This is a genomic window from Rothia nasimurium (assembly GCF_928382285.1).
GTDB classification, from domain to species: domain Bacteria; phylum Actinomycetota; class Actinomycetes; order Actinomycetales; family Micrococcaceae; genus Rothia; species Rothia nasimurium_E.
On the sequence record NZ_CAKMSS010000005.1, the window covers coordinates 114,763 to 172,433 of the forward strand.

General features: G+C 57.6%; 53 protein-coding genes (2 of these 53 only partly in view). 37 read left to right on the forward strand and 16 right to left on the reverse strand.

Annotated elements, in window-relative coordinates; genetic code table 11:
- The 3 genes from rpsO to L6758_RS07205 form a co-directional block, all read left to right on the forward strand.
- Positions 1–269 carry the 3' portion of a 30S ribosomal protein S15 gene (gene rpsO, locus L6758_RS07195; RefSeq protein ID WP_135012745.1) on the forward strand. 1 nt of this gene lie to the left of the window's left edge, so the window shows 269 of its 270 coding nt (coding positions 2–270); the start codon is cut by the window's left edge — 2 of its three bases fall inside, at positions 1–2; it ends in the stop codon at positions 267–269.
- A 233-nt stretch (positions 270–502) separates the two neighbouring features.
- Complete coding sequence (locus L6758_RS07200) at positions 503–2,731, forward strand: polyribonucleotide nucleotidyltransferase (protein WP_237205512.1); 2,229 nt, start codon at positions 503–505, stop codon at positions 2,729–2,731.
- Between the two features lie 114 nt (positions 2,732–2,845).
- Positions 2,846–4,177: a M16 family metallopeptidase gene (locus tag L6758_RS07205; RefSeq protein WP_237205513.1), complete on the forward strand. Its 1,332-nt coding sequence runs from the start codon at positions 2,846–2,848 to the stop codon at positions 4,175–4,177.
- Positions 4,178–4,235: 58 nt separating this feature from the next.
- Here L6758_RS07205 and L6758_RS07210 read toward each other — a convergent pair whose 3' ends face one another.
- Entirely contained in the window at positions 4,236–6,194 is a 1,959-nt protein-coding gene (locus L6758_RS07210; RefSeq protein WP_237205514.1) for an acyltransferase family protein, read from the reverse strand.
- A 338-nt stretch (positions 6,195–6,532) separates the two neighbouring features.
- Between L6758_RS07210 and dapB the strand changes: the two genes are divergently transcribed.
- The 11 genes from dapB to L6758_RS07265 all read left to right on the forward strand — a co-directional run bounded on the left by dapB (position 6,533) and on the right by L6758_RS07265 (position 18,600).
- A complete protein-coding gene (gene dapB, locus L6758_RS07215; protein WP_237186855.1) occupies positions 6,533–7,288 on the forward strand; it encodes a 4-hydroxy-tetrahydrodipicolinate reductase in 756 nt (251 codons plus the stop codon).
- Positions 7,289–7,291: 3 nt separating this feature from the next.
- Positions 7,292–7,897 carry a hypothetical protein gene (locus tag L6758_RS07220; RefSeq protein WP_237205515.1) on the forward strand — a complete coding sequence of 202 codons (606 nt, stop codon included), beginning with the start codon at positions 7,292–7,294 and terminating at the stop codon, positions 7,895–7,897.
- Between the two features lie 95 nt (positions 7,898–7,992).
- Complete coding sequence (gene dapA, locus L6758_RS07225; RefSeq protein ID WP_237198501.1) at positions 7,993–8,925, forward strand: 4-hydroxy-tetrahydrodipicolinate synthase; 933 nt, start codon at positions 7,993–7,995, stop codon at positions 8,923–8,925.
- Positions 8,926–9,028: 103 nt separating this feature from the next.
- The gene (locus L6758_RS07230; RefSeq protein WP_237205516.1) at positions 9,029–10,744 is read left to right on the forward strand and encodes a ribonuclease J; all 1,716 of its coding nucleotides are present in this window, start codon (positions 9,029–9,031) and stop codon (positions 10,742–10,744) included.
- Positions 10,745–10,831: 87 nt separating this feature from the next.
- The gene (locus tag L6758_RS07235) at positions 10,832–13,969 is read left to right on the forward strand and encodes an FtsK/SpoIIIE family DNA translocase (protein WP_237205517.1); all 3,138 of its coding nucleotides are present in this window, start codon (positions 10,832–10,834) and stop codon (positions 13,967–13,969) included.
- A 93-nt stretch (positions 13,970–14,062) separates the two neighbouring features.
- Entirely contained in the window at positions 14,063–14,665 is a 603-nt protein-coding gene (pgsA, locus tag L6758_RS07240) for a CDP-diacylglycerol--glycerol-3-phosphate 3-phosphatidyltransferase (RefSeq protein WP_237198504.1), read from the forward strand.
- Between the two features lie 6 nt (positions 14,666–14,671).
- On the forward strand, positions 14,672–15,214 hold the full coding sequence (locus L6758_RS07245) for a CinA family protein (RefSeq protein WP_237198505.1): 543 nt from the start codon (positions 14,672–14,674) through the stop codon (positions 15,212–15,214).
- 204 nt (positions 15,215–15,418) lie between these two features.
- Positions 15,419–15,868, forward strand: a complete 450-nt coding sequence (locus L6758_RS07250; protein WP_237186848.1) for a helix-turn-helix domain-containing protein — start codon at positions 15,419–15,421, stop codon at positions 15,866–15,868.
- Positions 15,869–15,970: 102 nt separating this feature from the next.
- The gene (locus tag L6758_RS07255) at positions 15,971–16,192 is read left to right on the forward strand and encodes a DUF3046 domain-containing protein (RefSeq protein WP_185173269.1); all 222 of its coding nucleotides are present in this window, start codon (positions 15,971–15,973) and stop codon (positions 16,190–16,192) included.
- A 204-nt stretch (positions 16,193–16,396) separates the two neighbouring features.
- Positions 16,397–17,503 carry a recombinase RecA gene (recA, locus tag L6758_RS07260; RefSeq protein WP_237205518.1) on the forward strand — a complete coding sequence of 369 codons (1,107 nt, stop codon included), beginning with the start codon at positions 16,397–16,399 and terminating at the stop codon, positions 17,501–17,503.
- Positions 17,504–17,598: 95 nt separating this feature from the next.
- The gene (locus L6758_RS07265) at positions 17,599–18,600 is read left to right on the forward strand and encodes a regulatory protein RecX (protein ID WP_237198506.1); all 1,002 of its coding nucleotides are present in this window, start codon (positions 17,599–17,601) and stop codon (positions 18,598–18,600) included.
- A gap of 65 nt (positions 18,601–18,665) precedes the next feature.
- Here L6758_RS07265 and L6758_RS07270 read toward each other — a convergent pair whose 3' ends face one another.
- Both L6758_RS07270 and L6758_RS07275 read right to left on the reverse strand, forming a co-directional pair.
- Positions 18,666–19,889, reverse strand: coding sequence for an aromatic amino acid transport family protein (locus L6758_RS07270; protein ID WP_237205519.1), 1,224 nt, complete (start codon positions 19,887–19,889; stop codon positions 18,666–18,668).
- Between the two features lie 80 nt (positions 19,890–19,969).
- The gene (locus L6758_RS07275) at positions 19,970–21,040 is read right to left on the reverse strand and encodes a hypothetical protein (RefSeq protein ID WP_237205520.1); all 1,071 of its coding nucleotides are present in this window, start codon (positions 21,038–21,040) and stop codon (positions 19,970–19,972) included.
- Between the two features lie 34 nt (positions 21,041–21,074).
- Between L6758_RS07275 and miaB the strand changes: the two genes are divergently transcribed.
- The 3 genes from miaB to dapF are packed head-to-tail and all read left to right on the forward strand — an operon-like array spanning position 21,075 to position 24,548.
- Positions 21,075–22,589, forward strand: a complete 1,515-nt coding sequence (miaB, locus tag L6758_RS07280; RefSeq protein WP_272878737.1) for a tRNA (N6-isopentenyl adenosine(37)-C2)-methylthiotransferase MiaB — start codon at positions 21,075–21,077, stop codon at positions 22,587–22,589.
- A gap of 3 nt (positions 22,590–22,592) precedes the next feature.
- Complete coding sequence (gene miaA, locus L6758_RS07285) at positions 22,593–23,540, forward strand: tRNA (adenosine(37)-N6)-dimethylallyltransferase MiaA (RefSeq protein WP_237205521.1); 948 nt, start codon at positions 22,593–22,595, stop codon at positions 23,538–23,540.
- Positions 23,541–23,591: 51 nt separating this feature from the next.
- Positions 23,592–24,548 carry a diaminopimelate epimerase gene (gene dapF, locus L6758_RS07290; RefSeq protein ID WP_237205522.1) on the forward strand — a complete coding sequence of 319 codons (957 nt, stop codon included), beginning with the start codon at positions 23,592–23,594 and terminating at the stop codon, positions 24,546–24,548.
- A gap of 47 nt (positions 24,549–24,595) precedes the next feature.
- Here the strand turns inward: dapF and L6758_RS07295 are convergent, their stop codons facing one another.
- A complete protein-coding gene (locus L6758_RS07295; protein ID WP_237205523.1) occupies positions 24,596–25,201 on the reverse strand; it encodes a class I SAM-dependent methyltransferase in 606 nt (201 codons plus the stop codon).
- 87 nt (positions 25,202–25,288) lie between these two features.
- Here L6758_RS07295 and hflX point away from each other — a divergent pair, with 87 nt between their 5' ends.
- Positions 25,289–26,893 carry a GTPase HflX gene (hflX, locus tag L6758_RS07300; protein ID WP_237205524.1) on the forward strand — a complete coding sequence of 535 codons (1,605 nt, stop codon included), beginning with the start codon at positions 25,289–25,291 and terminating at the stop codon, positions 26,891–26,893.
- A complete protein-coding gene (locus L6758_RS07305; protein WP_237205525.1) occupies positions 26,890–28,926 on the forward strand; it encodes an ATP-dependent DNA helicase in 2,037 nt (678 codons plus the stop codon). The genes hflX and L6758_RS07305 overlap by 4 nt, the downstream gene beginning before the upstream one ends.
- A gap of 14 nt (positions 28,927–28,940) precedes the next feature.
- Here L6758_RS07305 and lexA read toward each other — a convergent pair whose 3' ends face one another.
- A complete protein-coding gene (gene lexA / locus L6758_RS07310; RefSeq protein ID WP_185173259.1) occupies positions 28,941–29,657 on the reverse strand; it encodes a transcriptional repressor LexA in 717 nt (238 codons plus the stop codon).
- Positions 29,658–29,875: 218 nt separating this feature from the next.
- Between lexA and L6758_RS07315 the strand changes: the two genes are divergently transcribed.
- The 7 genes from L6758_RS07315 to L6758_RS07345 are packed head-to-tail and all read left to right on the forward strand — an operon-like array spanning position 29,876 to position 34,899.
- Positions 29,876–30,478, forward strand: coding sequence for a LysM peptidoglycan-binding domain-containing protein (locus tag L6758_RS07315; RefSeq protein ID WP_237205526.1), 603 nt, complete (start codon positions 29,876–29,878; stop codon positions 30,476–30,478).
- 39 nt (positions 30,479–30,517) lie between these two features.
- A complete protein-coding gene (locus tag L6758_RS07320) occupies positions 30,518–31,663 on the forward strand; it encodes a histidinol-phosphate transaminase (RefSeq protein WP_423817201.1) in 1,146 nt (381 codons plus the stop codon).
- Between the two features lie 53 nt (positions 31,664–31,716).
- Entirely contained in the window at positions 31,717–32,349 is a 633-nt protein-coding gene (hisB, locus tag L6758_RS07325) for an imidazoleglycerol-phosphate dehydratase HisB (protein ID WP_237205528.1), read from the forward strand.
- Positions 32,349–33,023 carry an imidazole glycerol phosphate synthase subunit HisH gene (hisH, locus tag L6758_RS07330; protein ID WP_237205529.1) on the forward strand — a complete coding sequence of 225 codons (675 nt, stop codon included), beginning with the start codon at positions 32,349–32,351 and terminating at the stop codon, positions 33,021–33,023. Before hisB ends, hisH begins: the two co-directional genes overlap by 1 nt.
- Positions 33,024–33,026: 3 nt before the next feature.
- Positions 33,027–33,197 (forward strand): hypothetical protein, encoded by a 171-nt coding sequence (locus tag L6758_RS07335; RefSeq protein WP_167752239.1) that lies wholly within the window; start codon positions 33,027–33,029, stop codon positions 33,195–33,197.
- A 50-nt stretch (positions 33,198–33,247) separates the two neighbouring features.
- Positions 33,248–33,979: a bifunctional 1-(5-phosphoribosyl)-5-((5-phosphoribosylamino)methylideneamino)imidazole-4-carboxamide isomerase/phosphoribosylanthranilate isomerase PriA gene (gene priA, locus L6758_RS07340; RefSeq protein WP_237205530.1), complete on the forward strand. Its 732-nt coding sequence runs from the start codon at positions 33,248–33,250 to the stop codon at positions 33,977–33,979.
- Complete coding sequence (locus tag L6758_RS07345; protein WP_237205531.1) at positions 33,979–34,899, forward strand: SseB family protein; 921 nt, start codon at positions 33,979–33,981, stop codon at positions 34,897–34,899. The genes priA and L6758_RS07345 overlap by 1 nt, the downstream gene beginning before the upstream one ends.
- Here L6758_RS07345 and L6758_RS07350 read toward each other — a convergent pair.
- Complete coding sequence (locus L6758_RS07350) at positions 34,896–35,315, reverse strand: DUF1844 domain-containing protein (RefSeq protein WP_237205532.1); 420 nt, start codon at positions 35,313–35,315, stop codon at positions 34,896–34,898. The two genes, L6758_RS07345 and L6758_RS07350, sit on opposite strands and share 4 nt — an antisense overlap.
- A 285-nt stretch (positions 35,316–35,600) precedes the next feature.
- Here L6758_RS07350 and infC point away from each other — a divergent pair, with 285 nt between their 5' ends.
- The 3 genes from infC to rplT all read left to right on the forward strand — a co-directional run bounded on the left by infC (position 35,601) and on the right by rplT (position 37,232).
- A complete protein-coding gene (gene infC / locus L6758_RS07355; RefSeq protein WP_423817200.1) occupies positions 35,601–36,335 on the forward strand; it encodes a translation initiation factor IF-3 in 735 nt (244 codons plus the stop codon).
- A 204-nt stretch (positions 36,336–36,539) separates the two neighbouring features.
- The gene (rpmI, locus tag L6758_RS07360) at positions 36,540–36,734 is read left to right on the forward strand and encodes a 50S ribosomal protein L35 (protein WP_135011425.1); all 195 of its coding nucleotides are present in this window, start codon (positions 36,540–36,542) and stop codon (positions 36,732–36,734) included.
- A 114-nt stretch (positions 36,735–36,848) separates the two neighbouring features.
- Entirely contained in the window at positions 36,849–37,232 is a 384-nt protein-coding gene (gene rplT / locus L6758_RS07365; RefSeq protein WP_135011424.1) for a 50S ribosomal protein L20, read from the forward strand.
- A 437-nt stretch (positions 37,233–37,669) separates the two neighbouring features.
- Here rplT and L6758_RS07370 read toward each other — a convergent pair whose 3' ends face one another.
- The 10 genes from L6758_RS07370 to L6758_RS07415 form a co-directional block, all read right to left on the reverse strand.
- On the reverse strand, positions 37,670–37,867 hold the full coding sequence (locus L6758_RS07370) for a type II toxin-antitoxin system YafQ family toxin (RefSeq protein ID WP_237205533.1): 198 nt from the start codon (positions 37,865–37,867) through the stop codon (positions 37,670–37,672).
- Positions 37,864–38,136, reverse strand: coding sequence for a type II toxin-antitoxin system RelB/DinJ family antitoxin (locus L6758_RS07375; protein WP_237205534.1), 273 nt, complete (start codon positions 38,134–38,136; stop codon positions 37,864–37,866). Before L6758_RS07375 ends, L6758_RS07370 begins: the two co-directional genes overlap by 4 nt.
- A 249-nt stretch (positions 38,137–38,385) precedes the next feature.
- Complete coding sequence (locus tag L6758_RS07380; RefSeq protein WP_237205535.1) at positions 38,386–39,051, reverse strand: NAD(P)H-dependent oxidoreductase; 666 nt, start codon at positions 39,049–39,051, stop codon at positions 38,386–38,388.
- 573 nt (positions 39,052–39,624) lie between these two features.
- Entirely contained in the window at positions 39,625–41,688 is a 2,064-nt protein-coding gene (drt3b, locus tag L6758_RS07385; RefSeq protein WP_336603554.1) for an antiviral reverse transcriptase Drt3b, read from the reverse strand.
- Positions 41,681–43,090, reverse strand: coding sequence for an antiviral reverse transcriptase Drt3a (gene drt3a / locus L6758_RS07390; RefSeq protein ID WP_237205537.1), 1,410 nt, complete (start codon positions 43,088–43,090; stop codon positions 41,681–41,683). Before drt3a ends, drt3b begins: the two co-directional genes overlap by 8 nt.
- 16 nt (positions 43,091–43,106) lie before the next feature.
- Positions 43,107–45,659, reverse strand: a complete 2,553-nt coding sequence (locus L6758_RS07395) for a DEAD/DEAH box helicase family protein (RefSeq protein WP_237205538.1) — start codon at positions 45,657–45,659, stop codon at positions 43,107–43,109.
- Positions 45,656–47,281: an Eco57I restriction-modification methylase domain-containing protein gene (locus L6758_RS07400; protein ID WP_237205539.1), complete on the reverse strand. Its 1,626-nt coding sequence runs from the start codon at positions 47,279–47,281 to the stop codon at positions 45,656–45,658. Before L6758_RS07400 ends, L6758_RS07395 begins: the two co-directional genes overlap by 4 nt.
- Complete coding sequence (locus L6758_RS07405; RefSeq protein WP_237205540.1) at positions 47,282–47,953, reverse strand: N-6 DNA methylase; 672 nt, start codon at positions 47,951–47,953, stop codon at positions 47,282–47,284. It lies immediately after the preceding gene.
- Between the two features lie 462 nt (positions 47,954–48,415).
- Positions 48,416–48,901 (reverse strand): hypothetical protein, encoded by a 486-nt coding sequence (locus tag L6758_RS07410; protein WP_237205541.1) that lies wholly within the window; start codon positions 48,899–48,901, stop codon positions 48,416–48,418.
- Between the two features lie 39 nt (positions 48,902–48,940).
- On the reverse strand, positions 48,941–49,534 hold the full coding sequence (locus L6758_RS07415; RefSeq protein WP_237205542.1) for a Panacea domain-containing protein: 594 nt from the start codon (positions 49,532–49,534) through the stop codon (positions 48,941–48,943).
- A 208-nt stretch (positions 49,535–49,742) separates the two neighbouring features.
- On the opposite strand from L6758_RS07415, the gene L6758_RS07420 reads away from it, so the two are divergent.
- The 8 genes from L6758_RS07420 to argC form a co-directional block, all read left to right on the forward strand.
- The gene (locus L6758_RS07420) at positions 49,743–50,678 is read left to right on the forward strand and encodes a TrmH family RNA methyltransferase (protein ID WP_237205543.1); all 936 of its coding nucleotides are present in this window, start codon (positions 49,743–49,745) and stop codon (positions 50,676–50,678) included.
- A complete protein-coding gene (locus L6758_RS07425) occupies positions 50,678–51,121 on the forward strand; it encodes a (deoxy)nucleoside triphosphate pyrophosphohydrolase (protein ID WP_237205544.1) in 444 nt (147 codons plus the stop codon). Before L6758_RS07420 ends, L6758_RS07425 begins: the two co-directional genes overlap by 1 nt.
- A gap of 110 nt (positions 51,122–51,231) precedes the next feature.
- Positions 51,232–51,756: a hypothetical protein gene (locus tag L6758_RS07430; protein WP_237205545.1), complete on the forward strand. Its 525-nt coding sequence runs from the start codon at positions 51,232–51,234 to the stop codon at positions 51,754–51,756.
- A 124-nt stretch (positions 51,757–51,880) separates the two neighbouring features.
- Positions 51,881–52,321, forward strand: a complete 441-nt coding sequence (locus L6758_RS07435; RefSeq protein ID WP_237205546.1) for a hypothetical protein — start codon at positions 51,881–51,883, stop codon at positions 52,319–52,321.
- 147 nt (positions 52,322–52,468) lie between these two features.
- The gene (gene pheS / locus L6758_RS07440) at positions 52,469–53,596 is read left to right on the forward strand and encodes a phenylalanine--tRNA ligase subunit alpha (RefSeq protein WP_237197152.1); all 1,128 of its coding nucleotides are present in this window, start codon (positions 52,469–52,471) and stop codon (positions 53,594–53,596) included.
- A 3-nt stretch (positions 53,597–53,599) separates the two neighbouring features.
- The gene (pheT, locus tag L6758_RS07445; RefSeq protein WP_237205547.1) at positions 53,600–56,152 is read left to right on the forward strand and encodes a phenylalanine--tRNA ligase subunit beta; all 2,553 of its coding nucleotides are present in this window, start codon (positions 53,600–53,602) and stop codon (positions 56,150–56,152) included.
- Positions 56,153–56,375: 223 nt separating this feature from the next.
- A complete protein-coding gene (locus tag L6758_RS07450) occupies positions 56,376–57,044 on the forward strand; it encodes a hypothetical protein (RefSeq protein ID WP_237205548.1) in 669 nt (222 codons plus the stop codon).
- Positions 57,045–57,266: 222 nt separating this feature from the next.
- Positions 57,267–57,671: the 5' portion of an N-acetyl-gamma-glutamyl-phosphate reductase gene (gene argC, locus L6758_RS07455; protein WP_237205549.1), read on the forward strand. 639 nt of this gene lie beyond the right edge of the window; the window shows 405 of its 1,044 coding nt (coding positions 1–405); the start codon lies at positions 57,267–57,269; the stop codon falls past the right edge of the window.

Consider the following 57,671-nt stretch of genomic DNA (forward strand, 5'->3'; position numbering starts at 1 on the left):
TGGCTCTTGATCCCAAGATCAAGCAGGAAATCATGAAGGAATACGCAACCCACGAAGGTGACACCGGTTCACCCGAGGTTCAGGTTGCAGTTCTGACTCGTCGTATCACCGACCTGACCGAACACCTCAAGTTCCACAAGCACGACCACCACTCACGTCGTGGTCTGATGATTCTCGTTGGTCGCCGCCGCAACCTGCTCGGCTACCTCAAGAGCGTCGACATCGAGCGTTACCGCGCCCTCATCGAGCGTCTCGGTATCCGCCGATAACACAAGGTTTGTGAGCGTGAGGGCGACACCGCAACCCGCGCATCCGGCTTAATAGCCGGATGCCGCTGGTCGGGGGTGACGCCCTCACCCACACCTACCACCCAAGAATAGAACTAAGTCGCCGCGTGCTTTGACGGTCCTCGGTAGCGGTTTACAGAAAGCCCCATTGGCGGGGTCTGTGAGCCTCAATCGATGACCGAAGGCGCGGCGCAGACAACAGAAATGGAGGAACCTTGGAAGGTCCCGAAATTCAGTTTGCAGAAGCAATCATTGACAACGGCAAGTTCGGTAAGCGCGTAGTACGCTTCGAAACCGGCCGCCTCGCCAAGCAGGCCGCAGGCTCTGCCCTGGTCACTATCGACGACGACACCACCCTGCTCTCAGCCACCGCTATCGGCAAGAGCCCCCGTGACGGCTTCGACTTCTTCCCCCTGACCGTAGACGTTGAAGAGCGCATGTACGCAGCCGGTAAGATCCCCGGCTCCTTCTTCCGCCGTGAAGGCCGCCCCTCAACCGAAGCGATCCTGGCTGCCCGTCTGATCGACCGCCCCCTGCGTCCTGCCTTCAAGAAGGGTATCCGCAACGAGGTGCAGGTCGTCGTCACCGTGCTCACCATTGAGCCCGACGAAATCTACAACACCGTAGCAATCAACGCAGCGTCCTGCTCCACCACCCTCTCCGGTGCTCCCTTCGCGGGCCCCGTCGGCGGTGTGCGCATTGCCCTGATCGACGGCCAGTGGGTTGCCTTCCCCAAGTACTCCCAGCTTGAGAACGCTGTCTTCGATATGGCTGTAGCCGGTCGTGTTGTGACCAAGGCTGACGGCACCGAAGACGTCGCCATCATGATGGTTGAGGCTGAAGCTACCGATAACTCCTGGAAGCTCATCAAGGAAGACGGTGCCACCGCACCGACCGAAGAAGTTGTTGCTGAGGGCCTCGAAGCTGCTAAGCCCTTCATCGCCGCCCTCTGCAAGGCCCAGGCTGACCTGGCTGAGCGCGCCGGCAAGCCCGCCCTGGAGCTGCCCATCTTCGGTGAGCGTGCCGCAGAAATCGACGAAGCCGTCAAGGCTTTTGAACCCAAGATCGTTGAGGTCTACTCCATCGCCGGTAAGCAGGACCGCGAAACCGCGTCCGCTGACCTGCAGCAGGAAATCGTAGAATCCCTCGCCGGTGAAGGTAAGGAATTCGAAGGCCGCGAGGACGAAGTCAACGCAGCTTTCAATGCTCTGACCAAGCACGTTGTGCGTCAGCGCATTCTCACCGACCAGGTCCGTATCGACGGCCGCGGCCTGACCGACATCCGTCAGCTCACCGCTGAGGTTGAGGTACTGCCCCGCGTCCACGGCTCTGCTATCTTCGAGCGCGGCGAAACCCAGATCATGGGCGTCACCACCCTGAACATGCTCAAGATGGAGCAGCAGCTGGACTCCCTCTACCCGGTCAAGTCCAAGCGCTACATCCACCACTACAACTTCCCGCCCTACTCAACCGGTGAAACCGGCCGTGTGGGCTCACCCAAGCGTCGCGAAATCGGCCACGGTGCTCTTGCTGAGCGCGCCCTGACCCCGGTTCTGCCGTCACGCGAGGAATTCCCCTACGCTATCCGCCAGGTCTCTGAGGCTCTGGGCTCCAACGGTTCTACCTCCATGGGTTCCGTCTGTGCCTCCACCCTCTCCCTGCTGAACGCCGGTGTGCCCCTGCGCGCCCCCGTCGCCGGTATCGCCATGGGCCTTGTCTCCGACGAGGTCAACGGCGAAACCCGCTACGCAGCCCTGACCGATATTCTCGGTGCTGAGGATGCCCTGGGCGATATGGACTTCAAGGTCGCAGGTACCTCCGAGTTCGTCACCGCTATCCAGCTGGACACCAAGCTCGACGGCATCCCCGCCTCCGTTCTGGCCGGTGCTCTGACCCAGGCTCGTGAAGCCCGCCTGCACATCCTCGAGGTCATCAACGCAGCGATTGACGCTCCCGACGAGATGAGCGACTACGCACCCCGCGTCATCTCCGTCCAGGTTCCCGTTGCCAAGATCGGTGAGGTCATCGGCCCCAAGGGCAAGATGATCAACCAGATCCAGGAAGACACCGGCACCGACATCTCTATCGAGGACGACGGCACCGTCTACATCGGCGCAACCGACGGCCCCTCCGCCGAAGCAGCCCGCGCAGCAATCAACGCGATTGCCAACCCGCAGGTTCCCGAGGTCGGCGAACGCTACCTGGGTACCGTCGTGAAGACCACCACCTTCGGTGCCTTCGTCTCACTGACCCCCGGTAAGGACGGCCTGCTGCACATCTCCGAGCTGCGCAAGCTCAACGACGGCAAGCGCGTGGACGACGTCGAGGACGTCGTCGGCGTAGGCCAGAAGGTCCAGGTCGAGATCTCCAAGATTGACGACCGCGGCAAGCTGTCACTGGTACCCGTCGTGGCCGAAGGCGAAGAGAGCGGCGACGAAGAGTAATGACCGCTCCGTAGCTTCTACCGTACGAAGCAGATAGAGGGGGCAGACACCCGGTGTCTGCCCCCTCTTACTCATTCAATTTCTTACTTTCCCCATCAGAAAGACCTGACTGATATGCCCGTCCTTCTACCCCTTGAAACCGCTGACCTCACCGACGAGCTCAATTACCGCACCGGCCGTCTCATCTACGCCGGTGGGGGAGGCAACGAAGTGCGCCGTTCCGTGTTGCCGGGCGGCGTCCGCGTCATCACCGAACGTATGCCCTCCCAGCGCAGCGTCTCCATCGGTTTCTGGGTAGGGGTAGGCTCCCGCGACGAACAGCCCGGCATGCTGGGTTCCACCCACTTCCTCGAACACCTGCTCTTCAAAGGCACCGAAAGCCGCACCGCCCTCGACATCGCCCACGCCTTCGACCGGGTAGGCGGTGAATCCAACGCCCTCACCGCTAAGGAGCACACCTGCTACTACGCCCGTGTGCTCGATGAGGACACCCCCATGGCTATCGACGTCATCGCCGACATGGTCACCGGAGCCAAGCTCGACCCCGCCCTGCTGGAACAGGAACGCGGTGTCATCCTCGAAGAAATCGCCATGGACCAGGACGACCCCACCGACGTTGCCTTCGAATCCTTCATCGAACAGCTCATGGGCAACAACCCGCTGGGTCGCCCCATCGGCGGCACCCCGCAGGAAATCACCGACGTTGCCCGCGACAAGGTGTGGGAACACTACAAGAAGTTCTACACCCCCGACCGCCTGGTTATCTCAGCAGCGGGTAGCCTCAACCACTCAGAGATCGTCAATCTGGTGCTTGAGTCCCTCGCCAATCGCGGCTGGGACCTCACTGAAGGGGCCCTGCCAGCCCCGCGCCGCGTCCGCCATCAGAGCGACATCGTGCCCGGTGCCCGCGAAAAAACCCTCGAAAAGGGCTTTGAACAGACCAACATCGTGATGGGCTGCCCCGGCCTCATCGCCGGCGACGAGCGCCGCTACGCCATGAGCGTGCTCAACTCCGCCCTGGGCGGGGGAATGTCGTCCCGCCTCTTCCAGGAAATCCGCGAAAAGCGTGGCCTTGCCTACTCCACCTTCTCTTTTACCGGATCCTACTCAGACGCCGGCTATTTCGGTATGTATGCTGGCTGCCTGCCTGCCAAGGCAGAGCAGGTCACCGAGCTCATGCGCTCTACTTTTGACGAGTTTGTACGTGACGGTATCACACAGGAAGAGCTTGAGAAGGTCGTCGGGCAGCTCGGCGGTTCTACCGTGCTAGGAAGCGAGGACGCCGGCTCCCGCATGAGTCGCCTGGGCCGGGCAGAACTGGACTCGGGCAAGTTCCTCTCGATCGATGAACTGCTCGATGGGGTTCGGTCAGTAACCGCCGACCAGGTTAACGACCTGGCCCGCTACCTGGCCAGCCAGGAGTGGGTTACCACTATCGTCAAGTAAAAAACAGCAGGGGCACCCGCCGGCATAGTGGGTGCCCCTGCTGTATGTTGGTCGTGCCTTATTCGTCGAGGGCCTTCGCCACCGCGTCTTCCACGGTTTGAGCGTACACAGTGAGTCCCTCATTCTGAGGGTGCACGCCGTCGGAGACCAGGTATTCGGGGTGGCCCTTGGCGGCGGCCTGCCAGTCGGCAACGAAGACGGTATCTGGATTCTGTGCCGCGAACTCGCGAATCACCTGGTTAGAGGGCCCAATCCAGGTCAGGTTGGCCGGGCCAACACCGGTCACCAGCACAATCTTGCGCTCCCCGTTAGGCGACACCGATGCCTTGAGCTGTTCTAGCTGATCTACGGTGAAAGTAGAGTTGGCGGTTACCGACAGTACAAGCACGTCGCGCATCTGACCCGAATCTACCAGCTGCTCAATAATGGGCAGGGCAGCGGAGCTAGTGCGGGAAACTTCCGCATTGACCAGGGCCTGGGGCATAACCTCACCCAGGGCAATCGAAGAAGCCAGCGTGACCGAGTCACCCACAATCGTCACCTGGGAACCATCAACAGCGGCAGACGGCGCGGTGGATGAACTAGGGGAGGGGCTGGCGCTTTCCGTCGGTTCAGCCGAGGCGCTGGGGCTGACAGAAGAGCTGGGAGCAGCTGATGCGGTAGTCGGCTGGGGTGCCGGTGCGGACGCCTGCGCGTAGTTGGCACCGGCTGCCACCACGGCTTCAGCCTGGGTCATGGCAGGTGCGGTACGCACTGCAAAAATTGTGGCGATCAGGGTTACACTAGCGAGGACGGCTGCGCCCACCGGCAGTGCCCGGCCGGCCGGTGCCACCATGGCTGAGAACCAGGCTGATAGTGCCCCGCGGAAGCCCAGCTGACGCACGGGCTGTTCCACATACATATACGACAGACCCGCAACAATCAGGGTTAAGAACAACACGCCGACGTTCACCCAGGGGGAGCGCGCCGCACCAAAGGTGTAGTGGGCCAGCACCATCAGGGGCCAGTGCCAGAGGTAAATACCGTAGGAGCGCTGGCCGATCCAGCGCAGGGGAGCTAGGGACAGCAAGCCCCGAAAGAGCCCGGAGGTGCCGCCGCGGACGTCCGGAAGCAGAGCCTGAATCATACCCATACCCAGGAGGGAACCCACCAGCAGCCCCCAGGGCATCAGCCAGGAGCTGTGGTCTGACAGGGTCAAAGCATAGGGAACCACCGCAACCAAGCAGCCCCAGCCAACCAGCTGGCGGAGCCAGCCCCAGATACCGTTGCCATAACCTACTAGGGGGTAAAGCCGGTCGTCAACGGGCGGGTACATGGACCAGGGAATCATCATGGCCAGTAGCACGCCCAGCATGAGCCCGTAGAGGTGGGTATCGGTGCCGTAGTAAAGACGCGTTGTGGAAGCCCCCAGCGCACCCAGAACCACGGCTGCTAGCAGTGAGAGAGAACCCACGATGCCGGGAACCATAGCCCGCTGCCACCACTTGGCCATAAACATAAAGACAAAGACCATGACCACAGGCCAAAAGAGGTAGAACTGCTCTTCAACCGCCAGCGACCAGAAATTGGTCATGAGCTCAGGGGAGGTCTGAGTGAAATAGTCGTTGCCGGCCCAGATCAGCAGCCAGTTCGACGAATAGGTAAAAGCACCAAGAATCTGACGGCCCAGGCCGACCTGGGCATCACCGCCCACCAGCAGGGCCAAAGAACCTACCACCAGGGTCAGCAGGGCAAAAGCCGGCACCAGGCGGCGCAGACGCCGAACCCAGAAAGAAACGATATCCATCTTGCCGGTATAAGCACCCTCACGTAGCAACAGAGCGGTGATGAGGTAGCCAGAGATGACAAAGAAAATATCGACACCAATCATGCCCCCGGGTAGATACTGGGGCCACAGATGGTAGACCAGCACCAGCAAGACCGCGATAGCGCGGATGCCATCAAGACCGCGCAAGACGAAGCGTCGCTGCCCCTCATGGGGGTGCACGGCGGAGTAAAAAACGTGGTCGTCTTTCATAGTTCCCTTGGGTTGGTGAGCTGGGGTGCAGGCGCACCTTTCTAGTGTAAGAGTTGGTCGGGTTTTCTTGCGTCGCACCCGCCGGGTAGTTTTTGTAACAGGCAGGCCTAGAGCGGTTCCGGATGCTGAAATATCCCGGTCTGGCCGTGGATGTTCTCGCAGGTGACATAGCCCTTGGGTGCGGTAAGGCGTGCGGTGGGGCTCCCCTCTTCGCTAGAGTAGTGTGATGTGGCTTGTTGATGCGATACAGGTGCCAGCCGGTGCTATGCGTGTGAGCGAGTACTGCCAGGTGTCACCCGGCACCCGTAACATCAACGTACTAAAGGGGTAAAGAAGGTATGAGCAAGATTTGGAAGGTCGCTGTTGTCGGCGCCGCAGGACGTATGGGATCAGAGGCGGTCAAGGCCGTCAACACCGCAGAAGATATGGACCTGGTAGCTGCCCTGGGCAACGGGGACTCCCTGGATCTCTTAGTCGAGTACGGCGCGGACGTCATGATTGACCTGACCGTCCCCTCCGCCACTGAAGCCAACGTACGCTTTGCCGTTGAACACGGTATTCACGCGGTGGTCGGCACCACCGGCTGGAACGAAGAGCGCCTAGCCTCACTCGAAGCCCTGCTTGCCGAGCATCCTCGGGTAGGCGTACTCATCGCCCCCAACTTCGCCATCGGCTCCATCCTGGCTACCGAATTTGCCGCTAAGGCTGCAAAGTTCTTCGAGTCAGTAGAAGTCATCGAAATGCATCACCCCAACAAGGTCGATGCGCCCTCGGGCACTGCCGTCCACACGGCCCAGAAAATTGCTGCTGCCCGGGCTGAAGCCGGGGTGCCTGCCTCACCTGATGCCACCGAAACCGATGAGGGCGGCTCTCGCGGCGCTAAGGTTGCCGGCGTCAACGTACACGCCGTCCGCCTGCGCGGCCTCACCGCCCACCAAGAAATCCTGCTCGGTGACGCCGGCCAGCAGCTGGTCATCCGCCATGACTCCTTCGATCGCACCAGCTTTATGCCCGGCGTCCTGCTGGGCGTCCGCCAGGTCGAACAGCACCCCGGCCTGACCGTGGGCCTTGACCGCTACCTCAACCTGGACTAACCCATGACCTCGCTGCGCGCCTTCACCGCCGGAGCTATTGCCCTGGCCATCCTCACCGTACTGATTTTGCCCCTACCCCTGGGCACCCGCCTCTTCCTGCTGGCAGTAGGCGTGTTCTGCGCGGTCTTCATCGCGGTGGACGCCGGTGGGCGAGGCAAAGCCTTCGCCGCCCTGGTGACGGTAGCCCTCAGCCTCTACCTGGTGCTCACAGCCCAAAGAGGCTTTATCTTCCTGCAGAACGCGGGGGCACTAGGTGCCCTGCTGGGTGGGGCCCTCATCGTCCTACCCGTCCTGGGCGCCTGGGCCATGATCCGCGAAATCATCTTCGGCTCCCGCACCCAAGCCCTGGGGCAGGAACTCGCCGCAGCGGGGGAGCTACCCGAAGATACCCTGCCCCGCACCGAAGCAGGCCGCATCGACCGCGCAGCAGCCGACTCACAGTTCACCCACTACGCCACAGCCACCGAGAAAGACCCCACCAGCTGGAAAAACTGGTTCCGTCTCTCCCTGGCTTACGACGCCTCCGGCGACCGAAAACGCGCCCGCAAAGCCATGCGCACCGCAATAGCCCTGCGCCGAGGCAAAAACCCCACCCAGGTCACCATCTAAAGCCAGGCTGCCCGCCGGCGTCCGCCCCGGATTAGCGCCAGCCTTTAATCAAACTCACCCCACCCCGCCTAGCCAGATAAGGTAACGTAGTAGATATGTCTGAGACCGTACAGCACACCCCAGCCACAGCAGAACCCATCTTCGGGCGCCTGCTCACCGCCATGGTCACCCCCTTCACCGCACAGGGAGAGGTCGACGAGCAGGCAACCGCCGCGCTCGCCACCAACCTGGTGGACCGCGGCCACGACGGTCTCATCGTCTGCGGCACCACTGGCGAATACTCCACCATGACCGATGAGGAAAACGAAAACGTCTTCCGCATCGTCAAGGAAGCCGTGGGCGACCGCGCCAAAATTGTAGCTGGTGTAGGTTCCAATGACACCGCCCACACCCTGCACCTGGCCTCCCGCGCCGAAGCTGTAGGTGTCGACGGCCTGCTTGTGGTCACCCCCTACTACAACAAGCCCACCCAGACCGGTCTTGAAGCCCACTTCCGCACTGTCGCTGACGCGGTTAAGACCCCCGTCATGCTCTACGACATCCCCGGTCGCGCCGGCATCCCCATCACCCCGGCCGTCTACCGTGCCCTGGCAGACCACGAGAACATCGTGGCCGTCAAGGACGCCAAGGCCGACTTCACCGCTGCCACCGAGGTCATGGAAACCACCGACCTGGACTACTACTCAGGCGACGATGGCCTAACCCTGCCCTGGCTGGCTATGGGAGCCGTCGGCCTCGTCGGCGTTACCTCCCACGTAGCCCCCGAACACTTCCGCCAGCTGATCGACGCAACCGTCGCCGGTGACCTGGCAACCGCCCAGAAACTGCACCTGGACCTGGCCCCGGTCGTCCGCGCCGCTATGAGCCGCGTACCCGGCTGCGTTGCCGCCAAGCAGATTCTCACCTGGCAGGGCATCCTCGACTCAGCCGCCGTGCGCCTGCCGCACGTATTGGCTACCGACGAAGAAGCCGCACAGATGCGCTCCGACCTCGAAGGCTCCATCATCGCCTCAACCCTGGTCAAGTAAAAACGTACTGCGGGTACCCGGCGGGCCCACCCAAAATCAGGAAGATTTTGGGTGGCCCGCTTTGCCCGTATTCAGAAAAGAAAAGATAGAAGAAAGAGAAACTATGCAAACAGTTGAAAGCCCGCACCTTCCCCCCAAACTGAAAAAAGACACCCTGCGTGTAGTACCCCTGGGCGGTCTCGGCGAAGTCGGCCGTAACATGACCGTCTACGAGATTAACGGCAAACTGCTCGTGGTCGATTGCGGTGTGCTCTTCCCAGAAGAATCCCAGCCCGGCGTAGACCTGATCCTGCCCGACCTCAACTACATCAAGGACCGTCTGCAGGACATCGTGGCGATCGTGCTGACCCACGGCCATGAGGACCACATCGGCGCTGTACCCTACCTGCTGCGTATGCGCCCCGATATTCCCCTGGTAGGTTCCCAGCTGACCCTGGCCCTGGTCGAAGCTAAGCTCCAGGAACACCGCATCAAGCCCTACACCATGGACGTTGTTGAGGGCCAGGTTGAGCGTTTCGGCCCCTTCGAATGTGAATTCGTAGCCGTTAACCACTCTATCCCCGATGCCCTGGCAGTCTTCATCCGCACCAAGGCTGGTAAGGTCCTGCACACCGGCGACTTCAAGATGGACCAGCTGCCCCTGGATGGCCGCATCACCGACCTGCGTCACTTCGCCCGCCTGGGTGAAGAGGGCATCGACCTCTTCCTACCTGACTCAACCAACGCTGAGGTTCCCGGCTTCACCCCCACCGAAAAGAACATCGGCCCGGTGATTTCCAACGTTATGCGCGATGCTAAGCGCCGCGTCATCGTTGCCTCATTCTCCTCGCACGTGCACCGCGTACAGCAGGTGCTCGATGCAGCTGCTGAACGCGGCCGCAAGGTGGTCCTGGTCGGCCGCTCCATGGTACGCAACATGACCATTGCAGAGAAGCTGGGCTACCTGAACGTACCCGAAGGTATTCTGGTTGACCTCAAGAAGGTCGATGACTACCGACCCGAGCAGATTGTCATGATGTGCACCGGCTCCCAGGGCGAGCCCATGGCGGCTCTCTCCCGTATGGCTAACGGCGACCACAAGATCCAGGTCGAAAAGGGCGACACCATTATCCTGGCCTCATCCCTGATTCCCGGTAACGAAACTTCTGTCTACCGCGTGATCAACGGCCTGATGAAGCTGGGCGCCAACGTGGTGCACAAGGGCAACGCTAAGGTACACGTCTCAGGCCACGCCGCTGCTGGTGAGCTGCTTTACTGCTACAACATCCTGCAGCCCAAGAACGTCATGCCTGTGCACGGCGAAGTCCGCCACCTGCTGGCTTCAGGCAAGCTGGCTATCGAAACCGGAATCAAGAGCGATCGGGTGATCATTGGTGACTCCGGTACTGTCGTTGATTTGCGTGACGGCCGCGCTGATATTGTCGGTCAGGTACCCTGCGAATATGTCTACGTTGACGGTAAGTCTGTAGGTCACGTTACCGAAGATGACCTCAAGGACCGCCGCGTCCTGGGCGAAGAAGGCTTCGTCTCTATCGTCACCGTAGTTGACCGCGCCACCAAGCGCGTGGTCACCGGCCCCGACATCCACGCCCGAGGCATCGCCGAAGACGACTCCGTCTTCGACGACATCACCCCCAAAATCACCGCAGCCCTTGAGGACGCCCTGCACCGGGCTCCTGAGCGCGTGCACACCACGCATCAGCTGCAGCAGATCGTCCGCCGCACCATGGGGGCTTGGGTAGCCCGCCGCTTGCGTCGCAAGCCCATGATTGTGCCCGTGGTCATCGAGACCCACACCCCCGAGGCTGGCGGCAACTAGCAACCTCTGAGCATACCCGGCGGCAGTTTTACCTGCCGCCGGGTAAGCTATTTAAACGCAACCGATCATCAAGCAGTATTGGGAAGAATGGCTCCGCGAAAGTCTGCATCGAGTAAATCAGCCCCCCGCGCCGCGGGGAGCCGCTCCAAGGCGTCCTCACGTCGCTCAACCTCAGCTCAAGGTAGAAGCCGGAAGGCCTCGTCAGCACCCCCACAGGAAAGTAACGCCTTTGTGCGCGCCCTGGTAGGAGCCTGGCAGGCCCTGGCCTTCACCGTTGGCGGTGCCGTACGCCGAATGGGCGAGCTCCGCACCGATATTGAACTCCACGAACGCCGCGACGGCGGTGCCCTGCTGGTGCTGGCTATCGGCCTGCTGACCGCCGGGGTGGAATGGTGGGGCTGGCGAGCTGACCCCGCCAACCTGGCCTGGTACGAGTGGCCCCTGCACCTGTGGCACATCGCTGTGGGCGGTCTCTTCGGTCAGGGATCCCTGCTCATTCCCATTCTCTGCCTGATTTTCGCTATCCGTATCTTCCGCCACCCGCTGGAGGTGCGGGCTAACAACCGCATTGCGATTGGCTTTACCATCATGACGGTCTCTGCCTCGATGATGGGGGCCAAGGTGGCGGGCTACCCCTCTTTCTCATCGAGTTTTGATGAATTCTGGGGCGGCGGCGGTACCGTTGGTGTGCTGATTGGCACCCCCGCCAGCCGTATCGTAGGCGGCGTGAATGTGCTGGAATGGCTTTTGATTGCCCTGGTTTTCCTGGCCGGTCTGCTGGTGGCCACCGATACGCCCCTGCGTCAGATTTGGCCTAAGATCGTGCATATTTTCGGTCTGATGCTGGGGGAGAAGCCCCACGGTTCGGTCGCTGATGCCGGGCGTCCTTCCCGTGCCTCCCGTTCTCAGGACGAGGCCGAAACTCGCGTGCTAGAGGGCGACCACGACCGCTCCTATCTCTATGAGGACGCCCCCGCCCCGGCTCCCCGCCGTCGCGGTGGCTTACTGAGCTGGTTGGGCTTTGGCCCCCGTACCGAGAGCGACCGCAGACTCGACCGCTACGAGGCGGACGAGGCCTACCAGACCGCTGTGATCGATGACGGCTCTGAGGCTGACCCCGAGACAGCCCGCGTTGAGCAGGTGGCCCCGGCACCCCGCCGTGCCGCCAAGACGTCAAGCCGACCTGTTGAGGCCTTTGACGTAGAAGCACCCCGCAAGCAGACCCGCCGCGAGAAGAAAGCGGCGGCTAAGGCTGCCAAGCAGCAGGCCCAGCTCTTTGACCAGGGCCTGTGGGAGAGCGAGGACGAGCTTGCGGCCAGCTACCCCGGCGAAGACCGTTCGGACGCCCCGGCCCAGCGCCTGGACCAGGCCCGCCAGGCTGCCGCCGAGTACGGCTATCGCCCTGAACCGGTAGAAGCAGACCGTGACGGCTTTGAGCCCGAGACTGTTGCGCCTCAGCCTGTTAGCCGACCGGCTGCTGCTCCTGCATCAGCACCCGCCACCGCATCAGCCCCTGCTGTGCCCCGCCCCGGCAAGGGGAGCGCGTCCGCCCGCCTACAAAACAACACCGTGGCAGAGCGAACCGAGCAGCCGCGTGGCGAGCTGGTCGTGGAGTCTTCGACCGGCTCCTACGCCCTGCCCACCGAGTCCATGCTCGAGGCCGGCCCGCCTGCCAAGGAAAGCTCCGAAGCCAACGAACAGGTGGTCGATGCCCTGACCAACGTGCTCCAGCAGTTCAACGTAGACGCCGAGGTCACCGGCTTCTCCCGCGGCCCCACCGTCACCCGCTACGAGATTGAGCTGGGCCCCGGCACCAAGGTGGAGCGCGTCACCGCCCTGTCCAAGAACATTGCCTACGCCGTGGCATCTGCCGACGTGCGCATCCTCTCGCCCATCCCGGGTAAGAGCGCTATCGGTATCGAAATTCCTAACACCGACCGTGAAATCGTGGTGCTGGGCGATGTGCTGCGCTCGGCTAAGGCCCACGCTACCGACCACCCCATGGTCATGGGCGTGGGTAAGGACGTCGAGGGCGGCTTCGTCATTGCTAACCTGGCGAAGATGCCCCACATGCTGGTGGCAGGTGCTACCGGTGCCGGTAAATCCTCCTTCGTGAACTCCATGATTACCTCGATCCTGATGCGCTCAACCCCCGATCAGGTGCGCCTGATTATGGTTGACCCCAAGCGCGTGGAGCTCACCGCCTACGAGGGCATCCCCCACCTGATTACCCCCATCATCACCAACCCCAAGAAGGCCGCCGAGGCCCTACAGTGGGTGGTGCGCGAGATGGACGCCCGTTACGATGACCTAGCTCACTACGGTTACAAGCACGTGGACGACTTCAACAAGGCCGTCAAGGCAGGCAAGATTCAGCCCGAACCCGGCTCCAAGCGCCAGATCAAGGCCTACCCCTACCTGCTGGTGATCGTGGACGAGCTCGCCGACCTGATGATGGTCGCCCCGCGCGATGTGGAAGAATCCATCGTGCGTATCACCCAGCTGGCGCGTGCCGCCGGTATCCACCTGGTACTGGCGACCCAGCGTCCGTCCGTCGATGTGGTCACCGGCCTGATCAAGGCTAACGTGCCCTCCCGCATGGCTTTTGCCACTTCATCGGTGACTGACTCCCGCGTGGTGCTCGACCAGCCTGGCGCTGAAAAGCTCATTGGCCAGGGTGACGCCCTCTTCCTGCCCATGGGTGCCTCCAAGCCCATGCGTGTGCAGGGCGCCTGGGTGGGTGAATCTGAGATCCACGAGGTTGTCGAGCACGTCAAGAAGCAGGCCCCTGCGGTCTACCGCGACGACGTGATTGCCGCAGCGCCCTCCAAGAAGATTGACGATGACATCGGGGACGACCTGGACGACCTGCTCCGGGCAGCCGAACTGGTGGTCAATACCCAGTTCGGTTCAACCTCCATGCTGCAGCGCAAGCTACGCGTGGGCTTCGCTAAAGCTGGGCGTCTGATGGACCTGCTCGAATCCCGTGAAGTTGTTGGCCCCTCTGAAGGATCAAAGGCCCGTGACGTGCTGGTCCAGCCCGATGATCTGCCCGCCGTCCTAGCCAAAATCCGTGGCGAGGAGCCTCCGGCTGTCGCCTCCGATGACCCCTACGGCGGCGACCCCGTTGCCCACATGAACGACGGGGTGCCGCAGGCTGTTGACTACTACGACGAGGCGGACGACCCCGACAGCGAGGACGCCTGGAACCTCACCGGCCGCTAGCCCCGCCCGCTAACTACAGCCCGCCGCCAGACCCAACCGACGGCGTCCGCCCCGCACACATCGGCGGGGCAATGCCACCCTAAGGAGAAGACCATGGCCGACCAGACCGCAACCGCCTCAAACTGGAACATACCCAATACGCTGACCGCCCTGCGCATACTGATGGTGCCCCTGTTCGTGTGGGCCCTCTGGGCTGGCGGCCCCCACGGTGAGGCCAGCCTGAGCCTGCGCTGGTGGGCAGCTGCTGTATTCGTACTGGCAATGATCACCGACTGGCTCGATGGTTACCTGGCCCGCAAGAACAACCTGATTACCAGCTTCGGAAAGATTGCCGACCCCATTGCCGATAAGCTGCTGACCGGTGCCGCCTTCGTGGTGCTGTCTATGCTGGGGGAGCTGTGGTGGTGGGTTACCATCGTGATTCTGGTGCGCGAGTGGGGTATTACCGTGATGCGCCTCTTCATCATCAAGTACGGGGTGATGGCAGCCTCTAAGGGGGGCAAGCTCAAGACCGTGCTGCAGACCGTGGCGCTGGTGCTGATGATTCTGCCGCTGGGGCAGCTGGGCGCCTGGGCCCTGTGGCCCGGCTACCTGGTCATGGCCGCAGTGGTGGTGGTGACCGTGGTGACCGGTATCGACTACGTCATCAAGGCCATGCAGCTGCGCCGCGACTACTTCGCGGCTCAGGGCAAGTAGGTTGGCATGGCTGAGATAAAGACTCAGGAGCTTGAACGCGCAGCAACCCGCCTGGTGGCCGTGGCGTCGGCACAGACCGGGAGCAGGGCCACTTCGGGGGCGGACGCTGGCACCCAGCTAGCAACGGCAGAGTCCCTGACCGGGGGTATGGTGGGGCAGCTGATCTGCACCGTTCCAGGGGCCTCAGCCGTGTATCGGGGCGGCGTTATTTCCTACGCCACCGAGGTCAAGGCCTCGGTACTGGGGGTACCTGCTGACCTCTTGGCTGAGCGGGGCGCTGTTGACCCCGATGTTGCGATTGCTATGGCGCAGGGAACCGCCCGGGTCTGCGAAGCTGATTTCGGCGTTGCCACCACCGGTGCCGCCGGGCCTGAGCCCTGCGATGGAAAACCGGTGGGGCGCGTCTACCTGGCGGTGGCGCACCCGGTTAGTGGGGGCGTCCGCGTGCTTGAAAAAAACTATGACGGCAACCGAGCCGAGATTCGCGCCCAGGCGGCTTATGACGCCCTGAATCTGCTTGCAGACTTCCTTGCTGAAACTGTAAAGTAAGCTCCCAGAAAATTTTCAGATGAATTTTTCAGCTAATAGGGAATGAAAATACAGCCGGGTGGGTTTAGATAGATGTAACGGGAAAAAATCGTAAGTAAACGACATATTCTCGAGTTCAGCTGACGAAAGCGCCACAATGCGCTAGGCTGAAACCACACGCTCCTGATATAACGGGAGCACGACCACCAGGAGATTGGTATAAAAATGACTAAGCAGCCCGTATCCGTGAACGGTGTCGTCCGTTGGAAGGATGTGGGTCAGACTGAGAATGCTGCCCCCGCCCAAGACACCGGTAAAGTAATTCTGCTCCGCCACGCAATTGGCGAAGTTCTGCGCGATGTACGTCAGCGCCAGGGTCGCACCCTCCGCGAAGTTTCCCACTCAGCCCGAGTGTCACTGGGCTACCTCAGCGAGGTTGAGCGCGGCCAGAAGGAAGCCTCATCAGAGCTGCTGGCTTCTATCTGCCAGGCACTGAACATCTCCCTCTCAGCTATGCTGGCCGAAGTTTCAGCCCGTATGGCTGTCGAAGAAGGCTTCTCGGTACCCGATACTGTACCCGCTGAATTCTCAGAACAGTTCAAGCGTGAATACGGTATCGCCGCAACCTCAAGCCGCGATATTCCCGCCGTTGAGCGCCCCCTGGCAGCTCGCTAGACGATTCGCTCTCTAGGTAACTAAGAGATGGAGCCGGGCCCCGCAAGGGCTCGGCTCTCTTTGTGTTCTGTGGTGTCTGTGTACTGTGGAGGAAGGAAGAAGATGAAGCTCAGCGAATTTTGGGCGGCGATGGACCATGAGTTTGGTCCGGTCTATGCCCGCCATCTAGCCCGTGATCTGGTGCCCGGGGACTTCGGTGATTTGACGGCCCAGCAAGCCCTGGACGCCGGCGCCAACGTGCGCGAGGTGTGGCTGGCTATTTGCCGGGTGCAGGACGTTCCTGTGGAACGGCAGCTGGGGCCCGATATTGAACCGCGCCCCTAGGCTAGAAAATCGTTCGTACTTAATAGAAAATGTGTTCGAATTCCTGTAGGATTGTGAACAAACGACCGGCAGCCCGCGACACATAACCGGGTTATCCACAGATTTTCAAAATCTTCGCGCTGAACCCTTAAAGTGTCAGCCCTAGGTATTACCGTGGTAGCCAGAGAAGAACTCTCGTACCGCGATAAGAAATGAGGAACATACATGGCAGCGAAAACTCGCATGCAGTCAGTAGGTCAGGTGCCCGCCGAAGGGCGCGAAAAGGCACTTGAGGCCGTCCTTGCCCAGATCGATAAGAACTACGGCAAGGGCTCCGTCATGCGCCTGGGAGACCGCAAGGCCAGCAAGGTCGAGACTATTTCAACCGGCGCTCTGGCCCTGGATGCCGCCCTCGGCATTGGTGGCCTGCCCCGCGGTCGCGTGGTAGAAATCTACGGCCCTGAATCTTCCGGTAAGACCACCGTCGCCCTCCACGCTGTGGCTAACGTGCAGAAGGCCGGCGGTATCGCAGCCTTCATCGATGCTGAACACGCTCTTGACCCGGTCTACGCAGCCAAGCTGGGTGTAGACACCGACGCTCTGCTGGTCTCCCAGCCCGATACCGGTGAACAGGCCCTGGAAATCATGGATATGCTGGTGGGCTCTGGCTCCATCGACATCATCGTGGTCGACTCCGTTGCCGCTCTGGTGCCCCGCGCCGAAATTGAGGGCGAGATGGGTGACTCCCACGTGGGTCTGCAGGCCCGTCTGATGTCCCAGGCTCTGCGTAAGATTACCGGCCGCCTGTCAGCAACCAACACCACTGCTATCTTCATCAACCAGCTGCGCGAAAAGATTGGCGTTTTCTTCGGCTCACCCGAAACCACTACCGGTGGTAAGGCTCTGAAGTTCTACGCCTCGGTACGTATCGATATTCGCCGTATTGAGACCCTCAAGGACGGCGCTAACCCCATCGGTAACCGTACCCGCGCCAAGGTCGTCAAGAACAAGATGGCTCCGCCCTTCAAGCAGGCTGAATTCGATATTCTCTACGGTGAGGGTATCTCGGTTGAAGGCGGTATTCTCGACCTTGCCGTTGAGCACAACGTGGTCAAGAAGTCCGGCGCCTGGTTCACCTACGAGGGTGATCAGCTGGGCCAGGGTAAGGAAAACGTGCGCCGTTTCCTCAAGGACAACCCCGAACTGACCGAAGAGATCAAGTACAAGACCATGGTCAAGCTCGGCATCATTGAGGGTGAAGAGGAAGAGCTGGACGAGGTAGAGCCCAGCACCTCTGTTGACCCGCTCGATGATATCTCTGAGAACTTCTAAACTCATAACAGCGAGCTAGTAGCCGCCACTACCGGGAGAAACCCCCGGTAGTGGCGGCTTTCGACATGACACGATGTAGCTAGTAGGAGGGGAATGTGAGCGCAGAAAACCCACGAGTCGAAGATTTTCTTGCCCCTGAGGAGTACCCGGCATGGCACCCCGCTGCCCAAGGTCTGTCCCAGGACCTGCCGGGGGAGTCCGGTGCCTACGCCAGCACACAAACCGCTACTCCCTACACCGGTAAAGCATCAGCCGCAGCGGTCAGTAGCCGTGACGGTGGGGAAACAGCCGAGGCTGCGGAATCAGCCCGTCAGGGTAAATACACCCGCCGCCGCAACCCCAACCTGAAAAAGGGGTTCCGCAAGCCACCGGCCAAATACGCAGCCCGCTCTCCCTTCGCACCCGCTATCGGGGCGGCGTCCGCCCCAGAGCAGGAAACCCCGCAGCGCAAGCGCTCCCAGCCGCTCTTCCGAGAAGGCTCCGCCCTCAACGAGCCCGTCAGCGATGAAGAGATGCTGGTGCAGGGGATCACTCCCATGCCCGAGAAGAGAGGCCGTGGCGGTAAGGAACCGGAGAGTGAATTTACGCGGGCTAAAAATATTGTGCTGAATCAGCTGGCTGCGTCGCCTAAGTCCAGGGCCATGCTGGAGAAAAAGCTGGTTGAGAAAGAAATCTCGGCCGATGTTATTGAGGATATCCTGAACCGTTTTGAGGCGGTCAACCTGATTAACGACGCTGAGTTTGCCGATATGTATGTGCGTACTCGAATGAACGTGAAGAAGCTGTCGCGGTCGGCTATCCGGCGGGAGCTGAAAACCAAGGGGGTTGAGGGTGAGCTTGCCGAAATAGCTCTGGAGCAGCGCACCGAGGAGGATGAGCGCGCTGACGCCCACGAGTTGGTGCGCAAAAAACTGCGCCCCTCAATGGATCTGGGGGACAGGGCTGAGAAAGAGAAGGTCATGCGCCGCCTGGTGGCTATGCTGGGTCGTAAGGGCTACCCTGCGGGCCTAGCTTTTAGCGTGGTGCGCGAAGAGGTCGAGAGCTACGCTCAAGAGATGGGCATGACCGCACAGGATAGCTATTCCTACTATGACTAAAAACAGGGGCGCACGGTACAGAGGTATGTACCGTGCGCCCCAGCCTGATGTGGCCTACGGTAGGTTTACGACCAGCCGTTGGGCAGTAGACCAAAAATAGCGGCAACCGAGTAGATAAAGGCAACCGTATAGGTCACAATGAGAATCCCCTGGGCAATGGGGTGAGCTTGCCAGGTCACTGTCCAGACAGGTTCTAGCTCGCCCTTTTTACGGGCGGCTCGAAGCATGAGCACCGGGAGGATAGACATAGCAGCACCGGCAAAGCCGCCGGCGTATGACAGGGCAGAAACGAAACCGCCTAGACCGGCAATAGAGATAGCCAGCGGGGGTAAAACGGTCAGGCCAACAGCGGCGATACGAAGCGGTCCGTGTTCTTCCCAGCGAGTGATATCGAGGATATTACGCATAGCGGTGTAGCCGATAGCTACAAAAGAGGTAAACATTGCCAGCAGGGCAAAGATGTTAGCCAGGTAGTAAGCAAGAGGACCCAGAGCCTCACCCCAGGAGAGCGTGACAACCTCAGAGACGTTATCACCGAGCAGACCCAGCGCGACAAAGGGAACCAGAGCTAGGGTGAAACCGGTGGCTGACATGCCGCCAACGAGAGCGGTGGGGATAGCCTTGGGATTGGCGTCGCCAAGTCCGCGTACCAGCTCAGGGACAACGTACTGAGCCATAAAGGTGAAGACCGCTAGGTTCATAATTGGCACGATGAAGAAGGGGTGCAACTCTACCAGGTTGGAGAGAGTAATGCCGGGGCCAAGAATAGTCCAGAGTGAGAGGGCAAGAATGATCGCTGCCATGCCCGTGGTGATGAGCCCTTCGACAAGACCGGTGGCGTGTAGACCCTTAAACATGATGAAGGAGCCAAGCGCGAAGAAAAGTAGGGTTCCAGCGAGCTGCGGTAAACCGGTGAGATTGTTGAGCAGAGAGCCTGAGCCTGCGGCGTAGGCTATGAGCGCACCGATGGAGTTGACCATGATAGCAGCGAAGATGACCCAGCGGCCGGCCTGACCCAGGTACTTTTCTGCTAGGCCTGAGAGCTGTAGTGGTTCTTTGGTGCGCTGAGAAACCTCGGCGATGTACATCATAGAGAAGGTAGTCAGCAAACCTGCAATGGTGAGGGCAATGGCGAGCGCCAGGAAACCACCGTTGCGGGCGGCGTAGGGCAGGCTGAGGATGCCTGCGCCGATGTTGGTTCCGAAGATGAGCGCAATACCTTGAAGGACGCTGAGGGTTGGGGCGGGGCTCTGATAGGCGATTGACCCTGAAGAGGTGGGTTGAGACATAGGGGTCCTTAGGGGTAGGGGAAGGGGTGTACGGTGTGATGTCCTGAAGTAGATAGTACTCCCGGTAGGGCACAGAGGGGCTATTGTGACCGGTCTTGCCCGGTGGCCTGTTCTGCCAAGATTGCTTGGATAGTGAGGGCTGCTGCGGTTACCTGCTTGTCACGGTCGAGGGTTGTTTGGGGGCGGGGAGCGATGTGCTGGTAGAAGTCTTGGGTTTTCGTTTGCCAGGTCGGGCTAGCAACTAATGCCGGTGGGAGGGGCCCCTCGGGCCAGGACGGGAAGCCCAGCAGGAGCTCAGCCACCGGTAGTGCCCAGTGGTGCCAGCAGGTTCCCTCAGCGTCGATACCGTGAACCCCCGCCCCAGGGGCCGCCAGCTGCAGCAGGTTCGCCGGAGAAAAATCGCCGGACGACAGCACCCTCTCACTCGGCGCCGGGTAGATAATGCCCTCCACGGCCTGCTCCATCTGCGTGAACTCAGCCGAGCCCACCGGCACCCCCTCCTTTTCAGCCAACAGGCGCAGGCCCTTGAAAGCAAGCTGGGGTGAGGGCAGGGACCCCGGTGCGGACGCCCGCGCGTCAGCGCTCGCAAGCTCAGCGGCAAAAGATGCCTGGGCGGCAGCCTGGGCGGGAGAGCCCAGAATACTAGCCCAGGTATCTACCCAAGCGTCCAGGGCCTGCGGGGGTGCGGCGTCCGCCCCGGACGACAGCAGAAGCTCACCCAAGCTGATAGCGGATGAGAAGCCGCCGGTGACGTCCTCAAGAATCAGCAGACGGGCAGCGTCGTCGGCAGCCAACAGGCGGGGGTAGAGCCCCGGTGCGACCTGCTCCAGGGCAGCAAGGCCGTATTTTTCGCGAAGGTAGCCAAAACCGCCAGAGTTGCTGGCTGAATCCTTGCGGCGAAAATACTTGAGCACACAGCTCGCCCCGCGATGATCCCGCACCCGAACCACCACCGACCGCATCCCGCTCGACAAAATCTGGGCATCAGCAACCTGAACGCCGGTCAGCTCCACAGAACGCTCTAAAAGCCCGGCCAGCAGACGCAAAAAAGCGGGGGAATCTACGGGCTGCTCCACCGTGCTAGGGGAGTAAGCGCTCGCAGCCTGGGCGGCACGTGATGCAAAGAATGAGGGAGAAGGGTGAACCGGCATAGAGCCCAGAATAGCAACCTAGTAGACTGTACGGGTGAGTATTGACGTGAACACCGACAAGCCCGTGGCAGCACCCAAAACCCGCACCTACGAGGTGCGTACCTTCGGCTGCCAGATGAACGTACACGATTCAGAGCGCATGAGCGGCCTGCTTGAAGCATCAGGCTATGTGCCCGCAGAAGAGGGAACCACCCCCGACCTGGTCGTTTTCAACACCTGTGCCGTGCGCGAAAACGCCGATAATAAGCTCTACGGCAACCTGGGCCAGCTCGCCCCGGTCAAGCGCGAGAACGAGGGCATGCAGATCGCTGTAGGCGGCTGCCTGGCGCAGAAAGACCAGGACACCATCTTGAAGAAGGCCCCCTGGGTCGACGTGGTTTTCGGTACCCACAACATTGGCTCCCTGCCTACCCTGCTGGAGCGCGCCCGTCATAACAACGAGGCCCAGGCCGAGTTGCTCGAAGCACTAGAGGTCTTCCCCTCCACCCTGCCGACCAAACGTGACCACGTCTACTCCGGCTGGGTCTCTATCTCTGTGGGCTGCAACAACACCTGTACCTTCTGCATCGTGCCCTCCCTGCGCGGTAAGGAAGAAGACCGCCGCCCCGGCGAGATTCTGGCAGAAGTGCAGGCCCTGGTGGACGACGGCGCTATCGAGGTGACCCTGCTGGGCCAGAACGTTAACTCCTACGGCGTAGGCTTTGGGGACCGCCAGGCTTTCTCCAAGCTACTGCGGGCCTGCGGCGAGATCGAGGGTCTGGAGCGCGTCCGCTTTACCTCCCCCCACCCCGCCATGTTTACCGACGACGTCATCGACGCCATGGCCGAGACCCCCAACGTCATGCCCGTGCTGCACATGCCCCTACAGTCCGGCTCTGACAAGGTGCTCAAAGACATGAAACGCTCCTACCGCTCCAAGAAGTTCCTGGGAATCCTGGAGAAGGTACGCGACCGCATCCCCGATGCCGTCATCACCACCGACATCATCGTGGGCTTCCCCGGCGAGACCGAGGAAGACTTCCAAGAGACCCTGCGCGTGGTGGAGGAGTCCCGTTTCTCGTCCGCTTTTACTTTCCAGTACTCGATTCGCCCCGGCACTCCGGCAGCGACCATGCCCAACCAGGTGCCCAAGGCTGTGGTGCAGGAACGCTACGAGCGCCTCATTGCCCTGCAGGACCGCATTGCCGGTGAAGAAAACCGTAAGCAGCTGGGTAAGACCGTTGAGCTGATGGTTACCGCAGAGTCAGGGCGCAAGGCAGAAGAAACCGGCCGCCTGTCGGGCCGCGCCCGCGACCAGCGCCTGGTGCACTTCACCGTGCCCGAAGGCTGCGAGGTGCCCCGCCCCGGCGACCTGGTGACCCTGCCTATCACCGAGGCAGGCTCCTTCCACCTGATTTCTGACCCCACTGCCGACCAGTACTCGGTGCGTCGCTCCCGCGCAGGCGACGCCTGGGACCGCGCCCAGGCCGACTCCTGCGGAACCGGTACCACCCAGGTGCCCGGCACCCCGGTTTCCCTGGGCTTCCCCACCTTCAAGCCCGCTCTCTAACCCATGGCAGAGAAGGACGCCGCCAGCAGCTCCCTGCCCATCATCGCTGTGGTGGGCCCCACCGGCTCAGGTAAGAGTGCCCTAGCTATTGAGCTGGCCCTTGCCCTGGGCGGGGAGTGCGTTAACGCTGATTCCATGCAGTTCTACCGGGGCATGAATATTGGCACTGCCAAGGTCACCGTCGAAGAAATGCGCGGGGTACCCCACCACTTGCTCGATACTCTCGATGTGACTGAAGAAGCCTCGGTAGCAACCTTCCAGGCACAAGCCCGGCAGGCCTTCGAAGAGATTCGCGCTCGCGGGAACTACCCGATTCTGGTCGGCGGCTCAGGCCTCTACGTGCGAGCTGCCCTGGATGTCTTGGAGTTTCCCGCAACCGACCCGGCTGTGCGGGCCCGGCTGGAAGCCGAGCTGGCGGCGTCCGGCCCCGGCCCCCTGCTTCAGCGTCTGCGCACGGTAGACCCAGAATCTGCCGAGCGGGTCAAGGACGACCGCCGCCTGGTGCGCGCTCTGGAGGTCTTTGAGGTGACCGGCCGCCCCTTCTCGTCCTTTATGCCCACCCGCACCTACTACCAGCCCGCCCTGCAAATCGGGCTGAACGGCGACCGCGCCCAGCTACACCAGCGGCTGCACGAGCGGGTGGTTGCTATGGAAGAAGCCGGTCTGCTAGCTGAGGTTGAGGCCCTTGAAGCTCAGGGGCTGCGCCAGGGCAAGACAGCTCCGGCCGCCATCGGCTACCGGGAGTTCCTCAAGGTTTTGGACGCTACCCGCGGCCACCTGCCGGATGGCCAGGAATATTCTGTGACCCAGGCTGTTGACGATACCGTGACTGCCACCCGCCAGTTCGCCCGCCGTCAGCTTACCTGGTTCAGGGCAGATCACCGGGTGCACTGGCTGGACTGGTCTAGCCCCACCCTGCTGGATGAAGCCCTGGCTCTTATCACCGACTAACAGCCACTAGACTAAGTAAGAAAAGCGCCCCACAACGGAAAGGCAAAACCCGTGGCAACCCACACCGTAGAAACCCCCGTCTGGGGCGATTTGACCGGCAAGACCCTGACCAAGGGGCAGGCAACCGGTAACGACTTTATCTTCGTTACCGACCCCGAAGCTAAGCTAGACCTGCCAGCTGAGCTCATTGCCAAGGTGACCGACCGCCACTTCGGCATCGGCGCCGACGGCTTTATCCGCGCGGTCAAGACCGAGCACCTGGATTTTGCCTCCCACCTGCTGGAAGAGGCCCCCGAAGCTATCTGGTTCATGGACTACCGCAACGGCGACGGCTCGATCGCAGAGATGTGCGGTAACGGGGTGCGCGCCTTCGTTGACTACCTGCTGACCGAGAAACTGGTTGAGCTCGAAGAGGGCGGACGCCTGCTCATCGCCACCCGCGCCGGTATCAAGGCCGTGGGCCGCACCGAAGACGGCTACGCCATCGACATGGGCCCCTGGGGCTTCATCAACGGTGACATGGCCCGCGATAACGGCACCGACGCCCAGGTGACCGCCAAGGGCCTACGCACTCCCCGCGGTGCCCTCTCCATTACTATGGGCAACCCCCATACCGTCGTCATGTTGGGCACCGACGGCAAGCTTGACGGGCTGAACCTGCACGAGGCCCCCAAGGTTTCACCCAACCCGCCTGAAGGCACCAACGTAGAGTTCGTCGTCCCCGAAGAAATCTCAGCAGAGGACGGTGACCCCGCCACCGAAAACATCGGCTCAATTCGCATGCGCGTGCACGAACGCGGCGTCGGCGAAACCCTCTCCTGCGGTACCGGCGCTTGCGCCGCCGCTGCCGCTACCCGCTTCTGGGGTGGCGAGGACGCCCCCGACGAGTGGCTGGTCCGCGTACCCGGTGGAACCCTCGCCGTCACCTTCGTGCTGGGCCCCGACAACCTTGAACACGTCGTCCTGGCAGGCCCTGCCGCTATGACCGGTAAGGTGCTGCTGGGCTAGACAAAGACGTAGGGGCGTCCTTCGTGTAGAAGGACGCCCCTTTGGCTTTACGCCGGGCGGTGCACCTCTAGGATGCGGAAGCCTTTCGAGGTAGCGTAGCGGGCTACCTCTAGGTCGGGGAAAGTCTCAGCCAGCCACTTCTGTAGGGAATCTGAGCCCAGGTTTTTCTGCACGACCAGGTAGGCGGTACCGCCGGGGGCCAGGCGGGGGAGCCAGGTGCGCATGATGCCGTGTAGCACGTCCTTGCCCACCCGGATAGGCGGATTAGACCAAATGGTGTCGAAGGTCAGGGACTCATCGAGGGCCTCGGGGGCAGCTACCGTCACATTGGTCAGCCCCAGCCGCTCGGCGTTCATCTCGGTGAGCTTAGCTGAGCGGGAGTTCACCTCGACCCCGTAGACCTCAGCATCAGGCGCTGCCATAGCTAGGGACAGGGTAATAGGGCCCCACCCGCACCCGATATCGAGCATGCGCGCCCCCTGCGGGGCGGGGGCCTCATCGAGGAGAATACGGGTTCCCTTATCAACCCCACCCGGGCTAAAGATGCCGGAAGCGGTCAGAACCTGCACCCGGCGTCCGCCCAGCTCAACAGTCACAGGCTGGGGCGAAAAATCGCCGGTGGGGTTTTCAGAAAAATAGTGCGCGCTACTCATAGACGTTCATTCTACGCTAAGCCCCTGCCCTTACCGCCCCGGAAAAGCTAGAATAGAAGGACGCCTCAACCCACCTCGAAAGGTACTATGACCGAGACTTCAACCCCCAGCAATGACCCCAAACTTCCCTCAGATGAACAGCTGAGACTCACAGTAGACCGCGTGCTGGGGCGGGCACAGGGCAACGGTAGTGTGCTCGATGAGAGGGCCCGCGAACTCTCAGATAACCAGCGTGAACATTCCGAATACGACGGCGACCAGGTAGATCTCGAAGAGCGCCGGGCGCTGCGCCGTGTAGCCGGTCTATCAACCGAGCTTGATGACGTTACCGAGGTCGAATACCGCCAGCTGCGCCTAGAACGTGTTGTGCTGGCAGGCGTCTGGTCAGGGGGTACTCTGGAAGAAGCCGAGAATTCCCTGCGTGAGCTAGCGGCGCTGGCTGAGACCGCCGGTTCTGAGGTTCTGGACGGTCTGGTGCAGCGTCGTCTGAAGCCTGACCCTGGCACCTACCTGGGTTCCGGCAAGGTGCTGGAACTCAAAGATATCGTTGAGGCATCCGGCGCCGATACCGTGATTGTGGACGCCGAACTGGCCCCCTCCCAGCGCCGAGCCATTGAAGATATCGTCAAGGTCAAGGTCATTGACCGGACCGCCCTGATTCTTGATATCTTCGCCCAGCACGCTAAGTCGCGTGAAGGTAAGGCCCAGGTTGAGCTGGCCCAGCTCGAATACATGTTGCCGCGTCTGCGCGGTTGGGGTGCCTCGCTGTCCCGTCAGGCTGGTGGCCGTGCCGCCGGTGGCGAAGGTATTGGCTCCCGCGGCCCCGGTGAAACCAAAATCGAAATGGACCGCCGCCGCCTACGCGCCCGCATGGCCAAGCTCAAGCGAGAGATTGCGGCCATGGCTCCTGCCCGCGAAACCAAGCGCCTGAACCGCAAGCGTAACCGGGTGCCGTCCGTAGCTATTGCTGGTTACACCAACGCCGGTAAGTCCTCCCTGCTCAACCGCCTCACCGACGCCGGCGTGCTGGTCGAGAACGCCCTCTTTGCGACCCTCGACCCCACCGTGCGCAAGGCCCAGACTCCGGACGGCGTGGGCTACACCCTGTCTGACACCGTCGGCTTCGTGCGCGCCCTGCCCACCCAACTGGTGGAGGCATTCCGCTCTACCCTCGAAGAGGTGGCGGACGCCGACGTCATCGTGCACGTCGTGGACGTCTCCCACCCCGACCCCGAGGGGCAGATTCACTCCGTACGCCAGGTGATTACCGAGGTCGACGCCCAAAATATCCCCGAAATTATCGTGCTTAACAAGGCAGATGCGGCCGACCCCTTCGTCATTGAGCGTCTGCGGCAGAAGGAGCCCAACCACGTTGTGGTCTCAGCCCGCACCGGTGAAGGTATCGAGGAGCTACAGCAGAAGATTGCGGACACCATTCCCCGCCCCTCGATTGAGCTCAACCTGCTGGTACCCTTCTCCGCAGGTGGCGTGGTGTCCCGTCTTCACGAGTGGGACGCCGAGATCCTGTGTACTGCCTTTGTGCAAGATGGCACCTATGTGCAGGCCCTGGTCCGCGAAGAAGTAGCCTCTGACCTCGCTGAGTACGTGCTCGAAGAAGACCTCCTTGAGGTACTGCAACCTGAAATCGACGAAGCTATCGCCTCAGGGGCGGTAGAGACCCAGCGCGCATGAACGACCACATCACCGCACCCACCGGGCAGGAGTTAGAAACCCTGCCCGGAGCTAAGCCCGTCCTACAGCTCCTCGACACCGTCGTGGAGCGCTCCGGCGGCCAGAAGCGCGACGGCCAGCGCACCATGGCAGCCCACGTAGCCCGTGCCCTCGACACCGAAAAACACCTGCTGGTGCAGGCTGGCACCGGCACCGGTAAGTCCCTGGGCTACCTGGTGCCTGCCATTCACGCTGCCCAAACAGCAGAAAAACCTATCGTGGTGGCTACCGCAACCCTTGCCCTGCAATCGCAGATTGTTAATCGCGATATTCCGCGCCTGCTGGAATCCTTAGGCGATGAACCCGAGCACGAAACCGACGTCGCTATCCTCAAGGGCCGCAACAACTACGTCTGCCTGCACAAGCTTGAAGGCGGCTACCCCGAGGACGACGGCGACGCCCTCTTCGATATGGACGCCGCTACCGGCGCCACCGGCCCCTCCGGAAAACTGGGGGAAGAGGTGGTGCGCCTTCGCGAATGGGCACAAACCACCGACACCGGCGACCGTGACGAGCTGCTGCCAGGCGTGAGCGATAAGGCATGGCGGCAGGTAGCCGTCACCGCCTCAGAGTGCCTGGGCAAAAAGTGCCCCCTGGTCGAAGAATGTTTCAGCGAGATGGCCCGAACCAGGGCTGCTGAATCAGATATCGTCATTACCAACCACGCCCTTCTCGCTATCAACGCCTTTGAGGGTGCTGCGGTGCTGCCCGACCACGACATCGCCATCATCGACGAGGCCCACGAACTGGCTGACCGCGTCACCGGCGCCGTCACCGGGGTACTCTCTCCTGCCGCTATCACCAAGGTTGCCCGCAGTCTCAAGCGGCATACGGACGCCGACCACAAGGCGCTAGAACAGGCAGCGCTCGCCCTTGACGACTCTCTCAACGGGGTACCCGCCGAGATGATGCCCAAGGGCTTGCCTGACCGGGTTGCCGCTGCCATGGAACGCGTGCGCGATGCAGCGCGTCAGGCCCTCACCGATACGAAGAGCGGGGATAAGGACGGCGACGCCGGCCGCCAGATGGCGCGTGCTGCCCTGACCGAGGTGCACGAAACCTCAGAGAAGATGTTGACCGCTGACCCGCTCTATCAGGTCATCTGGGTTTCTCGTACGGGCTCTTGGGAGCCCGGTAGGGGGTATGTGGCGGCAGCTGACGATGACCCCGCTACCCTGAACATTGCCCCTATCTCGGTTGCCGGTTACCTGCGAGAAGGTCTTTTCGAAAACCGCACCGTGGTGCTGACGTCTGCGACGCTGACGGTGGGAGAAAGCTTTGATGCTGCCGCTGGTGCCCTGGGGTTGATGGGTAAGGACGCTCCGCGCTGGGACGGTATCGATGTGGGGTCTCCCTTTAACTACCCCAAACAGGGCGTGCTGTATCTAGCCTCTGACCTGCCTAAACCTGGGCGGGGAGTTTCGGTAGAGCAGCTGGACCGTATCGTTGAGCTTGTGACCGCTTCGGGTGGCGGCGCGCTGGGGCTCTTTTCCTCTAAGCGCGGGGCCGAGCTGGCTGCCGAGTACGTGCGGGAGCGCACCGACCTGAACATTCTTCTGCAGGGGGAGTCGTCTCTGCGCGCCCTGGTGCAGGAGTTCACCGAGGACACCGATTCCTGCCTTTTCGGCACCATGAGTCTCTGGCAGGGTGTGGATGTTCCTGGCGACTCCTGCCGCCTGGTCATGATGGACCGTATTCCTTTCCCCCGCCCCGACGATCCACTGTCGCAGGCGCGTACCCGGGCAGTAGCAGCTGCTGGCGGTAACGGCTTTATGGCTGTGTCTGCCTACCACGCGGCGGTACGCATGGCCCAGGGCGCCGGCCGCCTGGTGCGGTCGGTCGGTGACAGGGGAGTTGTGGCCGTCCTTGACTCCCGCATCGCTACCCAGCGCTACGGCTCTTATCTGGTGAAGTCCCTTCCGCCCTTCTGGACAACAACCCGCAAGGACGTTGTACTGGGAGCGCTCGAGCGCCTCAAACAGTCAATCGACTAGTGAGAGACTAGGTCTTAGAGACTGCGCAGTACGGAGACGACCTTACCCATGATGGTGGCTTTATCGCCCAGGATGGGCTCGTACTGGGTGTTCTGGGGCAGTAGCCAGGTGTGACCATCGCGCTGGCGGAAGGTCTTAACGGTGGCCTCGTCGTCGAGCAGGGCCGCGACGATGTCACCGTTCTGGGCGGTGTTCTGGGCACGCACTACCACCCAGTCGCCATCGCAAATCGCAGCATCGACCATGGAGTCTCCCTTGACTCGTAGCATAAAGAGGTCGCCCTGACCTACGAGCTGGCGGGGGAGCGTCATGACGTCTTCAATTGCCTGCTCAGCGGCAATGGGTGAGCCCGCAGCAATACGTCCCACCAGGGGAACGGTAGCGAGGTTATCGTCGGTCTGCGCGAAGGTAGGCACAATCGGCAGCGTGATGACGCTGGTTTCAGGCTTCGCTTCTTCGGGGGAGGTCTCGCCGGTGAGAACCTCAATGGCGCGAGGACGCTTGGGGTCGCGCCTAATATAGCCCATCTCTTCGAGGCGAGAGAGCTGATGGGTAACAGATGAGAGCGAAGCGAGACCAACGAGGTCACCGATTTCACGCATAGACGGCGGGTAGCCGTGCTCATCAATAGCGCTTGAAATGGCGCTCAAAATTTTTTTCTGGCGGGCAGTGAGGGGGCGAGAGCCCTTGTGGGGCGGGCTTGCCGGAGTCTGCGGAGTTCGTTCGCTCACGGTATCTCGTCTCTGTTGGTTCTTAAAATGTCAGCCACCCGGTGTTCACTATCAAGTGGTCTTCTAAGACTATGTCAAGCAAACAGGTTATTCAAACATTTGTTCTAATTTTTCTCGACTATGTTCGATTTTTCTGATAGAACATAGATACGAAGAAATCTTAGAACAAAGATTCGACTTTTGGTTGAATGTTTGAGCGTGAATCAGGAGAAAGACTTATGAGCACCATCGCCTTGCCCGAGTTTATGGCTCGTACTTCTTTGAAGAAGCCCCTTGATCAGGCTGCTACTTTTACCGTCCGTCAGCACCCGCAGGTGCCCGCATCGGCCGGGGCACTGCGGCAACCCCAGTACCGCATTCGTTTTGCGGCACCTGTGTCTGCGCGTCCCGCACCTGTAGCTCCCTTGCGGAATCTGTCTTCCCACCCTGCTGCTTCTACCCCGGCTCAGCGGCCTAGCGCGGTAGTAGAACCGTCTCAGAAAGCGAAGACGGGGCGCGGGAAAATCCGTTTGACCCGCCGGGGGCGCCTGGTTTTTAGGGGCCTGCCTCTACTCACCCTCGTGGCTCTTGTGGTTCTCGGTGCCCTGACTTTCCTTGCACCCGGCGAAGCTAAGAGTGCCACTGTCGAACCTGTTGTTCCGGTTAGCCAAACGGTCACCGTTGTGCACGGCGATACTCTCTGGACCATCGCAGCAGATGTGGCACCCGGTGAAGATAATCGCGATGTCATCAATCGCATCATGCAGATTAACGACCTCACCAGCGCACAGCTGGTTCCCGGTCAGGTTCTTGAGGTGCCTGTCTACACTCAGTCGCAGTAAGAAAAAGAGCGGTACCCTATGCCAGACTGCGAAACAAGAATGCAGCGTACGGGGCTAGGTCGCTACACTAGGGGAGTGACCGAAACTACCACAGCACTCGAAGCCCTGCCCCTGCGCGAAGATTTGCGGGGCCGTTCACCCTACGGCGCGCCCATGATTGACGTTCCGGTAACGCTTAACGTTAACGAGAACACCCACCCTATGCCGCAAGAAGTTATCGAGGCTATTACGCGCGATGTGGCAGAGGCTGCCGTAACCCTCAATCGCTACCCCGACCGTGAGTTCGATACCCTCAGGGCGGAGCTAGCAGACTACCTGGGGCACGGTCTGACTCCCGAGAATATCTGGGCAGCCAACGGCTCCAATGAGATTCTCCAGCAGCTTATGCAAGTCTTTGGTGGGCCTGGCCGTTCGGTTATGAGCTTTGTGCCCACCTACTCCATGTACCCCCTGCTGGCAGACGGCACTAACACCGCCTTTATTGCCGGTACCCGCGCAGCTGACTACTCACTGAGCGCAGCATCGGCGGTTGAGCAAATTGAGCAGCACAAGCCATCGATTGTCATCCTCTGCTCACCCAACAACCCCACAGGCACAGGTCTGGGTTTAGATGTCATTGAGGCTGTCTACGATGCCGTTGCCGCCTACAACGGTATTGTCGTGGTCGATGAGGCCTACGCCGAGTTCGCTCAGGACCGCACCCAAAACGCCCTCACCCTGCTACCCGGTCGCCCTAACCTGGTGGTGAGCCGCACCATGAGCAAGGCCTTCGCTCTGGCCGGTGCTCGCCTGGGCTACTTTGCGGCTGCCCCTGCCGTTGCGGACGCCGTCCGCCTGGTCCGCCTGCCCTACCATCTCTCAGCTGTCACCCAGGCAACCGCTATCGCCGCCCTGCGCCACCGCGCCCAGCTGCTAGCTAACGTTGACGACATCCGCGCCCAGCGCGACCGTATCGTAGAGCACCTGACCGGTTTAGGGCTAGAGCCCGCTGTCTCAGACTCCAACTTCGTATTCTTCGGCGGCCTCAAAGACGAAAAAGCCGCCTGGGCCTACCTGCTGGAGCGCGGCGTCCTTGTACGCGATAACGGCATTCCCGGCTACCTGCGCGTCACCGCCGGAACTGAAGCCGAGACCAGCGCCTTCCTGGAACACCTCACCGACTACGTGCAGACCTTCGAACGATAAGCGCCCCGCACCCGTCCTCACACCGGCAAGAACCTTTAGAAAAAGAGATAGACATGGCAGTTCCCACCGAATCATCCACCGGCATCGGCCCCCGCATTGCAAAGATGGAGCGCACCACCAGCGAGTCCTCCGTCAGCGTCGAAATTAACCTGGACGGCACCGGCGTCTCTGACATCGACACCGGCGTTCCCTTCTATGACCACATGCTGACCGCCCTCTCCAAGCACTCCCTGATTGATATGACTATCAAGTGCTCCGGCGATACCCACATCGATGTGCACCACACCGTTGAAGACACCGGCATCGTGCTCGGTGAGGTTCTCCGTCAGGCTCTGGGCGATAAGGCCGGCATCCGCCGCTTTGGCACCGCCACCGTTCCCCTCGATGAAGCACTAGCCTCAGCCGTAGTCGATATTTCAGGCCGCCCCTACCTGGTACACACCGGCGAACCCGAAGGCTTCGAATACCATCTCATCGGCGGGCACTTCACCGGATCAATGGTGCGCCACGTCTTTGAGGCATTTGCCTACCACGCCGGTATCTGCCTGCACATCACCCTGCTGGGCGGGCGCGACCCCCACCATATTGCCGAAGCCCAGTTCAAGGCCCTGGCCCGTGCCCTGCGTCAGGCGGTAGAGCCCGACCCCCGTCACGCCGGCATCCCCTCCACCAAGGGAGCCCTCTAATGACTGAAACCCGTCAACCGACCGTCACCGTCCTTGACTACGGGGCAGGGAACGTGCGCTCAGCCGTCCGCGCCCTTGAAGAAGCGGGAGCGTGTGTTGTGCTTTCCCGAAAGGAGTCAGACGTCCTGGGCGCCGATGGCCTGGTTGTGCCCGGCGTGGGCGCTTTCAAGGCCGTCATGGACGGCCTGAAAGAAGCAGACGCTATCCGCATGATTGGCAGGCGCGTTGCGGGCGGACGCCCCGTACTCGGCATCTGCGTGGGCCTACAGGTCATGTTCGAAAAAGGCGTTGAGCACGGAGTTGAAGCCGACGGCCTGGGCGAGTGGCCCGGCACCGTCGAAAAGCTCAAAGCCGAGGTCGTGCCCCACATGGGATGGAATACCGTCCGCGCACCTGAAGGGTCCACGCTCTTTGCCGGTATCGAGAACGAACGCTTCTACTTTGTGCACTCCTACGGGGTGCAAGAATGGACCTTCGACCAGAACAACGAAGCCATGCTGCCGCCGCAGGTCACCTGGGCTAACCACGGCGGCGACTTCATCGCGGCGGTCGAAAACGGGCCCCTAGCTGCCACCCAGTTCCACCCCGAAAAGTCGGGTGAGGCCGGCATCCGCCTGCTCAAGAACTGGATCAATTCCCTGCCCGTAACCGGGCGTCTAGACGGGGCGAAGTAGGGTATGTCAGCTACAACGTCCGGGCTGCTGCTCATGACCGTAGGCATGATGTTCATCGGCGGAGCCTACTCCTTTTACAAGCAAAAAATTACCTGGGTGGCCCAGCTTGTACTGCTGCTGGTGGGCCTAGCCTTTGCCGGGTACGGCCTGTACGTCGTGATGAACTACAGCTAGCCCGCCCCCTAGATCTAGATTTTTACCGTCCTACTCCCAAGGAGAGAACAATGACTGATCGTCTCGAACTGCTGCCCGCGGTCGACGTAGCCAACGGCCAGGCAGTGCGCCTGGTGCAGGGCGAAGCCGGCTCTGAAACTAACTATGGTTCCCCCGTCGAAGCTGCTCTGGAATGGCAGAACGCCGGTGCTGAGTGGCTGCACCTGGTTGACCTCGATGCTGCCTTTGGTCGCGGCGATAACATCGCAATTCTGACCGAGGTAGCCCAGGAACTCTCTATCAAAATTGAGATGTCAGGCGGTATCCGTGACGATGAGTCACTGGAACGCGCCCTATCCCTGAACCCAGCCCGCATCAACCTGGGCACCGCTGCCCTGGAAAACCCCGAGTGGACCCGCAAGGTTATCGCCGAGCACGGCGATGTTATCGCTGTTGGGCTGGATGTCCGCGGGGACGTACTGGCCGCCCGCGGCTGGACCAAAGAAGGCGGCAACCTTTGGGAGGTGCTCGACCGCCTGAACGAGGACGGCTGCGCTCGCTACGTGGTCACCGACGTCACCAAGGACGGCACCCTGCAGGGCCCTAACCTGGAACTTTTGCGCAAGGTCGCAGAGCGCACCGACAAGCCAGTGGTTGCCTCCGGCGGTATCGCCACCCTCGATGATATCGCAGCCCTGCGTACCATGGTTCCCCACGGCGTTGAAGGCGCTATCACCGGTAAGGCCCTCTACGCCGGTAAGTTCACCCTGGCCCAGGCCCTCGACGTTGCAGGTCGCCCCTAGTGACCGACTTTTCAGATCGCGTGCACCGCGCCCACACCCACGGGCATGGCAACCCCGGTAATCCCAGCGCACCCCGCCGGGAGCTACCTGCACATATCGCTGCCCAGCTGGCGTCCGCCGGTCAAAAAACCGATACCGGCGGGCAGCCCTGGGAAGGACGCAACCTGGGGGAGGGCACCAGCCACACCCACCAGTTCCCCGGTGATGACGGCAGAACCGACCCCGCCCTGCAAAAAGTTCTCGATGCTTTTGCCGCGGGCGAAGTCGATGAAGTCGCCGTGGTCGACGCCCTGCGCTCAGTGCGCATCTTTGCCCCGGTCGTAGCCCAGCTATCTCAAGCAGAAATCACCGAGCACGGCCTGGTATCAGACAAAGAATCGGATATGGCGCTGGTGAGTATTCAGGCTCCGGACGGACGCCGCGCCCTCCCCGTCTTCACCAACGTAGATGCCCTCACCGCCTGGCACGACCTAGCCCGCCCGGTTGCCGCAGATATGCGGAAAACTGCCCTATCAGCCGTTGAAGACGAGAACCAGCTGATCGTGGTAAACCCAGGCGCCGACCTCACCTTCGTCGTGCGCCGCCCCGCTTTCTGGGCAATAGCCAAGGGAGAAGAATGGGTGCCCTCCTACCGCAACCCCCGGGTCGCCGAAGAGCTCAGCAACATTGCAGCGCCCCTGTCTGCTGTGGTTGCGGTTGAAGCAGGCCCCGGCACCGGTGTGTACTCGCAGACCGCGAGCGGACGCGTACTGGCAGGTGGTGGGCACGGGCCAGAGCTGAAAATCATGCTCAAACTCCGCCCCGGTCTCACCCAGGAACAGGTCAACCAGACCGTGCAGACCTTCCAGCAGGGGCTCGCTCTCAATCAGGTCATTGCCGAGCAGGCTGACTCAGTGCAGATCGCCTTGGCCTCAGCCTAGAAAACCGGCCCGGTGAACTTTTCGCCGGGTCCCTTGCCGGGGGCGTCCGGGTAGGGGGAAGCCTCACGGAAGGCCAGCTGGAGGGAACGCAGGCCGTCGCGCAGGGGAGCGGCGTGCTGGGAACCAATCTCGGGCGCCGCAGCGGTAACGAAACCTGCCAGGGCGGTAATCAGCTTACGGGCCTCATCAAGATCTTTGAGGTCTTCGGCGTTCTCTTCAGCAGCCAGACCGCACTTGACGGCAGCAGCGCTCATCAGGTGAACAGCAGCGGTAGTAATGACCTCAACCGCGGGAACCTCAGCGATATCGCGCATCTGGGCGTTAACTTCTTCAACCTGCTCGGCAGTCAGGCCATCAGGTAGCGCCTCACCCTGCTCAGCGGAATCTTCAAAACGGTAGCTAGTTTCGTTGCTCATGGTTACTAGAATCTCACACCAACCCCACCGAGCGTGAATCGCCCGTCACACTCAACCCGACCACCGGCGTCCGCCCCAAGAAAAACAGCCAAAACCCTTGAAAAACCGCCCCTAACCCAGTAATGTTAAGAGCTGTTTGCAAGTGGAACTTAAGTTCCCACCCGCTGCCGCCAACTCTGGCGACCGGGTCAGCCCCAGGCTCCCGCAAGGGAAACCTTCGAAGGCTCACAGCGCCGACTACCGGCGTCCGCGCCTTCACCCTGGGTAGGTAACCTAAGCCTCCGCTTGCCAAGCCGCAACCGGGGGCTTTTTTCAACCCCCACAGAAATTCACGGGGACACCCCCACCACAAGCAACAGGAGCTTTGTCATTAGCGATCCACGCATCAACGACCGCATTCGCGTTCCGGAAGTTCGACTCGTCGGCCCCGGCGGTGAACAGGTCGGTATTGTCCGCGTAGAAGATGCACTGCGTCTTGCTCAGGAATCTGACCTCGACCTGGTTGAGGTTGCTCCCAACGCTAAGCCGCCTGTGTGCAAGCTTATGGACTTCGGCAAGTACAAGTACGAAGCCGCAGTCAAGGCACGTGAATCTCGAAAGAAGCAGGTCAACGCTTCTTTGAAGGAAATCCGTTTCCGCCTCAAAATTGACACCCATGACTACGAAACCAAGGTAGGGCACGCACGTCGTTTCCTCGCCGGCGGTGACAAGGTCAAGGCTATGATTCAGTTCCGTGGTCGTGAACAGCAGCGCCCCGAGATGGGTGTGCGTCTGCTTGAACGCATGGCAAACGACCTCACCGAGGTTGGCACCGTAGAGTCCAACCCCCGCGTCGACGGTCGCAACATGGTAATGGTTCTTGCTCCGCTCCGCGGCAAGCAGGAAGCCCGCCGTGAAAGCCAGAAGTCAGGTGGCCGCAAGGGTCGCGAACGCGTCAACACCACTGAGGCAACCCCTGTGACCAACTCCCTGGCAGATGCAATGCCCGAGGAGCTCAAGGCACAGGCGTCAGCCGAATAGGAGCTGTTTAGACAACCAGGCGCGGGCTCGTGTAGGGTTTCGTGCTTGGTCGTCGTTCGCTCTGCCGCTGTTTTTATTGAATGATAAGGGCACCGGTGGGCGGGCAGAACACCCTTAAAACTTCCCCGCCCGCCGGGGACGTTGAGTTTTTCAGTTCCTCACCCCGTAACCGGGGCGAGGGTAGAACGTAAGGAGAATCGGCTCATGCCGAAGCAGAAGACCCACTCTGGTGCTAAGAAGCGCTTCAAGCTCACCGGTACTGGCAAGGTTAAGCGCCAGCAGGCCAACCGCCGCCACTACCTCGAGCACAAGTCCTCCCGTCTGACCCGTCGTCTGGCTTCTGACCAGATCGTAACCGGCGGTCAGGCTAAGGTCATCAAGAAGATGCTGGGCAAGTAAGCTCCTTCTTTTTGAAGCTTCGCCCCGAAAGGGCGCACCAAAAGTAGATATTTTCTCTCCTGCACCAGTGCTAGAGTTTATAGCTGGGTAGGACATAGACGTTAGGAGACACACGTGGCACGTGTGAAGCGCGCGGTTAACGCGCACAAGAAGCGCCGAGTAATCCTTGATCGTGCATCAGGCTACCGTGGCCAGCGTTCACGCCTTTACCGTAAGGCTAAGGAACAGGTCACTCACTCACTGGTATACAGCTACGACCACCGTCGTAAGAAGAAGGGCGACTTCCGTCGTCTGTGGATTCAGCGTATCAACGCAGCTGCACGCGCTGAGGGCCTGACCTACAACCGCTTCATCCAGGGCCTGAAGGCTGCTGAGGTTGAGGTTGACCGTCGTATGCTGGCTGAGCTGGCTGTTAACGAGCCTGCTGCTTTCTCAGCTCTGGTTGAAATCGCTAAGAACAACCTGCCTGAGGACACTTCAGCTCCCAAGGCTGCCTAAGTCTTTTTAGGTTTGTCTTTCCCCACCTAGCAGGTGGGGTGCGGACGCCGCCTCCCGCTTTCCTGCCGCTGGGCAGGGGAGTGAGGGGCGGCGTCCTTGTATTTTGCGGTAAATGGTGGGGCTGGAGCGTCGGGCGCACAGCGAAAGCCCACCAGATTCTCGCAGTGTCTACGCCTATGATGGGCGCAGCGAGAGTCTGGTGGACAGTCAGATTTTGCATGCGGACGTCCGTGAGCGCGAAACGCGGCTCACGCCAGTCCATGGTTTCCAGGGGCGCCTGAAACCGGTGCAGGTAAGCCCACCCCGCTTTTGTCCGTGGGCGGACGGCGGCGGGATGGGCTAGACGCCGGAATTAGTACTCAAAAGAGGTCTGAATGACTACCTGTATTGAGCAGGATGAGAACCAGCTGATCCTCAATGCGTTCATATATAAGTAGTCAGTCTGGTTCGATATGGCACTCGCGAGTATCGGCGTAGTTTCCAGTGAGCGCGTGGTCTTTGTGTTTTGCGCTGAGTTGCTTGCCCTCGGCGAGAGCCTCAACAATATCCGTGAGTTTCTGGAGGTCTTTTCCACGCTTTTTAGCGGCTTTTAGACCCTTTTTGAAAGCATTGGTAGTGATGATTTCGTATCTCATAGTTCGTTAATGAGAGTTTTGAACTCCTCGATTGACCTAATCCGGGGAGTGCTCGGGTCTTGGGCGAGCCGACGTCCTTCTTCGATGGCAGCAATAGTTGTCGCGTTGGGGTAGGGGCGCCCAACGGTGAAAGGTATTCTTCTTTCGCGAAGGGCCTGCTTCATGAACATGTTGATTGCTGTAGACATGTTTAGACCTAGCTCGTTGAAGAGTTCCTCTGCCTGGCGTTTAGTCTCTTCGTCGGTTCTAACGCTAATGGTGGTGCTCATAGTCGCCCCTTTCTTGCATTTGTGCGACATAGTTCTACATTAGCAGGAATACATCAATGATTGAAGAGTCATCAGGATCGAGGAAATAGGTGAGTAAAAAGCAAGTACGAGATGGTCGAGGCGCTTGGGCTATGGTGTGTCGGGGGTTGCCTGCTTACGCAAGAGCCCACCCTGTTTCCGTCCTGATGCGGACGGCGGTGGGGTGGGCTTTTCTGCGTTACTTGAAGTGTGCGGTGGGCTGGGGTCTAGTTAGTTGACCCAGGTGATGACCTCTTCGGCGGGCTTGCGGGTCTGGGGCCAGGGCAGCTCTTCAGCGCGGTAGCCAAGGGCCAGCATGGTGACGATGCCTTCGGTTTCGGGGTCGATGATGCCGTGATCGGCTAGCAGGGCGTTGACCTTGTCGGCGTTGAAGCCTTCGATGGGGCAGGAGTCAACGCCGATGAGAGCGGCTGCGGTCATCATGTTGCCCAGGGCGATGTAGGTTTGCTTGGCGGACCAGTCGAAGAGAGCACGGTCGGTGGTGAGGCCCATGTCGTTGACCTGGAAGCTCTTGTAGGTTTCGAGGGCTTTGGCGTGCTCTTCGGGGGAGAGATTGCGGGAGGCGAGTGAGGCTTGCATATGGGGGCCGTCGTGCTGCATGTCGCGCTTGGCTAGGAGCAGGACGAAGTGGCTTGCGCCGCCGAGCTGACGGGCAGCTCCCCAGCTGAAGGGCTTGAGAGCTTCACGGATCTCGGGGTTTTGCAGGACGACGAAGCGCCAGCCCTGAGCGCCGACGGAGCTGGGGGAGAGGCGAGCGGTTTCGAGGATGTAGGTGATGTCGTCGTCGCTGATTTTCTTCTCGGGATCGAAGAACTTGATGGCACGACGGCGCTGGGCGGCGTCGAGGACGAGCTGCTTGATGGCTTGGTTCTGCATGGGGTGATCCTTGTACGTTTGACGAGGAGTGGGTCTATTTAGGCAACGGTGAAAGGGCGTTAGTTATTCCGAGTTACAGGACTGAATGACGAAGAAAACCCAGATTCAACTGAATAATTTAAAATCCTGCTAATAAATGGAGAGCTGTGAGGAAAATCCTGACAACTCGCGAATGCTGATATCTGCCCTTCAGGTTAGCAAAACAAGTTTAGAAGAGCCGAAGGGCACTTAACGGCTTCATCCAGAGCGCTATGAGGGCACCTTATGAAAACTAATGTTTGAATTTTGGTTCCTGATGAATCCGTTGCCTAGTAATGAGTTCAACTTGTGAGTAAACCTGAAAATTAAGTGGGTGTAGCTCATGAGATTCTGAACTACACCCACCCAGAGGGTTCTCAATCTAGAGAGGCCGAGGTCTCGTGAAAGATGACCATCTAAATTTTGATTCAAATCCTTTAATTTTGAATCAAGTTGCACTGTGTGTGGTACGCCCAAACGGTGAATTTCCTACTCAGCTCCTAGGAATCTCAACCGCATCTATGAAAGTACTAGTAAAGGGTGCTTACAACGATACTAGTATACCTCAATAAATCTTTTTTTCAAGAGCTCTACGTGTAAGTCTGTAGACATCCAATCAGTAGGCCCTTGAAGAGTTCCTGGTTCACGGAATAAAGAATTCTGATTTCGTCCTTGCATAAAATTATTTACTTTTAGATTCTCTATTAAGCGTTTTCTATTGGTTTGACTTACTGCCGGGCATGATAGATACTCTAAAGCAAGAATCTGAACTTCAGTTGAGCTCAAGTCCAGCCCGGAGTCTAGCAGTTCTTTAAGTAAATCGAATATATCTGATAAAATTAATTGTATGTATTCATTACGCTTTGCAGAATCTTCCATACTAATTAAAACTTTCAAGAATACAGAGTAGATTATAGGTGATTTAATATTCCGTGTTTTTGTATACTTATAGAAATTAAAAATAGCGCTTAGATTGGTATGTTTGTCCGCGCTTGGAGATTTTGCTAAGCCTGAAATGAGATAAATAGTGTGAACCCCGGAAGTATCCTTTTTAATATCAAAATTAACTTGATTTAGAATCATTTTGTAGTAGAAATTTCTAAAATGATAATTTGTATTTATATCATCACAGGTGTCACGTAGAAATTTTTCTGCAGTTGATATCACTCTAAGTAGCTTTACTGCAGTTGTCTCGGCCCGATACGAGTTGTACAGATGAAAACAAACCTGCACGTAAGATTTTAGTCTTTCGCATATATAATCTGTATCTTTAGTATCTAAAGTTTGATTATGCGTATGGCAAATATTTATAAATCTATCAAGTTCCCGCTCCAAAATAGTTAGAGCTGCTTTCGAAATAACCGAGGTGTCCATATCGTTTTCAGACAATAGTTGGTTGTATGAAGAACATAGTTTTTCTGATCTAGAAAATCTTCGCTCCCCATCCAATGTAGGAGGGTAAGATGACTTTACAATATCATTGAAAGGTTCTGTAAAGTATTTTAGCGAGCTAGCAGCGTTTGTATTAGTTACTTGGCTTTTGGCTTCATTCAACATGAAACGATACTGATATAAACTATCTGATAATATGTCTCTTATTAAATTTAAGTCTTCAACTCTATTAGCAAATATAAAATAATCGTCCATATAACGATTAATAACATAATCCTCACCAAAAATAAGGTTTTTTTCAGAAATTATTTTCTCACAGGAAGTATCAATTTTTTGCATCAGAATTTCGTAGAATATTCTTGATAATTCACTACCGACAATGATTCCATGTGTTTCGTTATCATTCATTTTTTGTAGCAATTTGTCGAAAGTACCCGCGAAACTATAGCCTGTTTCTTTGATCTTCTGCTTTGTTACCTGTTTGCCATGAATTGACCAAGAGATTGAATGAGTGTAGACAGATGCAAAACAGTTTTGAATGTCTGTTTTAAGCATATAGTTATATTGGCGATTATTTTTTGCGTACTTGCCACTATCGTAATATCTTGATATTATCTCATAATCACTATAGTTAAAATAAGTTCGTTGTAAGTCATTTTCATTTTCTGAGATAGACTTAAAATTATAGATTTCCTCATCTCTCTTCCACTTATGAACTCTGAGTTTAATGTGGCTGGCTATAGATGTTGGTTTTCTTAGAGAGAATCTACTTTTTGAGCAGCTTTCAATGATTGAATATTTAAATAAATAGTAAAATATTGAAACTTGAATCTGTGATCCGTAATGAGGTATAGAAAGTACTCTGTAGCTTTCTGAGTTTTTTCTAATCTTATATGAGAACGGGGTGTAATGTTTGGACATAATTTTATCTACATTTAAATCAATTGTTCCTAATAATTTTGGGTCATCATTCCCTAAATTTGTCAATTTTGCGATATCTGTACCAAACAAAATATTTAAAAATATTCGTCTCTCGATACTCACATTAGTGAATCTAAGGTATAGTTTTTCTTTATTATTAGACGTCTTTGAAACTATCGATGGTTTCATTTGCTCAAGTTTTAGATAAATTTGGTTATTAGAGAAAAAAGGTGGGAGCTCGAAAGGTAGTGTTTCGGTTAGCAACGGGGAGAAGAGAGTATCTTTTCTCTTTATTGTTTTACGCAATTTCTTTCCATATTCTCTTAGCTGAATTTATTTTCTTGGGAGTCGTTTTGTAGAACGTCTGTTTTACGTAACCATCTTTGAAAGAAAGATTTTTTATATTTCTGGGAACTGGAATTGAAGAATTTATTTCTGTTTTTTGAATTGTAGCGTTAAGATAATGATCCAGCTGGCGAAGCCTAGAAGTTTTGTAATTTGTAATATGATGATTATTAAAATATGCACCAAAAACTTTTTTGCGTTTGTATGAGTTTAATTTGGAGTTACTTGTCAAGAAAAGAATTCGGTGGAATAATTCCTTTTGTGAACGGCCTAGCCCTTGCTGCCGTATAAATATTTCGAATGACTTATCAATACGCTTTTTGTACCGGCGGTATTTCTGGTCGCTAATATCGATCTGAACAATCTGCGAATTAAAAGCGGAATTTACTCTAGCATGCTGGTTAATTAAGAATTTATATCCGATAAAATTGAATGAATATGAATCTTGGCTTGGTTGCATGTGATAATTTATCGAAGTTTTACCATCATTTAAACTTAAATTCAGCGATCGCAGAAAATCCTCTATATTAGACTTTGTTAGATCCCCATTAGTTGTTGTACAATATTTTATTACCAAGAAGTCGTCGACAAATCTAAAGTAATGGTCGGGCTGGAATTTAGCTCTGAATTTTGAATCTAAATTCTCTAAAAAAATTGCTGCTAATGCTGAACTGAGTGCTACCCCTCTAGGGATACCGATCTCCATGGTAGAACCTGAAAGAACCAGGTACTCCGATAGCATCTTTCTTACTAGATGCTTGATGTTTTCATCAACTTCAAAATTTGAATCTAGTAATTCCAGCAGTTTCCTATGATCTATTGTTTCATAAAAACTCTGTATGTCAAACCTAGCGACATCACAAGGAACTTTCGTGTTTAATATGTTTTTTATTTGAGGAATTATATATTCCTTATTCTCTGTTTTTGTTTTATATTTTTCATTAAGATAGTTTTTTACACATAAATCAATTATTTTAAATATATATTCCGGATGGTCGGAGGAAAAAATTTTTTTACCTTGATATGTGCGGAAAGTTAGAGCCCATGTGAAATCAGGCGATTCTACTAAATTTTGTATTTCAATTGAGATTTCTGCAATTTTTGTATTTACTCGATACCTTAAGTATTTTTGATGTAACTCTCTAAGTCTTCTATATTTGCGAACACTGCTTCTTCTTTGAGAGGAGCCAGCGGGGAAGTTCGATATTTCAATTCTTTTCTGGGCTCTTATTTCACTTAGTGTAATGGATTTTTGGTTGATTTCTGGAAAGAGCTTCAGTATGGGCTTCCCTTTGTTTATTTCATCCTTCCAAACTTTATTAATATTCTGTTCACTAAATATTCCATATTTTTTGGATTGCATTTTCCTTTTATCCTTTCTATTTTGTAATTGCAGAGTCAAATAGGCCAATAGCTCTTAAATTTTTGTGACTGTGAATACCCGTATATGAGAGTGAGGCATCTTCATAGCGGCGGAATGCAAAAACTGCCTGATTCATATGCACCGAATTGAAAACCCGCAAACTAACCAGTAATTCGAAATCAGCAACGCTCAGGCCCGTAACTGTCTTAAATAAGTCCGGTTCAATCTTCGAAATAACATCCTGCAGGGTATTTTCGCGGAAATCGGTGAGATACATAAAAGCTGGAATGCGAGTTGCAAACTTGATAAGTTTTTCTTGAATCTTCTTTCGCTTATCTTTATATTCTTTCTCTTCCGCAGATAGTTTCTTCTTCTCGCGTGCAGACAAGGAAGCACCTTTAGACTTCTTCGTCTCAGAAACCTTGTCACTCTTATTAACTACAGTTTCAATGACATCAGTACCCAGGGCACGGAAGCCCTCAATCTGCATGATAGCTTCCATCGCAGCCTCACTATTCATGACCCTACGAAGCGTCGCATTATCAACATTTACCAAGACAGCTGACTCCCATTTACGAGCCAAAAGCGTCGCAGAGGTACCAGCCATAGCAATATCAAGAATGCTCCCAGCATCTATCTGAGTCATTTTCGCACCGTCGTAGGCAAGCACGGGCAAAAATTTAACCAACTCAGCCACCGAATTCTCAGGATTCGACTCGGACGGATTCAGCTTTTGGCCATACTCAGCTATCTGACGCAAAGCCCGCGTCGGTGCAAAATCAAAGACAAAAGCAACAGGCTTCAAGATATCTTCTCTGCTGGGATCATCACCATCAGGATTCCTAATCGACCACGGCGATTGAACCCGGAAAGCAGCCTGAAAATATGTTTCAGGGCTCGACAAGTTCCTCAACATTAAAATCGAAGACCATTGCTTGACTGTCACACCCGTGGTGAGCTTCCCACACGATAACGTAATCGTCTTAGAGCTATAACCACCACCAATAGCGTTACGAACGGGCGGTAAAGCCTCAACACCTACCCCAGCTTCGGCACCAGCTACAACCAAAACCTGATAATCATGCCAGTAGGTATTGTGCCTGGCCTTTAGAAGTCTAGCCATAGCATGACAAGCTGAAACATTAGGCAGGAACCAGAATGAGTGCTGTAGATACGGTAGGAGTCTAACGTCGGCGTAGGGGAAAGGCGGACGAGAACCTGAACGGAGAGCGTCTAGCTGAGTTGGTGCATGTTCACCACGAATCAGGTCTAACCATTTCTGCACATCTGATTCATGCACAAACCTAGCCTCAGCCCCGGTTCCTGTTGTTTCAAAGAAACTGTTGAGGTCGAACTCGTCAAACTCACCTTGACTTGCAATTGATAGAATATCGTCAGGCATTTGGTAGGTCATCAGGCGCATTTCAGGCAGGGAACCGTAGGGATTAAACTCGCCAGGGTGCTCCTGTTCCCAATCAACTTTCGCCTGTTGCTCATCGGTGTAGGTCCAGTTAAAGATTTGCTCTTCGATGAACTCACCACTGGTTAGAGCTTTAAAAGGTGTACCTGAGAGGTAAAGGTACGCCCTGGTTGTAATAGGTAGGAAGTCCTCTTCGGAATTGTTGAGTTCATCTAGTTCTTCGTCAAAAGTCCTAAGCGAGTCGTGAAATTCAGCCTTAAATTCTGCCTGACGTTCTTTGGCTTCTTCGCCTTCGAAAAGTTCCTTTGCTTTATCACGCCAGGCACCGAAATGGTACTCGTCAAAAATAACAAGGTCCCAGTTAATGGTGTGGAGCCACTCATTTTTAGCTTTGATGAGCCCTGTTGCCCTGTCCCGGCCCATTAGGTCTTGGAAAGACCCAAAATATACGAGTGGCCGTGAGGGGTCGTATTCTTCCTGTGCGGCTTTTCTCGACGCGTTGAGGTATTGCCATCCCTCAAAATCAATGTGAGATTCAAGGTCCTCTTGCCAGGCTGACTGTACTGCTGGTTTGAAGGTAACAACCAGAACGCGCTGGGCATTCATTTTTTGGGCCAGCTTATAAGCGGTAAAGGTTTTACCGAAACGCATTTTGGCGTTCCACAGGAATCGGGGCGTGACATCGGGTTCTTCGTGCCAGAGTGAAAAATAGTAATCGTAGGTAAAATCTACGGCACGTTGTTGTTCGGGGCGGAGCCCAAAAGTTTGGTGGCGCTTACCTGAAAAGACCTGGCCTAAACGGATTTCCTCAATGGCTGTTAATACATCGGTAACTGTGCAGCGAACCCACTCACGCGACGACCCAATAGCGGGGTTATCGAACCCTTTAGCCTTGAGATGGTTAATGACATCTCTATCCTTGAAAAGACTGCCATCCTGACGCTCTGCTAGGACATCTATGTGGAGGGTGTATTCCTGCTGCATTTGCCCTTGAGACTGCCGAATACGGTCATTGACATCAGCCTGGGTGGTCTGGCCAATCTTGATGAGACCCTCATAACCAGCAGGAGGGTTATTTGGTGTCCAAGCGTAGACCTTGAGACGGGCTGAGGGCTTTTCAGGGAGGAGCGCTTCAATCTTTTGACTCACAGCAGTTCTTCCTCCATGGGGTGAACAACCGACTGAATATGGGAGATTTCTTCTTCCGTTAGCCCGTACTTTGCAAATAAATCTTCATCAGTCCAAGAACGGTCCCAACTCTGAACAGGTACAAAGCTATAGACATGTTTTGGTGCGTCTTGAGTCGACTTTCTCAATGAAACCAGAAAACGTGCGAACTGGGTTCTAAGGTAGGAGGCTAGACTCTTTGCCTCATCCTCAGTGTCGAAGTGACCAGCAACTAGGTAGGTTTCAGTACAAGCTGATCCTGGCTCTGCGATGATAGGACGCGAGAGAAACATGGTTTCAACTGCGGCACTGGTGCCCTGAACTCTCGTCATCAAGACTTTCCACTGGTCAATCCAATCTTGATTAGATGGAATCTCATTTCTTTCCATCCAGCTAATACGTTGGGAACCAAAAAGAGTGATAGGGGATTCCATTCCCTTTGAATGTGCGTTTCCATGAACGTAAGTTCGTAGACCGAAAGGCTTTTGACTAGAAACCATTTTGTCCATGGTTTCTTCTTCAACGGCCTGTACCTTTTCGAGAATAGAAACCGCCTGGTTGGATCTCACTAGCACATCAAACTGGTCAAGGTACCGCTCGACTGGCTCTCCTGTGGGCTTGCCGTCCCAGATAGTTTGAACGCTACACTTACCGTCATGATTCTTATCCCAGAGGAAGTAGGAAACACCTCCACGAATTTTTACACCGGGGAAGGCCTCATAGAGTTTGGGGTAGTCTACGAGTGCTTTCATACGGTGGTCAGATAGCATTTTTTGCCGGTATTCATCTAAGCCCTTACCGCCAGCAAACCACCGGGACGGGGTAATAAAGACCGCAAACTTTGGGTCAAGCTCTAAAGCCTTCTCAACAAAGTGCTGGTAGATAGGAGAAGCAGAGGCCCCATGCCCACCATCTGAGAGCTGGTAAGGCGGGTTGCCAATCACGACGTCAAACTGCATATCTTCTCCAAAAATCTTTCTTATCAGTGTTCGAGGTTCGTCTGTGTGTATAAAAGCGTAGGCATGGGATTCAAAGTCGTCACCTCGGCTATATTCCGCTTCGTTAGCCCCACAGAAAGAACAGCGTCTATTGACGTAGGTGTACTTCTTTGTCTTAGCGTTTTTGCGACTGATTAGCTTCTTCTTCCCACCAGTCCAAGTGTGCTCCATCCGCTCAAACCAGATATTGCCGTCATCAGTCTCAAAAGCAGTGCAAATTGAATGTTTCTTCGAGGCCCACTTGGAACAATAAACACTACGCCGGGCTATTAGAGCCGTTATCTCAGTAATCGCTATCCCGTAGACCTGGCGGGTCAAAATATGATTGACCCTTTCTTGAACATCGGGAATTTTGTCTTCGAGCCCTTTTACCAGGCGTGAAGTAATTTCACGTAAGAAGACCCCTGACTTCGTGAAAGGGTCGAAAAATTTCACGTCAGGATTAGACCAAATATCCTCACCATAACGCTCCTCCCAGGAGCGAGCCACCTGGTCGAGCATAGCCACAGCCAAGGCGGGCGGGGTGAAAACCTCATCGTTTGAGAGGTTCGCTATGCAGGTCAAAACATCAGGGTTATGGCCCCTTAACAGAGTGTTTTCTGTCATCTATCCGTCCAGTTCTGCTATCTGCTTGACCGTCATTGGCTTGTGGGTGTGTACCGGATCAAAAATACTCTCTGCCTCAAGCTCCCCAAACAGACTATCTGTATGCTCATTACCTTGAGCAAGGTTCTTGCCCCTGGCAAGGTTCTCGAAAGAAAAATCTCGGCGCTGGAACTTACCCTTAGTCAGGTAGCCCCACTCAGGAAAAATAATTGCTTCGCCGTTTGGGCGGAATAAGGTCAGAGCATCAGCTTGAACAATATTGGCCTCAAGAACCTTACGAGCTGCTTTACCCCATTCGGGGGAGCTGCTGTCATTGATAAAAGCGTCAAAGATACTAGCCAGGTTCTCACGGCATATTTGGGCATTATCTTCAAGCAACTCGATACCGTATATGCACATCAGTCCGAGTAGGGCGTAGTGTCGGCGTTCAAACTCATTTTTGCCGTAACGGTCCTGAACAGTTGCTAATTTTCGGAGTAGCACCTGCACCAGAAAGTTGCCTTCACCGCAGGCTGGTTCCAGGAACCGTGAGTCGATACGTTCAGATTCATCTTTGACAAGGTTGAGCATTGCCTCAACGATATGAGCAGGTGTAAACACTTCACCATGGTCGGCAACTCGTTGTTTAGATTTAACGAGGAGCTCTTCCTTGAGATCAGCAGAATCTGCCATGATGTACCGCCTTGCAGTTATCGTCCGAACGGGGGGCGCTCTTATCGAGACTATCTACCACCCCTCAACATCATAACTTTTCGCTTACCAATTCGTTATCCCCATAAGCTGATACCTCAACTCAGATGGGCGTAAGCAATGCCTTGCCAGCAGCTACACGCCATGAGAGGTTACTTCTCTTTAACCTGAGCAACCGACCGACGCAACATGCTCACATTGGCCTCGGAATAAAACGGGTCTATTGGCACCTCAAAGGGAATCCTCTGTTCCCTCACCATCTTAATTGTCTCAGCCTTACCCCACCCCACTGCGTCCTTGCCATTCGCAGCCTTAAAGAGATCCAGCCCACTACCACCTCCAAGAGGTGGTGCGGGCTGAACGGTTAAGAAAAGACTACCACCTAGCTAGCAGAGCAAACAGGCCTATCTCCTTGAACTTCAACAGATTTACTTGCTTCTCGGGCTAGTTCTCATCAAGAAGGTCTTTAGCTTTCCTCTTTGCTCTCTCGCTGACCTGGGGACTAGCAACCACAGCCCTTAAAATCTGAAACAAGAAACTCAGGTTGCTCTCGTCCAGATAACCTGGGTTGACCATCTCAAATTCTCCCCTCTTCAAATCTTCAAGCGATAAAGAATGAACCGCATTGCAGTTCACCATCGTCTCACGAGGGAAGTACGGGGTCCGGCCACCAGGAATAACCACATAGGTATCTTCCGGGCGAACGTCAGGAAACAACCCTAAAGTTCTATGAATATTCGCCTTCCAACGAGACACCTTAGAACTACCATTCACCACGTAGTACAACTGCTGGCGCTTCTCATCAACACCTACAACAATAAAGTGGTGCCCTACTTCGCGGTTCGCAGAAAAGGGCTTATCGCCACGGAACTTGAAGACAGTGCCCACACGAACAGACAAGGCCCAAACATCAAGATTCTTCTCAAGCACAGCAAGCCCCCACCAAATGACTACTTACACGGTGGCCAGCTAAGAATGATCTAAAGCAAAAATATCGTGGGCAGCTTCCAGGGTCTGCTCATCCTGGGCAAAAAAAGAGTCACTCTCAGGGTTCAAAAAGAAATCCTCAAGAGACATTTTCCGACGGCTTTTAGGCTGAAGCTCAAAAAAACCTTCAAACTTCGACCACTCCGGGTACTGATGGGTAATCGAATTCGCCAGATAGAAAGGGTCAAAGCCCTTAAAAGTCTCCCACGACTTCTGAATCATCATCTTCTCAGAGGGTGACAACAAATCGTCACCGCATGAAGACTTCAGCGAAACCTCATGATTCGTGAAGTCAATAAACTCTTCAACAAACTGACGCTGATCAGGAGAAAGCAACGAATACCCAGTGCCAGATTCACGAATAACATCAAGACCCTCAGAAGCCACAGGGCCATTCTTCATCGCAACATAGCTATCGCCAGTAACAGTCCGGCCAAACTGACGCAGATGAAAACGGTCAGCAGCCCACACAAGCTTCATCAACTTTAAATGATTCACAGAGGACAAACCCTCGTTGTGGGCATGACGAAGGAACTGCTCAAAAATCTGAACATACTTTTCAAGATCAGTTTTCAAGATAACTCCTTACCATCAACCTGATAGCTGGGCGACGTTGACCAGAAAAGGGCGCGAAAAATACAGGTTCCGTGTTTACTACCTTACCAAGCACAGCTAACTCTGTCTGTGTCCCCGCACCCACTTTCTCATAAGAGTAAACCCACCCCACCGCGTCCTTCCCCACAAACCCACAAGCCAACAAACAAGCCGTGAGACAATAGAACCTATGGACTTCAAAGAACGCCTCAGCACCCCCGTCGTCATGGAAAACCCCCAGGCAGACCGTGTCAAAGACATCGCCAAGCTTGCTACCCGGGCAGCCCGCACTAAGACCGGGCACTTCCTGGTTGAGGGGCCGCAGGCCGTCCGCGAAGCCCTCAAAGCCCACCAGGTTAAGCCTCTGCTTGATGCCGTCTACATCACCGAACGCGCCTTCGACCGCCACCCCGACATCGTTGACCTGCTCGAAGACGTCCACGGCACCCCCACCCCCGAGCCCGGCCGCAAGGTCTTCATGCGCATGGTGACCGAGCCCGTCCTCGCCGCCATGGCCGAATCCGTCAGCCCCCAGGGCATCATCGCCGTCGCCTTCCAGAACGACATCGCCCCCTCCGACATCTGGGGTGAGGGAGCCATCAACCCCAAGCTCATCGCCGTCCTCGCCCGCGTTCAGGACCCCGGCAACGCCGGCACCATCCTGCGCGCCGCCGACGCCGCCGGCGCTGACCTCATCGTCACCACCAAGGGCGCAGTCGACCTCTACAACCCCAAGGCAGTGCGCTCCACTGCAGGCTCCCTCTTCCACGTGCCCGTTATCCAGGGCATCGACCTCGAAGACTTCGCCGAAGATGCTAAGGCTCAGGGCATCGGTGTGCTCGCAGCGGACGGCTACGGCCGCGTCTCCCTCGATGACCTACAGGACGCCGCCTTCGCCCTGCGTAACGGCGTCGAACCCCGTAAGAAGGTCAAGTATGACCTGGCCAAGCCCACCATGTGGCTCTTCGGCAACGAAGCGGCGGGCCTGAGCGATGAAGAGAAAGCCGCTGCCTCCCTGCGCGTGGCCGTTCCCCTGCGCGGGGCTGCCGAGTCGCTGAACGTCGGCATGGCAGCTGGTGTCTGCCTCTTTGCTTCATCCCTGGCCCAGAACCGCAAGGGCGACTAGTGGGAGAGCAGCCTACTGCCGTCTACCCGGTGCAGGTGGTCGGGGCGGCTATCGTCGATTCTTTGACCAGCCCCACCCGCCTGCTGGTGGGTCAGCGCTCGGCTCCTCCGGCGCTGGCGGGTCTCTGGGAGTTCCCTGGCGGCAAGGTCGAACCCGGTGAATCCTGCGAGGATGCCCTGCTCCGTGAACTGGGCGAAGAGCTGGGCATCACCGCCCAGCTCGGTACCGAGATTGTCGGCCCCCACCCCCAGGGTTGGGTGCTGAACGATAAAGCTGCTATGCGGGTCTGGTGGGCAAAAATTACGGACGGACGCGCCACCGCCCTGCAAGATCACGCCGAGTTGCGCTGGGTTCCGCTTGATGCCACGGTGCTGGAGCTACCCTGGATCCCCGCTGACTTTCCCATCGTTGAGGAGCTGTTGGCGGGCGTCCGCGCCGCTTAAGCTGTAGAGAAACGTCATAGAACTCGCCTCCAACAGAAAAATAAGGTGTCTGACTTTCCTTTCGGGTATAGTGTGTAGCACGCGACACATTTTTACATGGAGGTATAGATATGTCACAGACACCCTACGGAACTAATGATTACTCCGCGCCGAACGATACCCAGGCTATGTACATGGGCGATCAGCCGGGCTTCGGGCAGCAGCCGGTAGCCCCTGACGCTGAGCAGAAGCTTAAGCTTTCCCAGATGATTCTGCTGGGGAACCTGGCTGTCTATGTGATCATAGCTGTAGCTACCTATCTGCTGATTACCAAGCCGATGATGGATGCTTTCACATCTGACCCTGAATTTGCAGAGCTGGGTCTGGGGGGTCTAGGGGTAACGAGCACGCTTATCTCAACCGTTATCGGTGTTGCTCTCTATCTCTTGGTGTATCTGCTCATGGGTAAGCGTAAGAAGGTGGGGCGTATTCTTGGTTTCATCTTTGCAGGTATTGGAATTGCATCGAATCTTTTCAGTCTTACCATGTACTTCACCGAGATCGCGATTATGGCTCTGCTGGTGATTTCTATTGGGCTTGCTATCGCTTGGATTGTTGTTGCTGCTAACAAGTCAGTCTCAACTATCCTGCGCTAGACCCTGAACTTCTAGCTGTGATGGGCCCTCCGGTTGATCCGGAGGGCCCATTTCTGTGCGCGCTTCACATTCTTGTATCGTGAACGGCTAGTTGTTACGCTAAAAGAAAGGAGGCTGATGATTTATGAAAGAAAAAGAGAAACAGCAACTGGCTTTTAGCAGGGGAGAAGTGCCCACGGTCATCCGAGTAATGCAGGGCATGTTAGTGCTGTCGGGTATCGCTTACCTGACGCTAACGGTTACTTCCCTTGACATCAGCGGCACACGAGGAATCGTGAGTGCTGGTATTTCAATCGCCCTCACCTCCTTGTTATATATCTGGGTTATCCGCCGCACCGGCACCTGGCAAAAAGCAGGAGCTGCTAACCTGCTCGGGTTTGTCTGTACCGTCATCAGCACTGTTTCGCTTCTTTCGCTGGTCTGGGTTGCACCTCCTGCTGCCGGTGCAGTGGCTATGACCGGGTTCCTGGTGTGGTCTCTAGCCAACCTCACCTGGCTTGGCCTAACTTTCACCCCTGTTGCCCGTGCCTTCTTTGAACGGGTTGATGTTATTCCAGCGCCCTAAGTGCCTGCTGGTGGTCACTTACCTGCGGGCAGCGTCCGCTCCGTTCCCATTGAGCGCGAGCCTGCTTCACCTTTTTGCACTAAACTATTGTCTTGATGCCCTGGGTGCGGTAAGCGCCCGAAACCCACATTGTGAAGAGAAGTGCAGATGACTGATTCTTTGCCCGAGGTGCCTGAGAACCCCACACCCTTCCAGGTGCTGGCTAACATTCGCGCCATTCTAGAAAAAGACCCCGAGAACGGTCTGGCGACCGTCCGCGAAGCCTTCACCGCCGAGTTTGAGCGGGCTCAGAAGGAAATCGCCGAGAAGACTGCTGACTTTGAAGAACTCAAGCGTGTGCGCCTGGACTTTACCGGCGAAAAGGCTGGTTTTACTCTGGCCAATAAGCAGATGCGCGATCTGCGCAAGGAGCACAAGGCTGAGGTTGGCAAGATTATGGGTCAGGTGCGCGGACGCCTGACTAAGGCTCTTGAGGCCCGTAACGCTGAGCTGGAAGAAGAGCGGGACGCCCGTATTCTGGTTGAAGAGGCTGTGGACGTCACTGCCCACACTCCCCGCCGCCGTATCGGTGGCCGCCACCCCATCAGCGTCCTGCAGGAGCAGATGTGCGACATCTTCGTGGGCATGGGCTGGGAGATTGCCGACGGCCCCGAACTTGAGTCAGAGTGGTACAACTTTGATTCGCTGAACTTCAAGCCTGACCACCCGGCGCGTGAGCTGCAGGATACCTTCTTCGTGGAGCCCACTAGCGCCCACCTGATGCTGCGCACCCACACTTCACCGGTGCAGATGCGTTCCCTGCTGTCGCGTGACCTGCCCCTGTATGTGGTCTGCCCCGGCCAGGTCTACCGCACCGATGAGCTCGATGCCACCCACACCCCGGTCTTCCATCAGATTGAGGGCCTGGCCGTCGATAAGGGCCTGACCATGGCCGACCTTAAGGGCACCCTGGAGCACATGGCCCGCGCCATGTTCGGCGAAGAGGCAAAGATTCGTCTGCGCCCCAACTACTTCCCCTTCACTGAGCCCTCGGCCGAGCTGGACGTCTGGCACCCGGACGCCAAGGGCGGCCCCCGTTGGATCGAGTGGGGCGGCTGCGGCATGGTCAACCCCAACGTGCTGCGAGCAGCCGGCGTTGACCCCGAAGTTTACTCAGGTTTCGCTTTTGGTATGGGCATCGAACGTACCCTCATGTTCCGCAACGGTGTGCAGGATATGCGCGACATGATTGAAGGCGACGTCCGTTTCTCACAGCAGTTCAAGATGGAGATCTAACCCATGCGAGTACCCCTTTCCTGGCTGCGTGAATACGCGCCCGTCCCGGCCGACGCACGCGCCGAAGATGTCATGGCTACCCTGGTTACAGTTGGCCTGGAAGAAGAGGACGTCCATCGCCCCACCGACGAGCTGACCGGCCCTATCGTGGTGGGTCAGGTGCTCTCCATGGAGCCCGAAACCCACTCCAACGGTAAGACCGTTAACTGGTGCCAGGTGCGCGTTGTGCCCGAGGGCCAGAAGCAGACCCTGACCGGCAAGGGCATTGAAGAGTCCGGCGTGCAGGGCATTATCTGCGGCGCCCACAACTTCAAGCCCGGCGACAAGGTCGTTGTCACCCTGCCCGGCGCTGTACTGCCCGGCGGCTTCGCTATTACCGCCCGCAAGACCTACGGCCACAAGTCAGCCGGTATGATCGCCTCCGTCAAGGAGCTCGGCATCGGTGAGGACCACGGCGGCATCCTGGTGCTCTCCACCCTGGGGCTTGACCCCGAGATCGGCACCGACGCCATGGACTTGCTGGGTCTCTACGACGAAGCTGCTGAAGTCAACGTCACCCCCGACCGCGGCTATGGCTTCTCCATTCGCGGTATCGCCCGCGAGTACTGCCATGCTACCGGCAACGACTTCGATGACTTTGTGCTCGATTTGGCTGCCAAGGCCCCTGCTGCCAACGGCGCGGGCCTGCCCGTCACCCTGACCGACTCAGCCCCCATTCACGGCAAGGACGGCGCCACCCGCTTCGTTGCCCGCTCGGTCAGCGGCGTGGACGCAACCGCCCCCGTACCTACCTGGATGTCCTCCCGCCTGCGCCTGGCGGGCGTCCGCTCCGTCTCCCTGCCGGTGGATATTTCCAACTACGTCATGCTTGAAACCGGCCAGCCCCTGCATTTTTACGATGCAGATAAGCTGACCGGCGGCATCACCGTGCGCCGTGCCGAAGCTGGCGAGAAGCTCACCACCCTGGATGAGAAGGAACGCGAGCTTCACGCCGAAGACCTGCTGATTACCGACGAGTCCGGCCCCATCGGTTTGGCCGGCGTCATGGGCGGGGCCTCCACCGAGGTCAGCGACTCCACCACCCGTATCGTGATTGAGGCAGCCCGCTTCGATGAGGTCTCCATTGCCCGCACCGCCCGCCGCCACAAGCTCTCCTCTGAGGCCTCCAAGCGCTTTGAACGCGGCGTTGACCCCCAGATTCAGGCAGCTGCCGCCCAGCGGGCCGTTGACCTGCTGGTTGAGCTGGCTGGTGCAAATGCTGACGAGGGCGTGACGGACGCCGGTGGCAGCTTTACCCCCACCGTCATCTCCCTGCCCGCCGACTACACCGCAGGCCGTATCGGCATCGACTACACCCAAGAGCAGATCGTTGGCTCCCTGGAACAGATCGGTGCCAGTGTTGAGGTAGCTGAGGGATCCTACGAGGTCACTGTGCCTTCCTGGCGCACCGACCTGGGCGCTAAGGAAGATCTGACCGAGGAAGTTGCCCGTCTGGTCGGCTACGACCAGATTCCCTCCACCCTGCCTGTGGCCCCTCCCGGCCGCGGCTACACCGTTGAGCAGACCCTGCGCCGCCGGGCCCTGAACGCCCTGGCAGCATCGGGTCTGACCGAGGTCTTTGCCTACCCCTTCGTCTCCGATGAAGACAACAACCTCTGGGCTTCCCCGGTTGCCGGTGAGCCGGTGGACTCCATCCGCCTGGCTAACCCCATCTCGTCCGCCCAGGGCTGGATGCGCCGCTCCCTGCTGCCCGGTCTGACCGAGGTGCTCTCCCGCAACCTCTCCCGCGGCTTCAAGAACCTGGCCATCTACGAGACCGGCTCCGTCTTTATCCCCGGCACCCAGCTGGGGTCAGCCTCAATCCCCGGCCTGGGCGTCAAGCCCGCCGACGAGGTTCTGGCAGATTTGAACGCCGGTATTCCCGACCAGCCCCGCCACATCGCCGGTCTTTTCGCCGGTGCTGAGCACGAGGAAACCCCGGGCATTACCGCCCGTGCCTTTGACTGGCGCGATGCCCTGGACTCTGTGCTGCTGGTAGCCGATGCCGCAGGTGTGAAGCTCACCGTTGCCAACGGCGAACACCAGGCCTTCCACCCCGGCCGCACCGCCGTGCTCAAGAACGCAGCCGGTGAGGTCATCGCCTACGCCGGTGAGCTGCACCCCAAGCTACTGGCCAAGCTGAACCTGCCCGAGCGCACCAGTGCCTTCGAGCTCAACTTCACCGCCCTCATCGCCCAGGCTGGTGAGGCGGTCCAGGCTACCGGTATCTCCGGCTACCCGGCAGCGAACCAGGACGTTGCCCTGGTCGTCGACGCTGCGGTTCCTGCCGCTGACGTGGCCGCAGCCCTGGCTGAGGGCGCCGGGGAGTTGCTCGAGGACGTCCGCGTCTTCGACGACTACCGCGGCACCGGCATCGAAGAGGGCAAGAAGTCCCTGGCCTTCGCCCTGCGTTTCCGTGCCACCGACCGCACCCTGACCGCCGACGAGGCCTCTGCGGCCCGTGAAGCAGGCGTTGCCCTGGCTGCCGAACGCTTCGGCGCGGTACAGCGAGCCTAAGCACCGCAAACCCTCACACAAGGGGTGGAGCCCGACGGACGCGCGTCCGCCGGGCTCTTTGCGTGCAGCGGGTGGGTTGTGGTGAAGTTCAGGGCAGCGCCTGGGAGGCACCGCTGAAAAAGCTGACCCTTCTGTGAGACCGATAAGCCTTTTAGGGGCTGACGCGATAGAATGGACTTCCGCCTTCATCTAGGCAATCACCCACAACCTCTGGAGATGCACCGTGAGCGATCAGCGTTACCTCGAAGACCGCGATAACTTCGACGAAGATGACCGCACCGACGACTTCTTCACCTTCGCGGAAGAGGAAGAAGACTACGAGGAACCCCGCGGCCCGCTCGGTCCCAAGCTGGCAGCTGCCGGCATCATGATTCTTGCGTCAATCTTCGCGATTATTCTGCTGATTGGCGGTGTGCGCACTTTCAACGAGGCCCGCGCTAATGAGGGCTACGAGGGGCGTTCCTGGGTGATGACCGGTACGTTTGAAAAGGTCACTAGCGACTTGCAGGGTGATAACAACGTTGCCATCTACACCGGTATTCTGCCCGATAACACCGCTATGACCGGTAAGACCTTCATCTCTGATATTGCCGACCCGGCACAGGTTAACCCGGGCTCTACCGTGGAGTTCCGCGGCTCCCAGACCGGCACCGTCAGTGCTGACTTCCCCGAGACCGTTGATGCCCTGCTGGTGCAGACTGACGACAGCCACCTGACTGTGGCCCGCACCGGTGAAGAGGGGAGCCTGGTGCCGGTGACCGAAGATACCGTTGCGTCGCAGAAGCGAAGCGCCATGCTGCGTCTTGCCGGTGCGATTCTGGTCTTTGGCGCCGGTGTTGCCGGTACCTTCATGATGATCCGCAAGCGCAAGAACACCGAGATGCTCGACTAGGTTGAGCTGTTTCCCCTCACCTTCAACACCAAGGGGACCGCATTTTTAAAAAGGGACCGCACATTATGCGGTCCCTTTTTGGTTTTCAGGTCCCCTTGTGTGTGTGGGGGGGGGGGGAGGGATGGGCGGACGCGCGTGGGCGGCTTAGGACCCGCCGGTTCACATTGCGAAACGTAGTGCATAAATATTTACTGCCATGCAAAAACATGCAAATATGGTGCTATGACTATTACCGTAGCTGTCACAGGAGCCACCGGGTACGCCGGTGGCGAGATTTTGCGCCTACTGGCAACCCACCCCCACGTTGAGGTGAAAACCGTGGCCGCGCACTCGTCCGCTGGTGCCCGCCTGGGCGACCTTGCCCCCCACCTTCGCGCCTACGCCGATCTGGTCGTTGCCGACACCACCGCCGAGGCCCTGAGCGGGCACGACGTTGTCTTCATGGCCCTACCCCACGGCGCCAGCGCCGAGATCGCGGCCCAGCTGCCCGAGAACACCCTGGTCATCGACGCCGGGGCAGATCACCGCCTTGACAGCGCGGACGCCTGGGTCAAGTTCTACGGCTCAGAGCACTCCGGTACCTGGCCCTACGGCCTGCCCGAACTGCCCACCGCCACCGGCAAACAG

Coding starts and splice junctions, on each gene's coding strand:
- L6758_RS07420 (WP_237205543.1), top strand. CDS start 49,743: ATGGACTTCAAAGAACGCCTCAGCACCCCCGTCGTCATGGAAAACCCC.
- L6758_RS07375 (WP_237205534.1), bottom strand. CDS start 38,136: ATGAGCACCACCATTAGCGTTAGAACCGACGAAGAGACTAAACGCCAG.
- L6758_RS07255 (WP_185173269.1), top strand. CDS start 15,971: ATGAAGCTCAGCGAATTTTGGGCGGCGATGGACCATGAGTTTGGTCCG.
- pheS (WP_237197152.1), top strand. CDS start 52,469: ATGACTGATTCTTTGCCCGAGGTGCCTGAGAACCCCACACCCTTCCAG.
- L6758_RS07435 (WP_237205546.1), top strand. CDS start 51,881: ATGAAAGAAAAAGAGAAACAGCAACTGGCTTTTAGCAGGGGAGAAGTG.
- L6758_RS07430 (WP_237205545.1), top strand. CDS start 51,232: ATGTCACAGACACCCTACGGAACTAATGATTACTCCGCGCCGAACGAT.
- drt3a (WP_237205537.1), bottom strand. CDS start 43,090: ATGCAATCCAAAAAATATGGAATATTTAGTGAACAGAATATTAATAAA.
- recA (WP_237205518.1), top strand. CDS start 16,397: ATGGCAGCGAAAACTCGCATGCAGTCAGTAGGTCAGGTGCCCGCCGAA.
- hflX (WP_237205524.1), top strand. CDS start 25,289: ATGACCGAGACTTCAACCCCCAGCAATGACCCCAAACTTCCCTCAGAT.
- rpmI (WP_135011425.1), top strand. CDS start 36,540: ATGCCGAAGCAGAAGACCCACTCTGGTGCTAAGAAGCGCTTCAAGCTC.
- L6758_RS07320 (WP_423817201.1), top strand. CDS start 30,518: ATGCAGCGTACGGGGCTAGGTCGCTACACTAGGGGAGTGACCGAAACT.
- L6758_RS07315 (WP_237205526.1), top strand. CDS start 29,876: ATGAGCACCATCGCCTTGCCCGAGTTTATGGCTCGTACTTCTTTGAAG.
- L6758_RS07335 (WP_167752239.1), top strand. CDS start 33,027: ATGTCAGCTACAACGTCCGGGCTGCTGCTCATGACCGTAGGCATGATG.
- L6758_RS07230 (WP_237205516.1), top strand. CDS start 9,029: ATGCAAACAGTTGAAAGCCCGCACCTTCCCCCCAAACTGAAAAAAGAC.
- dapA (WP_237198501.1), top strand. CDS start 7,993: ATGTCTGAGACCGTACAGCACACCCCAGCCACAGCAGAACCCATCTTC.
- L6758_RS07400 (WP_237205539.1), bottom strand. CDS start 47,281: ATGACAGAAAACACTCTGTTAAGGGGCCATAACCCTGATGTTTTGACC.
- L6758_RS07370 (WP_237205533.1), bottom strand. CDS start 37,867: ATGAGATACGAAATCATCACTACCAATGCTTTCAAAAAGGGTCTAAAA.
- L6758_RS07245 (WP_237198505.1), top strand. CDS start 14,672: ATGGCTGAGATAAAGACTCAGGAGCTTGAACGCGCAGCAACCCGCCTG.
- L6758_RS07275 (WP_237205520.1), bottom strand. CDS start 21,040: ATGCCGGTTCACCCTTCTCCCTCATTCTTTGCATCACGTGCCGCCCAG.
- L6758_RS07350 (WP_237205532.1), bottom strand. CDS start 35,315: ATGAGCAACGAAACTAGCTACCGTTTTGAAGATTCCGCTGAGCAGGGT.
- L6758_RS07235 (WP_237205517.1), top strand. CDS start 10,832: ATGGCTCCGCGAAAGTCTGCATCGAGTAAATCAGCCCCCCGCGCCGCG.
- L6758_RS07380 (WP_237205535.1), bottom strand. CDS start 39,051: ATGCAGAACCAAGCCATCAAGCAGCTCGTCCTCGACGCCGCCCAGCGC.
- dapB (WP_237186855.1), top strand. CDS start 6,533: ATGAGCAAGATTTGGAAGGTCGCTGTTGTCGGCGCCGCAGGACGTATG.
- hisB (WP_237205528.1), top strand. CDS start 31,717: ATGGCAGTTCCCACCGAATCATCCACCGGCATCGGCCCCCGCATTGCA.
- pheT (WP_237205547.1), top strand. CDS start 53,600: ATGCGAGTACCCCTTTCCTGGCTGCGTGAATACGCGCCCGTCCCGGCC.
- L6758_RS07405 (WP_237205540.1), bottom strand. CDS start 47,953: ATGGCAGATTCTGCTGATCTCAAGGAAGAGCTCCTCGTTAAATCTAAA.
- L6758_RS07250 (WP_237186848.1), top strand. CDS start 15,419: ATGACTAAGCAGCCCGTATCCGTGAACGGTGTCGTCCGTTGGAAGGAT.
- L6758_RS07270 (WP_237205519.1), bottom strand. CDS start 19,889: ATGTCTCAACCCACCTCTTCAGGGTCAATCGCCTATCAGAGCCCCGCC.
- L6758_RS07205 (WP_237205513.1), top strand. CDS start 2,846: ATGCCCGTCCTTCTACCCCTTGAAACCGCTGACCTCACCGACGAGCTC.
- L6758_RS07220 (WP_237205515.1), top strand. CDS start 7,292: ATGACCTCGCTGCGCGCCTTCACCGCCGGAGCTATTGCCCTGGCCATC.
- L6758_RS07210 (WP_237205514.1), bottom strand. CDS start 6,194: ATGAAAGACGACCACGTTTTTTACTCCGCCGTGCACCCCCATGAGGGG.
- L6758_RS07305 (WP_237205525.1), top strand. CDS start 26,890: ATGAACGACCACATCACCGCACCCACCGGGCAGGAGTTAGAAACCCTG.
- miaA (WP_237205521.1), top strand. CDS start 22,593: ATGGCAGAGAAGGACGCCGCCAGCAGCTCCCTGCCCATCATCGCTGTG.
- hisH (WP_237205529.1), top strand. CDS start 32,349: ATGACTGAAACCCGTCAACCGACCGTCACCGTCCTTGACTACGGGGCA.
- pgsA (WP_237198504.1), top strand. CDS start 14,063: ATGGCCGACCAGACCGCAACCGCCTCAAACTGGAACATACCCAATACG.
- priA (WP_237205530.1), top strand. CDS start 33,248: ATGACTGATCGTCTCGAACTGCTGCCCGCGGTCGACGTAGCCAACGGC.
- L6758_RS07295 (WP_237205523.1), bottom strand. CDS start 25,201: ATGAGTAGCGCGCACTATTTTTCTGAAAACCCCACCGGCGATTTTTCG.